We start from the raw sequence: 56,564 nt of genomic DNA, 5'->3' as shown, positions 1-56,564 counted from the left end.
CACCTCCGAGGTGGAGGCGAGGACGAGGCGCGCCCCGTCGCGGGCCGCGAGGGCCAGCGCGTGCCGGGTGCCCGCGCTGCCCACCTCCAGCGTCTGGATCGGGTGGCGCAGGTAGTCGGCGGGCGAGGCGGGGCACGCGAAGTGCAGCACGAGCTGGTACGGGCCCGGCAGCCGCTCCACGCACTCCGGCTCCGAGACGTCGCACTCCACGAAGCGGAAGCCCGCCCTCTCCTCCAGATGGGCGATGTTCTCGCGGCTCCCGGAAAGGAGGTTGTCGGCACAGTCCACGAGGAGCCCCGCGTCCAGCAGACGTTCGCACAGGTGGGAGCCGAGAAAGCCCGCGCCACCGGTGACGAGCGCGCGCTGCCAGTCGCCGCGGGCCGGTGTGGAGGACATCGCGCCCCCCTTTCTGAGGGATCTGGCACTGACAGTCCACTGGGTAACCGCTTTGTCCGTTTTGACACGTAGAAAAATTCGAGAGGGGTCAGTGGGGGCCCCGCGGGTCGGCGGCGGCTCGCCGTGCGGGGACCGCGCCCGCCCCGCAGCATGGAAGGACTCGCGAGGAGGCGAGAGGCTCCGCGGCTGCCCGCGTGGCCGCCGCGTCGCCGTATCCGAGACCCGAAGAGGTGCCCCGTGGACACTCTCGACCGCCTCCTCGCGGCCCTTCGCGCCCATCCCGAGGGCCCGGGGACCGTGCTGCTCACCGGCTGGTTCAGCTTCATCGACGGCGAGGCGACGGCCGGCGACCTGCTCGCCCGTACCGCCGTCGCCCAGGCGCTCGACGCGGCTGGTGTCCCGCACGACACGGCGTGGAGTGCGGGTTTCGCGCCCGGCGCGCGCACGCTCGACGAGGCTCCGCCGGAGGCGTACCGCCATGTCCTCTTCGTGTGCGGGCCCCTGCACGGTCCGCAAGTGCGGGAACTGCACCGGCGCTACGCCGACTGCGTCCGCGTCGCCGTCAACGTCAGCGTCATCGACCCGCACGCCCCCGAGACCACCGGCTTCGCCCTCGTCCTCGCACGGGACGGCGGTACCGGCCCACCACGACCCGACCTCGCGGCTCTCGCCCCGGCAGGGCCGCCGCCGCCGCTCGTCGCGCTCGTGCTCACGCAGGGCCAGGGCGAGTACGGGAACCGGCGCGGCCACACGGACGTGACCACCGCGCTCACCGCCTGGGCCGGGACGAAGGACTGTGCGCGGCTGCCCGCCGACACCCGTCTCGCGCGGGACGACTGGCGCCTGTGCGCGAGCCCGGAACAGTTCCTCGCCCTCGCCGCCCGCTGCGACCTCGTCGTCACGACGCGCCTGCACGGACTCGTCCTCGCGCTGCGCACCGGTGTCCCCGCGCTCGCCGTCGACCCCGTGCTCGGCGGGGGCGCCAAGCTGAGCGCCCAGGCCCGCGCGCTGCGCTGGCCCGCGCTCGTCCCCGCCGAGCAGGTCCGCCCGGCCGTCCTCGACCACTGGTGGGAGTGGTGTCTCGACGGGCGGGGGCGCGCGGCGGCCGGGCGGCGCGCCGCCCGGCTGGCCCGCGCACGCCGGACGGGCGGGGGCGGGCGGTCCGCTCAGCTCGCCGGGTAGGGGTGGTCCCGCAGCAGCCCGGCCAGGTGGCAGGCGTTGACGGCGAGCGTGTGCGTCGTCGAGGCCACCGACTCCGGGGCCTTCTCCAGGTCCTGGTAGTCGGTGCCGTGCTGCGCCTCGCCCACCCAGTAGGTCACGGCGCCGGGCGGCAGGGAGAAGCCCAGGTCGTCGAGGGCCTGGAAGAGGTCGGCGCTCACCTTGTGCGCCCCGTCCTCGTTGCCGACGACGGCCACGAGGCCCACCTTCCCGTACGTGAGCAGCCGCCCCTCCTCGTCGCTCTCGGACAACTCCGCGTCAAGGCGTTCCAGGACCCGCTGGCACAGGCTGGACGGGTGTCCCAGCCAGATCGGCGTCGCGAGCAGCAGGATGTCGGCCGCGAGGACCTTCTCGCGCAGCGCGGGCCACGCGTCCCCCTCGCCCATGTCCAGGCCGACCCCGGGGCGCACGTCGTGGTCGGCGACCCGTACCACCTCGGTCTCCGCGCCGAGCCCGGCCAGCTCGGCCATCACCTGCTCCGCGAGCAGCTGACTGCTGGAACGCTTCGGGGACGGGTTGAGGGTGCAGACGAGACCGAGCGCGCGCATGATCACTCCTGAAGCTGTACGGGGACGGGGGCGTCTCCACGAAGGGGCGGAGCCGGGGCCGGTGTGGGCGACGGAGCGTGCGGGCACGTGCCGCCGCCGTACCGTACGTGCCTGAGTACCCCGGTCTCCCGGTCCGACACACGGCCCCCGGCCCGGCCGGGCGGAGTTCTCTCGGTCGGCACGTGCGTCTTACAGTCACGCGAGGGATCACCAGTAGGGGATCACCATCACTCGGGGGGCGAAGGCGTGTCACACGCGAGAGCAAGGATCATGTTCGTACTGCTGGGCGCCGTCGGCGTGCTGCTGCTCGGCGCCTGCGGGACGGTGCGCGCCGGGTCCGTCGCCCCCGCGGACGCGACGGAGTCGCCGCACTGGCAGACGTTCGCGCCGTTCCGGGTCACCGCCGCGCGGCTCGCCGAAGACCGGCGCACGCTCAGCGTCGATGCCGAGGTGCCCGGCGGCGGGAAGACGTGCGCGCGCCGTCTGAAGGCCGTCGTCACCGACACCTCGGACCGCACGGTGTGGGTGCAGGTCACGTTCTCCGCCCTGACGGGCGGCCCCCCGCGAGCCGACTGCCGCGAGACCGCGACGGCCACGGCGAAGGTGCGGCTGCCGTCCCCGCTCGGCCACCGCGAACTGAGCACTGACACCCACACGGTGTTCACCGCGGACGGCGCCCGCCTGCCCGAGCTGCGCCTGTGCGGCGAACTCGGCTGCCACCCGGCCCCCACCGGTTGCACTCCCGCCTCCTACGAGCAGGCGGTCATGGCCCTCGACGTTCCGGCCCACACGTCGCGCGGCGAAGAGCACTGCGACGGCGAATGGCTCGTGTTCGCCGTCTCCTCGCGCGTGGGCCCCGCCTGCCCCAAGGGCACGGCACCCGGTTGCGGGGCGAGCATCGGCGACCGCTGGTTCTTCCGGGCCGAGACTTCGGGCTGGAAGCCGATCGCCCGCGGCACGAAGGCCGGCTGCGCCGACGTACACCGCGTCGAGCCCGACTTCCCGTCCTCCCTGTGCGCAGGCCTCCCGGCACTCGCACGGTCGAACTAGGCCCTGTCGTCACCTTCCCGTCTGCCGTGCGACGCCCTGCACGCACCCCCGGCCTCCCGCCGGGGCGCCCCTGGGGCCACGTGCCACTGCCCCGATCGACGGAGCGCGCGGGATCGCGTCCGTACGTCCTTCCGCCCGGAGTCGGACCGACCGGCTCGCTTCCGCCTCAGGCGGAACACGTCCCCCTGGGGCCGGTCCTCGTGCGCTCAGGGGCACACCGGCCGCGCCGGTGAGCTGGAAGACGTGGGGTCTGCCGCGCGGGTAGTGGACGCCGCGCTCCCGGGTCCTCCCTCTCGTCCTGCCGCCCGCTGTGCCCGGGCCGTCCCGGCGGGCGACCTCCCGTAGCCGAACAGTGCGACCGCGCCGAACGAGCCGCGCGCTACGCCGCCCGCAGGGCCGAGCTGAAGGAGATCCTGCGCAGCCCGGACTCCGGCGAGGCCGACAGGAGCGCGGCCCTGCGCGAGTTGCGCCGCCAGCCGCGCGACGCGAGCGCGACGCGCGTCCGCAATCGCGACAGCGTGGACGGCCGCCCCAGGGGGCACCTGCGCAAGTTCGGTCTCTCGCGCGTCCGCCTCCGGGAACAGGCACACGCGGGCTTCCTGCCCGGAGTGACCACGTCCTCCTGGTGACGCGGCGCCACGCGGGGCGGGGCGCCCGCTCGATATGAGCAATTTCGTTCAAAGGCTGAGCGTTATTGCTCAAGTCTCCCGGGTGGGAGCAGAGTATGGGGGTCGTTTCTCCTGACCTAGGACCCACTTATGTCCCTGCCCTGTTCCCCGTCCGTCTCGCCCGAAGAGCCCCGAGCCGCCCTCGAAGCCAGCCTCTCGCTGGTGGCGGGGCGGCGAGGGGTGCCCATGCTCGTATCGCTGCGCGAGGCGGGGCAGCGACAGCGGCCCGGGACGCGGGCGCCCGCGCCGCGGGAGGACGGGGCCGACGCCCTCCTCGCGGCCGAGTTCGAGGAGTTCCACGCGCGGCTCGCCCCGGCGGCCGGAGACGGCGAGGCCGGGGTGATCGCCGCCCTGCAAGCCCTCGCCTACCGGCACCTGGGGCCGGGAAGGGCGGGCGGGAGCGGCGGGACGGGCGCGGCGACCACGCCGCCGACCGGGGAGCAGCGGGTGAGCGCGGCGGCCACGGCCGCCGACCTGCGCGCCGGGCGCTACCTGCGGCTCGCGAACTACCACAACACCCCGGCCAGCTGGAAGGACGAGCTGGTCGAGGAACTGCGCGGGTACGCGCGGGACTTCGCGACCGTCGGCGTCGCCGACCTGGAGCACTTCGCGACGACGGGCCAGTGGCCCGGGGGACGGCCGGGACTGCTGCCGGTCTTCTACGAGGGATACCGCGACAACTACGAGATCGCGGCGGCGGCCTGCGAGGAGGCCGGCGTCATCGGCTGGTTCTTCGTGTGCACCGAGTTCGTCGACACCCCCGTGGCGGACCAGTACGACTTCGCCCCGGCGCACCGGATCAAGCTCGTGGACGAGAACCGCCCGGGCGAGCGCCTCGCCATGACCTGGGAGGAGATCGCGGACCTCCACCGGCGCGGGCACGTGGTCACCCCGCACACGGCCTCGCACGCCCTCGCCCGTACGACCCTCGGTGCCGAGGACATCGCGCGCGAGGTGAGCGAGCCGAAGCGGCTGATGGACGCCGTCACCGGGGGTGACGCCCCCGCCACCGCCTGGCTGGAGGGCACCGGGTGGACGGGCGACTCCGCCGCCGACCGGGCCGTCGCCGAGTCCGGGTACCGATTCGTCTTCGGCAACACCATGGTGCAGCGGCTGCCCAGGTGACGCGCGTGGGGGAGGCGGCACCGAGCCGCCTCCCCCGTGTCGGACGCCCGCGCCGGGCGTGCCCCTTCCGCTCAGCCCAGGTACTGGATCATCGTGTTCCCGAACTGGTAGCGGTAGCCCGCCTCCCGCAGTGCCTCGTCGACCCGGGGGTGCGCACCGAACGGGGTGCCCCAGAGGAAGGCGGTCGCGGGGGCGTTCTGGCCGGTCACCTCGTCCATACGGCGCTTCGGCGCGAAGATCTCGCGTTCGAGGTCCTCGTCGGTGAGCAGCCCGGCCGCCTCCGCGTGCGAGGCCGTGTGCGGGGTCACCACGTGCCGGCGGCTGAGCGCCGCGACGTCGTCCCACGTCATCGCGAGCCGGTCGCCCTCGCGGTCCTCCGCCACGAGGTCGATGTTGTGCGCGTTGGCGTAGTCGTACTGCTCGGCCACCGGCACGTCGAGGAAGGCCGTGCAGATGAAGAACCAGGCGGTGAGCCCCACTTCCTCGGCGAGCGGCCCGGCCACCTCGGCGTTGTTGCGGTAGCCCTCGTAGAAGACGGGGATGACGCCGGGGCGCTCCTTGTGCCAGCGGCCCGTGGCGCGGAAGCGGTCGAGGTCCTCCAGGTCGACCGGGGCGAAGTGGCGGGCCAGTTCCTCCAGTTCACCCCGGATCTTGTCCGTGTCCGCGTGCGGCGTGTTGTGGTAGTTGACCACGCGCAGGTACTGGCCGGAGCGCAGGGCCTGTTCCTGCCCGGCGAAGGACGGCAGGCGGGAGGGTGCGTCGTTCATCGGGGGTCTTCCTTCCGGGCGTCGCCGCCGCGCGGGGTGAGGTGTGCCGCGCCCATCACCTGGAGCACGTCGATCAGAGCGGGTTCCGCGTCGTCGGCCGCCTCGGGGACGAGGACCGCGCGGTAGTGGCGGAGCAGGTCCGCCAGTTCGGCGCCCTCGGCCTCCGGGGACGCCTCCGCCGGTCGCGGAGCGGCGCCCTGGAGGGCGAGGACCATGGGGATGCCCTCCCGCTCCAGCACGCGTGCGCGCAGGGCGGCGAGGTAGGCACCGGGGTCGGGTACGGGATCGGTCACTGCCGGACTCCTGTGGGGTACGAGTGGGGACGGTCGTGGGGAAGCGTTCGGCTCACCGGGTGGCCGGGGCGAGCAGCCGCAGGAGCGCGGCGACCGCCTCGGTGACGGCCTCGCGACCCGCCCCGAGATAGCGGCGCGGGTCCACGCCCTCGCGCGCGGCGAGTTCGGTGCGGACGGCCCCGGTGAAGGCCGTGTTCAGGTGCGTACCGAAGTTGATCTTCCGCATCCCGCCGGCGACGGCGGCGACGAGCGCGCTGTCGGGCACCCCCGAGGAGCCGTGCAGGACGAGGGGCACGTCGACGGCCTGCCGCAGCCGGGAGATCAGGTCCTGGTCGAGCGTGGCGGTACGGCTCGTCATCGCGTGCGAACTGCCGACGGCGACCGCGAGCGCGTCGACGCCGGTCGCGCGCACGTACTCCGCCGCCTCGGCGGGGTCGGTACGGGCGGTCGCCGAGTGCACGCCGTCCTTGCCGCCTATCTCGCCGAGTTCGGCCTCCACCCAGAGGTCCTCCGCGTGCAGGCGCGCGGCCACGGCGGCCGTACGGGCGACATTGTCGGTGTGCGGGAGGCGCGAGGCGTCGAACATGACGGAACCGCAGCCCAACGCGGGCGCGCGCAGGGCGAGTTCCTCGTCCTCGACGTGGTCCAGGTGGAGCGCGAGCGGTGCCTCGCACCGCTCGGCCACGGCGACGCAGGCGGCGAGGAGGGGGGCCGGGTCGTCGTGGTGGTAGCGCACCGCGTTCTGGCTGACGGCGAGCAGCGCGGGGGAGCCGGTGCGCGCGCAGGCACGCGCCACCGCCTCGGCGTGTTCGAGGGTGATGACATTGAAGGCGAGGACGGCGGTTTCCTCGCGCACGGCTTGCGAGACGAGGGCGGAGGTGGGGACGAGGGGCATGGTGACTCCGTTCGTGGAGGGAGGAGGACGGGCGCGGGGCGCGGTGTGCTCAGGCCGCGACGACCTTGCTCCCCTGGCGCGTGAGCGCCGCGCAGACCGGGTGGGCGGAGCCCGCGTCGGTCACGAGGGTGGACACCTGGTCCAGCCGGGCGAGGCGGACCGGGCCCCGTCTGCCGAGCTTGGACTCGTCGGCGAGGACGACGATGTCGCGCGCGGCGGCGAGCAGCGCGCGGTCGGTCTGGGCCTCGTCCACGTGGGCGCCGGTGAGCCCGGTCTCGGCGTCGAGGCCGAAGGAACTGGTGAAGATCTGGTCGATCTGGAGCTCCGCGAGGGCGCGTTCGGCGAGGTGGCCGAGCAGGGACTGCTCCCGGTGGCGCAGCACCCCGCCGAGGACGATGACGTCGACGGCTGCCGTCGCGGAGAGGACCTGGGCGATCGGCAGGGCGTTGGTCACGACGGTGAGCCCCCGGCGGTCGCCGAGTCGCGCGGCCAGGGTCTCCGTCGTGGTGCCGCCGCTGATGAGCACCGTACTGTGGTCGCGGATCAGCGGCAGGGCGGCCTCGGCGATGCGGCCCTTCTCCTCCCACTGCGTCGCGGCCCGCTGCGGCTGGTCGGGTTCGAAGGCCCCGTCGAGGACGGTCGCCCCGCCGTGGACCCGGCGCAGCATCCCCTCCTCCTCCAGCTCCCGCAGATCGCGCCGGACCGTGGAGGGGGAGATGCGCAGCAGGTCGGACAGCTCCTGGACGTTGACCGTGCCGCGGTGCCGCAGCCGGGTCAGGACCGCGTGCCGGCGCTGGGGCGCGAGGAAGAACTCAGTAGCCACGGGCCCGGTCCACCAGGTTGAGCAGCTCCCGCCCGGCGAGGTGGCGCCCGACGTTGTCGCTGACGAGTTCCAGGGTCTGTTCCTCGTAGTCGGGCGCGAAGCCCGCCACGTGCGGGGTCAGCAGCACCCCCGGTTCGTCCCACCACGGGTGGCCGGCGGGCAGCGGCTCGGCGTCGAAGACGTCGAGGGCGGCCCCGGCGACGCGGCCCGAACGCAGCCCCTCGCGCAGCGCCTCCTCGTCGAGGATGCCGCCGCGCGAGACGTTCACGACCATCGCCCCCTCCTTGAGGCGGGCGACGGCCTCGGCGTCGATCATCCCGCGCGTCTCCTCGGTGAGCGGGCAGGTGAGGACGAGGTAGTCGCAGCGGGCGAGGAAGGCGTGCAGTTCGTCCGGCGTGTACAGCTCGGCGTCCACCTCCTGCCCGGCGGCGGAGCCGAAGAACTCCCCGGCGCGCGTGGCGCGTCCCCGCTTGAGGCCGAGCACGGTCATGCCGAACTGCCCGGCGAGACGGCCGATCTCCTTGCCGATCCGGCCGTAGCCGACGATCCCGACCGTGGCGCCGCGCAGACGCCGGGGCATGAGCGTGTTCCAGCGCTCGCCGAGCGAGGGCCACACCCCCGCGCTCTGCACCTGCACGGCGCGCGGCAGCCGGTGCGCGAGCCCGAGGATCATCATCATCACGTACTCGGCCATCGGCACCGGTGAGATGCCGCCGATGGAGGTCAGCGGTACGGGGAGGTCCCAGACGCTCGTGCCCTTGAGGTGGTCGGCGCCGGAGGTGTCCAGCTGAATCCACTTCAGCGCCGGGACGTCCGCCGCGGCGCGCGGGAAGACGGAACCGGTGTGCAGGATCTCGGTGCGCCGCCAGATCTCCTCGGGTATCTCCTCGGGTGCGCCGGCCCGGATCTGCGTCACCTCCAGGCGGGGGTGACGGGCGCGCAGCTCGTCGAGCCAGCGGTCGGGGAAGGCGAGGGTGCTGAGGTAGTGGACGGGGGCAGGAGTGCTCACTTGATTCCCGATCGTGCGAAGCCCTGGACGAAGTACTTCTGGAAGCAGAGGAAGAGGACGACCATGGGCAGGATGGAGATGAGGGCGAGCGCCATGATGGCGCCGTAGTCCGCGGTGTACTGGCCGTTGACGAACTGCATGCCGACCGAGAGCGTGTACAGGCGCTCGTCCTTGAGGACGGTCAGCGGCCACGCGAAGTCGTTCCACTGGTTGAGGAAGGTCAGCAGCGACAGGACGGCGATCAGCGGCTTGCACAGGGGCAGTACGACGGCGAAGAACGTGCGCAGCCGCCCGGCGCCGTCCATCCGTGCCGCCTCGATGACCTCGTCCGGGATGCCGAGCATGAACTGGCGGGCGAGGAAGACCCCGAAGGCGGTGGAGGAGGCGGGGATCACGACCGCCCAGAAGCTGCCGAACAGCCCCATGGCGCTGACCAGTTTGAACTGCGGCACCATGAGGACCTGCACCGGCACGGTCATGGTGCTCAGCATGAGCAGGAAGAGCAGATTGCGGCCGCGGAAGCGCATCTTCGCGAAGGCGTAGCCGGCGAGCAGGTTGCTGGAGACGGTGATGACCACCACGAGGCACGTGATGACGGTCGAGTTCATCGTCCAGGTCCACACCGGCAGGCGGAAGACGCGACGGAAGTTGTCCAGGGTCGGCGCGCTCGGCCACCACCGCAACTGCGAGGTGTGCAGGTCGGAGAGGGGCGAGAAGGCGACGAGGAGCATCCAGAACAGCGGGAGCGCCATGGCGAGCCCGATGACGGCTGCGGCCACCGCGCGCACCACGCGCGCGCGATCCCGTCGGCGCCCGGCTGCGACGGGCGGTTGCTGGGTCGAGGTGATGGACATCGGCGTCCTTCGTGAGGCGATGGCGTCGGGGGAGGGGAGAGGGACGGGACGCGGTCAGCCGACGGTGTCCCGGTTCTTGCTGAAGCGCCACTGGAGTGCGGTGAAGATCATGACGATGACGTACAGCACGATGCCGATCGCGGCGGCGTAGCCCTGCTGCCTGTCCTGGAAGCCGTTGCGGTAGGCGTAGGTGATCATCACGTCGGTGGAGTGCCCGGGTCCGCCGAGGGTCATGACGTAGACGGTGTCGAAGACCTGGAACGAGTAGATGACGTTCATGATCAGCAGGAAGAACGTCGAGGGGCCGAGCAGCGGGATCGTGATGTGGCGCAGCCGCTGCCAGAAGCCGGCCCCCTCCACGTCCGCCGCCTCGTACATCTCCGGTGAGATGCCCTGGAGTCCCGCGAGGTAGATGACCATGTTGAAGCCGGCCCGCATCCACAAGGTGATGAGGACGACGGAGGCCATCGCGGCGGTACCGCTGGTCTGCCATGGGGCGGCGGGCAGACCGAGGGTGTCGAGGAGCTTGTTGAGCAGGCCGATGTTCTGGTCGAACATCAGGGTGCCGATGAGCGCGGTCGCGACCCCCGAGATGACCATGGGGAGGTAGACGAGGGTGCGCCACAGCGGCCGGGCGGGCATCACCTTGTTGAAGAGCAGGGCCACCGCGAGCCCGATCGCCATCTCCACGGGCACGGTGGCGACGCAGAAGATCCCGGTGTTGAGCACGGTGCGCCAGAAGACCGGATCGCTCGCGAGCTGCCGGTAGTTGGCGAGGCCGGCCCAGGTGGCCGAGTCGAGGCCGGTGCTGTACTGGAAGCTCAGTACGACGGCCATGACCAGGGGGACCAGCAGGAAGAGGCTGACCAGGACGAGGTTCGGTCCCAGGGTGCAGTAGGCGGCGAGCGTCTCGCGGAAGCGGGCCGCCCGCCGCACGCGCGGCGCGGGGGAGTTGCTCTGGGGCGCCTGCGGGCGGACGGCGCGCGGCGGCGAGGCTGTGGTGGCCATGGCGGCTCCAGGGTGCGGACGGGGGCCTAGGCGGAGGCCAGGGCTTTACGGGTGGATTCGGCGATGTGGTGCAGGGTGACATCGGCCGGCTGCCGGTTGACGAAGGCGGCTTCCAGCTCGTCCTGGAGGGCGGTGTTGATGCGGCCGAAGGAGGGGACGGCGACCTGTGCGGTCATCGCCGGGGTGAGAGCGGTCGCCTGTTCGGCGTAGGCGGACATGAGGTCCGGCCGGACGGCGTAGTCGAGGTGCCGGTTGAGGAGCGAACTACGGCTGGGCAGCATGACGCCCTGCTCGCAGAAGCGCGCCATGTTCTCCTCCTCGACGAGGAACTTGAGGAAGGTCGCGGCGAGTTCGGGGTTGTCGGTGTCCCGGGTGGCCGCGACGGCGTTCCCGCCGAGGTCGGTCGCCGCCTGCCTGCCGCGCGGCTGGAAGGTGACGCCGTACAGCTCTTTCTTCAGCGCCGGATCGATCGTGGGGAGCAGGAAGTCGCCTGCGAAGCTCATCGCCACGGTGCCCGCGGTGAAGGTCGCGTCGGGGTAGGCGGCGCTCTTGATGGAGCTGTTGGGCGGAACGAAGCCCTCACGGAAGAAGTCCTGCGTGTAGCGCATCGCCCGCAGCCCGGCGGCGGACTCGATGGCGGGGGCGGAGAGGTCCTTGTCGAGGACCCGGCCGCCCGCCTCCCACAGCCAGGTGAGCCAGCGGTAGGCGCCGGCCTGCTGCCAGCCGTACACGAACGGGTAGACGCCGTGCAGCTTCTTGCGCAGACGCGCGCAGATCTCGCTGAACTCGTCCCAGGTCCACGCCTCTTCGAGCGAGGAGGGCACGTGCGTGATGCCCGCCTTGCCGAACATGTCCTTGCGGTAGAGGACCGCTGTGGTGTCGGTGTGGTGCGGCACCGCGTAGGGGCGGCCGTCCTGGCAGACGGCCTCCCACAGGGCGGGCAGGAAGCCCGCGCGGTCCTTGGCGGAGAAATAGGGGCTCAGGTCGAGGAGTTGGCCGCTCGCGCTGTACATGCCGAGATTGGCGTAGTCGCAGCGGAAGAGGTCGGGGGCCCGGCCGCCCGCGAGCAGGGCGTCCATGTTCGCGTACATCTGCTCGTACGTCTCCAGGCGGATCTGTACGCGAACGCCCTGGTGACGGCGTTCGAAGGCGCGTCCCAGGGCGCGGAAGGCGGCCACCTCCGCGTCACTTCCCCACAGGGAGAACGTGAGCGTGTCGGGCCCGCCCGCCCCCGTGTTGGAGGGCGAGAAGCCGGAGCGCCGGGCGAAGCCGACGGCTCCGGCCCCGGCGACGGCGGCGCCCAGCACCACTCTTCTGGCGACTGCCATGGGCACTTCCTTCGGGAATCGTGAAGTAGTCCTCGGTGGTGGGAGGACGGGAGAGGGGGAGGCGCCGGCGAAGTGGCGGCAAGATTCCGGCCAGATGGGGCGCCTGTATGTCTGTTTCTAGTCCGCGCGACCAAGGCTGGTCAATATCAATCAGGCTCTGATTTTTATTGCTCATTTTTCCTTGACGCTGCACAAGGGCCGACTTAGCCTCATGCGGACACTCGCCGTTCATATGTCCCGTCACCTGCGACAACGTGAGCGTGGCCGGTCGTGGGCGGTGTCCTGCCGCCCCCTTCCCCCAGGAGGACCACTCATGCCGGTGATACAGGTGACCGCGCCCCGTGCGACGGACGACCCCGCGCGTGATCCCGCGCGTCTGGGCTCACTCTGCGCGGCCGTGGCGGACGCGCTCGGCCTCCCGCCCTCCGGCGTGGTGGCGACCTTGTGCGAGGCCACCGTGACGACGACCGGGGCCGGGCCCGTCACGGCGTGGCCGCTCGCGGTGCTGCACGGTTCCGACCGGGGGGAGCACGCCACGGCCGCCGCGCTCGCCGCCGCGGCGCGTTCACTGGCGGAGGGCTGGGAGGTCCCGCCCGGCGAGGTGTGGGTGACGTGGTCGACGGGTGCGCCGCCGGCGCGGGGCTGAGGGGAGCGGGAGCGGCGGGTGCGGGGCTGAGGGGCGCGGGGACGCGCGGCCCAGGGGCCCCGGCGGTTCAGGTCCTGATGACCTCGACGCCCGCCGCCCGCAGCTCCCGCACGTCCTCCTCCGGCGCCGAGGAGTCGGTGATCACACGGGAGAGTTGCGTGGCGGGAGCGACGCGGAGCGGGCCCGAGCGGCCGAACTTCGACCCGTCGACCAGCGCCGTGATCCGCCGTACGCGCGAGAGCAGCCAGCGGTCGGTCTCCGCCTCGTCCACATGGGCGCCGCTTATCCCCGCGCCGGTGATCCCGTAGGCGCCCACGAAGGCTTCGTCGACGTGGAGTTCCTCAAGGGCCTGCCTGGTCAGGTGCCCGAGCAGGGACATCTCCCGGTGCCGCAGGTAGCCGCCGAGCACCACCGTGCTGATCTCCTCGTGCTGGGCGAGTTCGCCCGCCAGGTGCAGGGAGTTGGTGACGACCGTCAGCCGGTCCACGCCCGCGAGCAGGGGAACCATCGCGGCCGTCGTGGTCCCGCCGGTGATGAGGATGGTCGTGCCGGGGACGATGTGCTCCACGGCGGCGTTCGCCAGCGCGCGCTTCTCCCAGGGGGCGAACCCGCTGCGCTGCGGCCGATCCGCCTCCACGGAGCCCGCCGCTTCGGCCACGGCACCGCCGTGCGTGCGGTTGAGCAGGCCCTGCGACTCCAGCGCGGAGAGGTCCCTGCGGATCGTGGAGGGACTGACATCGAGCCGCTCGGCGAGCTTGGCCACGTGCGCGACGCCTTCCGCGCGCACCACGTGGAGCAGCCTCTTCCTTCGCTCGGCGCCCAGCATGACCTGGTCTCTTCTCCCCTCGGCCGGGGCCGCGCGGGGGCTCGCCCCGCGTCGGCCGCGCGACGGAGGGAGGTGAGCCGTCCGCCGCGAGGGAAACAGCTTACTTGCGGTGGGGTGGCGGGCCGACCGTTGGCGTGCGGGGGTGCGGTGAATCCTCCGGCCCGGGGCGGCCACGGGTTCCCGCCTGATCCCGAGTCCGCGGTGCGGGAGTTCCCGCCTCAGGCGGGGCGGGCCGACCAGGGACGTACCTCGCCGAGGACCGCGTCCGCGGGGGCGGGGGCGTCGAGGAGGGACAGGGCGGCGGCCGAGATCTCCTCCGGCGTGTGCCAGCGGGTGGTGCCGGACGCGGAGTGCCAGCCGAGCACGAGGCGCCGGGAGCCGGCCGTGGCCGGCGGCAGCTCCTCGGGCGTCCACGCGGGGTTCCCCGACGGGTGGGCGCCCGTTGCCCCGCGGTCCGCGCGCGCGGCGCCCGGCGCCGCCCACCGGCTGGGCAGCAGCAGCACTCGGGTGCCCTGGATCAGCTCCTCGGCGAGCGGTGCGGGGAGGGCGGGCGTGTAGACGAGGGCGCCCCCGAAGCCGTCGGGTCCGCCCGCGTCGCGGAGCGCCCGCGCGAAGCCCGGTCCCTGTGCGTCGGCGGCGAGCGCGCGCACGAGGGGCCCGCACTCCGCGGCCAGCTCCGCGAGCGCCCCGGCCCCGCGCGCGACGGCGGTGACCGGCGTGCCGCGCGCGGTGAGTGCCCGGACCGCCGGACGCAGCACCCGTGTCGCTCCCACGACGAGGACGGACCGGGCGCCGTCGGAGAGTGGCACCGGGCCCTTCCCCGCCGCGGGCACCGCCTCGGGCCCGCGTGCCTCGTCCGCCGCGCGGCCTTCCGTGTCCCGCATCCCGCTGTCTCCCCACCTGTCCGGTACGTGGCTCATCCTCGCCCCGGCGCAGGTGCGAGTCCTCCCACTGTGCGGATTCGCGGCCCGCCTCACCAACCATGTGCTCATCTTTGCTCATTCGTGCTCATTGACGCGCGTTACTGGAGTGCCTAGGGTTTTCGCTGAGGTGCTGCCGGTCGCCGGCCCTGATGCGCGCCTCCTCTGTCCTCGGCCGGCTGCGAGGTTTTTCCCATGGCTGCTGCCCCGCCCCCTGCCCCCCGCACCGCCCTCCCGCCCCCGAACCGGGGCGGGCTCGCGTTCGCGCAGGGCCGGTACGGACTGCGAGGCAATCTCGAACTCCTCCTCTGCGACGAGGAGGACGGACTCTGGGTGCTCTGGTTCAACAACGACCCGGAGGACACCGCCCCCGAGGCGGGAGGACCGCCGCCCGGCGCGTGGAGCGGCGCCCTGCGCTTCGGTACCGGCAGGCGCTACGACGAGGTCCAGGTGGTGCAGAGCGCGCACGGCCCGCACCACCTGGAGGTGCTGGCGAGGTCCGGAGCCCACACACACCGTCTGCGGTGGAACCCGGAGACCGCCTTCACCACCGAGGAACCGCCCCCCACAGGACGCGTCCGCGCGGCGAGCCTCACGGAGAACCCGGACGCGACACTGTGGACGGCCGTCCTCGCCGACGACGGGAGCCCGCGCCTCTTCCGGGCCGATACCGGGGCCTACCCCCGCCTGACCTGGGAGCAGACGCCGCTGCCGCCCCTGCGCCCGGGCGCCGTCCTCCTCCTTCCGCTCCCGCACGCCGCACGCCCCGGCCTCGCTCTCCTCGGCGCCTCCGGCGGGAGCTACCTGGCCCCGGGCGGGGACGAGACCCCGCTCCCGGCAGGGCTCGTCGCGGCGGCGGTGGTCCGCGAGACCGTCCCACGTCTCTACGTGTGGAACGAGGCCGCCGAACGGATCGACGTCGTCGACATCGGCGCCCCGGCCCCGTACCGCAGTCTCCGGGCACCCGGCGAAGGCCCGGTCACCGCGCTCGCCGCCACGACGCTCGACCACGCCCCGCACCGCACGGACCTCGTGCTGCGCCGAGGCGGCCGGCTGTGGCACGTCAGTGACCAGGGAGGCGAGGAACCGGCCCGGTCCGTCCCCCTCCTGAGCCGTCTCACCAGGACGGCCGGGGACGAGGAACGACCGGTGCACCGCACTTCCTGACCCTCCCCCCTCAGCTTCCGTTTCGCCCGCGGCAGCCCGCCGCCGCGCCAGGCGCGGCCGCTGCCGCATCCCTTCCAAGAGAAACCCGGGAACACCATGCGCATACTCATCGTCGGCGCCGGCGGTGTGGGCACCGCCGCCGCCCGTATCGCCGCCCGCCGCTCGTTCTTCACGCACTGCGTCGTCGCCGACTACGTGCGCGAGCGCGCCGTCGCCGCGGCGCGGGCCACCGACGACCCGCGCTTCGTCGCCGCCGCCATCGACGCCTCCGACGAGGCCGCCGTCGAGGCGCTGCTGCGCGAGCACCGGATCGACGTCGTGCTCAACGCCACCGATCCGCGCTTCGTGATGCCCCTCTTCCGCGCGGCTCTCGCCGCCGGGGCCCACTACCTGGACATGGCGATGTCCCTCTCGCGCCCGCACCCCGAGCAGCCCTACGCCCGCACCGGGGTCATGCTCGGCGACGAGCAGTTCGCCCTGGCGGGGGAGTGGGAGGCGGCCGGCCGGCTCGCCCTCGTGGGGATGGGGGTCGAGCCCGGACTCTCCGACGTCTTCGCCCGTTACGCCTCCGACCACCTCTTCGACACGATCGAGGAGATCGGGGTCCGCGATGGTGCCGACCTCACCGTGGACGGCTACGACTTCGCGCCCTCCTTCTCCATCTGGACCACCATCGAGGAGTGCCTGAACCCGCCCGTGGTGTGGGAGAAGGACCGGGGCTGGTTCACCACGGCGCCGTTCTCGGAGCCGGAGGTCTTCGACTTCCCCGAGGGCATCGGGGAGGTGGAGTGCGTCAACGTGGAGCACGAGGAGGTCCTGCTCATCCCGCGCTGGGTGGACGCGCCGCGCGTCACCTTCAAGTACGGGCTCGGCCAGGAGTTCATCGACGTCCTGCGCACCCTGCACAAGCTCGGCCTCGACCGCACCGAGAAGGTGCGCGTCGGCGACGTCGAGGTCTCCCCGCGCGACGTGGTCGCCGCCTGCCTGCCCGACCCGGCCGCGCTCGGCGACCGCATGCGCGGCAAGACCTGCGCCGGGACCTGGGTGAAGGGCGTCCGCGACGGGGCGCCCCGCGAGGTGTACCTCTACCACGTGGTGGACAACGAGTGGTCGATGCGCGAGTACGGCTCGCAGGCCGTCGTCTGGCAGACCGCGCTCAACCCCGTGGTCGCCCTGGAACTGCTCGCGAACGGGACGTGGAAGGGCAGCGGCGTCCTCGGCCCCGAGGCTCTTCCGGCCGAGCCGTTCCTCGACCTGCTCAACGCCTACGGTTCGCCGTGGGGGATGCGCGAACAGTAGGACGTACGCGAGAGGGCCCCCGCCGACCGGCGGGGGCCCTCTCGCGTGTGAGGACGCGAACGGCTCAGACGGTGACCGCGCCGTCCGAAGCGGAGCCGACGACCGCCACGTACTTGCTGAAGACGCCGCGCTCCACCTCGCGGACCGGGCGGCTCCAGGCCGCGCGCCGTCGCTCCAGCTCCTCGGGGGCGACATCGAGGTCGAGCGTGCCGCCCGCGCTGTCCACCGTCACGGTGTCGCCGTCGGCGACGAGCGCGAGCGGGCCGCCGTGCCACGCCTCGGGCGCCACGTGGCCGATGACCAGGCCGTGCGAGACACCGCTGAAGCGGCCGTCCGTGACGAGCGTGACGGAGTCGCCGAGGCCCTGACCGACGAGCGCGCCGGTGATCGAGAGCATCTCGCGCATCCCGGGACCCCCCGCGGGGCCCTCGTAGCGGACGATCACCACATCGCCCTCGCGCACCGCCCCGGCCTGGATCGCGGTGAAGCAGTCCTCCTCGGAGTCGTAGACCCGCGCCGGGCCCGTACGGACGAAGTCGGGCCGGCCGCCCAACTTGAGGACGCAGCCGTCCGGGGCGAGCGAGCCGCGCAGGATGGCCAGCGCGCCGGCCGGTTTGACCGGCGCCTCGATGTCCTTGACGACGTCCTGCCCTTCGGCGGGCGCGGCGTGGGCGGCCACCTCGGACAGCGAGCGGCCGTCCACGAGCGACACGGAGTCGCGCAGCACCCCGGCCGCGAGGAGCCGGGCGGCCACGAGCGTGGTCCCGCCCGCCCGCCACAGATCGGCGGCGGTGTAGGGTCCGGCCGGTTTCAGCGCCGTGATGATCGGCACCTCGCGGCACAGCCGGCCGATGTCGTCGATGGCGAGGTCGAGACCCGCCTCACGGGCGATCGCCAGCAGGTGCAGCACCGCGTTGGTCGAGCCGCCCATCGCCGCGACGGAGACGATGGCGTTGTGCAGCGCGTCCGCCGTCAGGATCGCGGAGGGGCGCAGGTCACGGGCGAGCACGTCGAGGGCGAGTTCACCGACCCGCTCGGCGGCCGCGGTCTTCTCCTTCGCCGTGGCGGGGATGTCCCCGACACCGAAGGGCGCGAGGCCGAGGAAGTCCGCCACCGTCCCCATGGTGTTCGCCGTGTACTGCGCGGCGCAGGTTCCCGCGCCCGGGCACGCGTGCCGGGCGAGGTCGTCCACGTCCTCCTGGGCGACGCGCCCGACGGCCCGTTCCCCGAGCGCCTCCCACATGTCCTGGATGGTCACCTCGCGCCCCCGCCACGTGCCCGGCATCATGCTGCCGCTGTAGAGGAGCACGGAGGGGATGTCGAGACGGGCCATCGCCATCATGGCGGCGGGCACGGTCTTGTCACAGCCCACGATGCACACCATCGCGTCGAACTGGTGGGCCCGGCCCATGAGTTCGATGGAGTCGGCGATGACCTCGCGGCTCACGAGCGAGGCGCGCATTCCGGGCGTGCCCATCGTGAGGTTGTCGGAGACGGCCACGGTGTTGAACTCCATGGGCGTGCCCCCGGCGCGCCGTACCCCGGTGGCGACGTGCCGTGCGAGGTCCCGGTGCGTGAGGTTGCAGGGCATGGTGCCCGTCCACGTCGAGGCGATGCCCACGGTGGGGCGGCGCATGTCCTCGTCGCTCAGCCCCATCGCGTACAGGTGCGAGCGGGCCGGTGCGCGGTCGGGATCGTCAGCGATGTTCATGAGACTCCTTCGGTCGTACGGGGCGGCCTCCCCCGGAGCGGAGCCGGGGGAGGCCGGAAGGCGGTGCGGGTGGGGGTGCGGCGACCGGGGTGCGCCGCGCGCGGGTGCGGGGGTACGGGAACCGGGCCGAGGACACGGGCCGGAAGTACAGGCCGGGAATACGGGCCGGGACCACGTACCGCTCCGCGAAGGCTCAGTCGTGGACGCTGACCGGGTTGCGCAGCAGGCCGATGCCCTCCACCTCGACCTCGACGACGTCGCCGTCCTTGAGCCACAGCTGCGGCTCGCGGCCCATGCCCACGCCGTTCGGGGTCCCGGTGGCGATGACGTCGCCGGGGTACAGGGTCATGTACCGCGACACGTAGGAGATGGTCTCGCCGATGCCGAAGATCATCTCCTTGGTCGAACTGTCCTGCACGGTCTCCCCGTTGACGCGCGCGGAGATCGCGAGCGAGTGCGGGTCGGCGACCTCGTCGGCGGTGACGATCCACGGACCGAGCGGGCAGAAGGCGTCGAAGTTCTTGCCCCGGAACCACTGCACGTCGCTGAACTGCGCGTCGCGGGCCGAGACGTCGTTGGCCACGGTGTAGCCGAAGACGTGGTCGGCGGCCTGCTCGGCGGTCACGTTCCGGGCCGTCCGGCCGATGACGACGGCGAGTTCGGCCTCCCAGTCGAGCTGTTCCGTCGTGCCGCGCGGCACGCGCACCGTCGCCGTCGGCCCGGTCAGCGTGTGGGCCGTCTTGACGAAGGTCAGCGGGGTCTGCGGGGTCTCCAGACCGGTTTCGCGGATGTGGTCCGCGTAGTTGAGCCCGACGCAGACGATCTTCTGCGGTGCCGCGAGCGGGCTGAGCAGTTCCGCCTCGGCGAGCGGGATGCCGGGCACCTCGGCGCCCAGCACGTCCAGCGCCGTGCCCTGCGCGATCAGGTCACGCACGGCGTCGGCCATGAACCGGGGCTCCTCCGGCACGACCGGGTAGACGGTCCCGCCGTCCACGCGGGCGGCGAGCACGCGGCCCTCGTGACGGATGCGGGCGATCTTCATGGGCTGTCTCCTGACGGAACGAGTGGGGCGCGGGGTGGCCGGCGCGGCCGTCCCGCGGGGAAGCCGCGTCTTCGGGACTGCGTCTCCGAAGCCGCCTCTGTCTCAGGCGAAGCGCGGCAGGAAGCGGCTCTGGGCCGCCAGCAGGTCCTTCACGAGGGCCGCCGCCGCGTCGCGGTCGGTCACGGCGCCGTCCGCGATGACGGCCTCGACGACCAGGTCCTCGTCGCCGGTCATCGCCGCTTCGACGGCCAGGTCCACCGAGCTGAGCCGGCGCGACAGGATCGCGGTCAGCGGCGCGGAGAGGTCGGGAACCTGTACGGGGCGCAGACCGCGGGCGGTCGCCACGGCGGGGATCTCCAGCGCGGCCGCGTCGGGGAGGCCCGGGACGCTGCCCCGGTTGGGCACGTTCACCGAGAACATCTCGCGGCGGTCGAACGTGATCGAGCGGATGATCGCGAGGAGTTGTTCCTGCTCGCCCGTGGAGCGGTCGAACGCGGAGGCGTCCAGGGGGGTGTCGCCCTCCGCCTGCTCCCGCATCGACTGGTAGCGCTCCTCGCCCCACTGGAGGATCTCCGGTACGGAGAACGCGTCCACGCCGAGCTTCTTGCCGTAGTAGTCGCCGCCCGCCCAGCGCTCGGGGAAGAACTCCAGGACGTGCCTGTCGTTGGCCGCCGGATAGGCGCCGTACGTGCGGAAGATCTCCCAGGAGAACGGGTTGTGCCAGGCCCGGCCGTTCTCCCAGATGGCGCCGATGTCCTCGGGCCGCGGCGGCTCGGCCAGCTCGCGGTCCACCCGGGCACGGACACCGGGCCAGGCGTCGCGGCCCTGGTGGCGGAAGTCGTAGATGAAGGTGAGGTGGTTGATGCCCGCGTAGAGCGTCGAGGTCTCCTCGAAGGGCAGTCCGGCGAAGGCCGCCAGTTCCCGCTGCACGTGGTGCATCCCGTGGCACAGCCCGACGACCTCGGCGCCCGCGTAGCGGGTCATGGCCTGCACGTTGGCCGTCATCGGGTTGCTGTAGTTGAAGAAGTACGCCTCGGGCGCGAGGTCCACGACGTCGCGGGCGACGTCGACCATGACGGGCGTGGTCCGCAGCAGGCGCGAGATGCCGCCGGGCATCACCGAGTCGCCCACGGGCTGGTAGACACCGTGCTGTCGGCAGATGTCGTGGTCGGTCTGCCAGGCGGGGCGCCCGCCCACGCCCACGCACGTCACGACGTAGTCGGCACCCGGGAGTTCGGCACGGCGGTCGGTGGAGGACCGCACGGTGATGCGGTCCCCGGCGCCCTGGGCCTCCACCATGCGCTCGGCGAGCCGGGCGGCGACGGAGAGCGCCTCGGGGTTGACGTCGACGAGCCGGATCTCCCAGCGGCCGAGATCCTCGGCGGTGATGAGGTCGGCGAGCAGACCGCGGGTGAAGACGGCGCTGCCCGCGCCGATGAGGACGAGGGACCGCTGGTCGCTGATGCTGTCGGACACGTGCTCTTCCTTTCTGGAGTGCCTTTCCGGACCGGGGTCCGGGAGGCGAGGGGGAGGGGCCAAGGCGCGCCGCCCCGCGCGATGACTGTCGTTACTGTCGTTCAGGAGGCCGGAGGCAGCGCCGCCACCGCTGCGTCGCCCAGCGGACGGCCGGAGAGCCGCGCCGCGTGGAGCGCCGCACCGAGGACGGGAGTGGTGCGCGGGGCCCGCGGCGCGAACCGCTCGGGTGCGGCGGCGAGCGCGTCGAGGAACGCCTCCCGTACCTCCGCCACGCCGAGGACGCCGCCCGACCACGACAGCGGTACGGGCTCCCGCGGGTCCTGGCCGAGCGCGCGGTGCGCGGCGCGCGCGAGCGCCGCCAGCTCCCGCCCCGCCTCCGCGAGCAGCGCCGCGCAGGCGATGTCCCCCGCGCGGGCCGCCTCGGTGACGTACGGGCTGAGCGAGGCGATGCGGGTACGGTCCCAGCCCCCCACGAGCACCGTGCCGATCAGGTCCAGGTCCGTGCCGAGCGCCAGTCGCTCGCGCAGCAGGGCGTGGAGCGGCCCGGCGGGGACGCGGCCGTCGCTCATCCGCGTGAAGAGGCCGAGCCCCCGCACCGCGAGCCAGTGGGCCGAGCCCTCGTCGCCGAACAGCTCGCCCCAGCCCCCCGTCCGGGCACGCCGGCCGCGCACCTCGCCGTATGCCATCGAACCGGTGCCGCTGATCACGTTGACGCCGTCGCCGAGGGCGAAGGCACCGGCCCAGCCGCACACCATGTCGTTGCCGACCGCGGCGGGCACGCCGGGCAGGACCTGGCCGGGGAGCGCGTCGAGAGCGCCTGTGACCTCCTCGTCCTCCCCGTGCCCCGGCAGCCCGAGGAAGGCGTACGAGAGGTGCGCGGGGTCTGTCCCGGCCGCACGGCAGACCTCGGCGATCCCCTCTCGCAGGACGCGCGCCGCCCTCTCCGTCCCGCCGGGTCCCGGCGCGGGCGTGGTGGAGGGGCCGCGAGCCGCTCCCCGGACGGCTCCGGAGGCGTCGAGAAGGCAGAAGGCGGTCTTGGTCCCGCCGCCGTCGACTCCCAGGTACACGGGCGTTCTCCCTTGTCAGCTGCGGATGGTGGATGTGAACGGGCCGGCGTCCGGGCCCCGGGTCAGGGCAGCGGGTGCACCGTGACGCCCTGCACGACGCGGTTGACCTCGCCGTCCGGGAAGGGGTTGTCGGGGGTCACGCCGTACGCCAGCGAGGTGTGCAGGGCGATGAGCTGGGCGTAGACCACGGCGGGCAGCGCGAGCGCCGCGTCGTCGGCCTCCGCCATGCCCGGCAGGAGCCAGGTGTGCGCGGCGGGCAGCCCGTCCGGGCGGCCCGCGACGGCGACGACCTGGCCGGTGGGCAGCGCCGCGCTCAGCTCGGCGAAGATGTCCAGGTCGTACCGGCGTGTGTACGGGTCGTTGGAGACGAAGACGACGACGCCCGTACGCGGGGTCAGGAAGGCCTTGGGGCCGTGCCGGAAGCCCAGCGAGGAGTCGGCGAGCGCGCTCACCGCCCCGCCGGTCAGTTCGAGGAGCTTGAGCGCGGACTCGTTCGCGAGGGCCTTGAGCGGCCCGCTGCCGAGGTAGACGAAGCGGTCGAGGCCGCGCCCGGTGAGCGCGGTGACCTGCCGCGGGGAGGTCTCGCCGAGCACTGCCTCTGCGCTCTCCGCGACGCCGTCCAGGCCCCGCACCTTCCCGGCGCCGAGCGCGCCGAGCGCCCCGAGCAGCATGCAGGTCAGGCTGGAGGTCATGGCGAAGCCCTGGTCCTCCGCCTCGGGCGGCGTCAGCAGCACGTACGAGTCCGGGCGCTCCCGGTGCGCGAGCGCCAGCGCGCCCTCCGCGTTGCACGTGACGAGGAGGTGGGCGCAGTGGTCGAGGAGCTGCTCCGCGAGCGCGGTCGCGGCGGTGCTCTCGGGGCTGTTGCCCGAGCGCGCGAAGGACACGAGCAGCGTGGGCCGCTCGCGGTCGGGGAAACAGGCGTACGGGCCGGCGACGATGTCCGTCGTGGCCACCGCCTCCACGGTGCGCCCCGTGGCCGCCGCGAGAGCGGGTGCGGCGATGCCGCCCGCGAAGGCGGAGGTGCCCGCCCCGGTGAGGACGACGCGCAGCGAGGGGTCGGCGAGCAGGGGCGCGAGGAAGGCGCGCAGCTGCGTCCCCTCGGCCTCGACGAGCGCGGCCATCCGCCGCCACAGGCGCGGCTGTTGCCCGATCTCGCGGTGCGTGTGCGCGGCACCCGCGGGCGCGGGGGGCAGGTCGCTGGTCTCTGGGGTGGTCGTCACGCGTACTCCTTGGGACGGGGGGCGCAGGCCGCCGCGTAGGTACGGAGTACGTCGCGCACCCGGTCGATCACGAGATCGTGGGGCCGGGCGGCGAGCACTCCGGCCCTGACGCGCGCGTACTGCGCGGGCAGATGCGCGGAAAGAAGGGCGAGCGGTACGGGACCGCTGCTCAGGTTCTCGAAGAGACGCCGCACCGCGGCGGCTATCTCGGGGTCGGTCCAGTAGTAGCGGACCCGGTCGCTGTAGCCGTAGAGGCGGTCCAGCCGGAGGGCGCGCGCGTCACTCGCGCAGGAGTACTCCGCCCAGCCGCCCGGCTCCTCGCGCATCCTGCGGTCGACCACCTCGACGAGACCGGAGCGAGCGGTGCCGACAGTCTCCTCCTCGATGGCGGCGAGGGCGAACAGGGCTTCCCGCAGGGCGAAGGTGAGCCCGGGGCCCACCTTGAGCACGGCCCAGTGGTCGCGGACCAGGCGGGCGAGCGAGCCGGGGAGCTGGTAGTCGGTCGAGTGGGCTTCGAAGACCATGCCGGGCTCCGCGTCGAGGACGCGCCGCAGTTCCCTCGTGCGCTCCGCGCGGTAGTCCGCGATGTCCCGCTGGCCGAACTCGACGCCCGGCTGGACGACGAGGGCCATGACGCGTTCCCACGCCGCGCCGAGCCCGGCAGCGGTGAAGGCCGCGCGGTGCGTCTCCAGGGTTTCCCTGGCCGCCCGGGCGGGGGTGGGCGGCACGCCGTCCAGGGCGTGGTCGGCGCCGCCCGGCACCGGGACCTCGGTGCCGATGACGTAGCGCAGACGGCCGGCGTCCGCGCCCGCGGTCTCCTCGGCGACCCGGACGAGGCGTACCGCGCGGCGCGCCACCACGGCGTCGGCGAGCGGGAAACTCTCCCCGGCGCAGGCGAAGCTGCAATCGAGGTGGATCTTGGTGAAGCCGGCGGCCACGTAGGCGCGGACCAGGTCATCGGCCTCGGCCATGGCCTCCCGCTCGGGGCGGTCGCGCCAGCGGTTCGGACCGAGGTGGTCGCCGCCGAGCACGACCCGTTCGCGCGGCAGCCCGAGGCGGTCGGCGAGGGCGAGCACCTGATCGCGGAAGCCCGCCGGGTCCAGGCCGGAGTAACCGCCGTACTGGTCCACCTGGTTCGACGTCGCCTCGATCAGGACGGCCGCGCCGGTCTCGACGGCCTGGAGCACGGCCGCCTCCAGGACCAGGGGGTGCGCGCTGCAGACGGAGGTGAGGCCGTGCGCCGATCCGGCTTTCTGGTCTCGTACCAGTTCGTCCAAGGGGCCCGCCATGTACGCACCTCGTCCTTGCTCATCAGGGCCGTTCGCTTACAGCAGGCACACTACTGGCACGAACCGGTATGGTCAAAGGTCTATCTGGTATTATGCTGGTATGCCTAGCTACTCGGAGCCCGGCGCCATCGGCGCGCCCGGCGAGACGCTGCCCCTCTACTCGGTGGTGGCCCGTCGCCTGCGGCAGGACCTCACCGAGGGCGCGGCTCGCCCCGGCGACCGGCTGCCCTCGGAGCGGGTCCTCGCCGAGCGTTACGAGGTCTCGCGGGTCACCATGCGCTCCGCCCTCAACCGCCTCGCGGAGGAAGGGCTCATCGTCTCCGCTCCCGCCCGCGGCTGGTTCCTCCAGGAGGACCGCTCGGCCGATCACCCGGCGCTGTCCCGTCCGACGGCGGGCCGTACGGTGCAGGGTTTCGCCGACTACGCGCTGCGGCACGGCCTCGCGGTGCGCACGCGCGTCCTCGAAGCGGGCGTGCGCGCGGCGACGATCGCCGAGGCGGAGGAGCTGCGGATCGCCCCCGGCGCGCTCCTGTTCGCCATGCGCCGGCTGCGGTTCCTCGACGACCTCGTCGTGGTCGTCGAGCACAACCGGCTCCCCCTCGCGCTCTGCCCCGCCCTCGCGCACACCGACTTCGGCCGCGCCTCCCTGTACGCCACGCTGCGCGAGGCCGAGCCCCCGCAGGTGCCCCACGTCGCCGACTACTCGGTCGAGGCCCGCCAACCGGACGCGAGGGAGAAGGAGTTGCTGGAGATCGAGGACGTGACCCCCGTACTCGTGGCGACCCAGCTCGCCTTCAACCAGGAGGCCCGCCCACTGGAACTGACGGTCGCCATCTACCGCGGGGACCGGTACCGCTTCCGCGCCTCGATCACGGACTGACCGGGGGAGGGGCTCGCGTGGCGGGTGGCGTCCCGCCCGGGCCCCGCGGCGCGGGCGGCACGCTCCGAAACGCGGAAGGCACCGTTCCTGGGAGGGCGGGGCGCGGGTGCGCCGGTACCTCTCGCCCGGACGCCGGGGAAGGTGCCAAGGCCACCCGCTTTGCTCTTCCGTGTCACTCTGCCGCTAGTTTGGGTCGGGAGAGGTACGCGGGCCCGTGGGGTGAAGGCGCACGGGGGACTGGAGGGCGGGAAGAGTGTCGCTGCGTGTCGGGGACCCGGCCGAGATCGGCGGCTATGTGCTGGAGGCGCGGCTCGGCTCGGGCGGGATGGGGACGGTCTTCCTGGCGCGCTCGGGGTCGGGGCGGCCCGTCGCGGTCAAGCTGATCCATCAGCAGTTCGCCGCCGACGAGGAGTTCCGTACCCGGTTCCGGCAGGAGGTGGCGGCCGCGAGACGGGTCAGCGGGGCTTTCACGGCCGCCGTGGTCGACGCCGCTCCGGACGCCGAGCAGCCCTGGATGGCGACGAGCTACATCGAGGGGGACACGCTCAGTCAGCACATCGCGGCGAAGGGTCCGCTCGGCGGCGTCGACCTGCGCAGGCTCGCCATCGGACTGGCCGAGGCCCTGCGCGACATCCACCGGGTCGGCGTCGTCCACCGCGACCTCAAGCCCTCCAACGTCGTGCTCTCGCCCGAGGGACCGCGCGTCATCGACTTCGGCATCTCACGTGCCGCGGATCAGCAGACCCTGACGATGACGGGGCGGATCATCGGGACGCCGCCCTTCATGTCGCCGGAGCAGTTGCGGGCGCCCCGCGGCGTCGGGCCGCGCTCCGACGTCTTCTCGCTCGGAACCCTGCTCGTCTACTCGGTGACGGGGCACGGCCCCTTCGACGCCGACAGCCCGTACATGACGGCGTACCAGGTGGTGCACGAGGAGCCCTCGCTCGACGCGGTGCCGCAGCCGCTGCGCGCGGTCGTGGAGCTGTGCCTCGACAAGGAGCCCGAGCGGCGTCCCTCGGCCGACGAACTCCTCGTCCTGCTGCGGGACCTGCCGTCCGACCTCGCCACGGCCGCCGGGGACGGCCTCGGCGCGAGCCGCACCAGGGACGTGATCACGTTGAACGACGGGGTCACGGCCGGCACCGCCGAGGCCGTACGGACCCCTGAAGCGGCCGGGCGTGGCGCCGAAGCGACGCGTTCCGCCGACGCCGCTCACGCCCAAGCCCCCGACGGCCCCGGTGTCCCGGGCCCGCCCGGTGCCGTGGACGACACGACCCTCGGCGGGCGCCGCCCCCGCCGCCGCTGGCGCTCCGTGCTCGCCGCCGTGGTCGCGGTGACGGCCGTGGGCGGGGGAGTCGCGGTGGTGACCGCGGCGGGCTCCGGGGAGAGCGACGAGGGCAAGAACGGCGGCGTCGCGGCCCCCGCGCCTCCGGACGGCTTCGCGCCCTGGCACCAAACGGTCCTGGGCGGGCGTCCGGACATCCCCGACGAACTGCGGTGCGTCTCGCGCGGGGACGCGCTGTTCTGCGGGGGAGGGGGCGTCATCGCGAGCCGCCTCGACGTCAAGGACGGCTCGCGGGTGTGGACGGCGAAGAGCCGGGGCGTACCCGTCCAGGGCATGTACTTCGTGGGCGCCACCCAGGACACCGTGCTCGGCTACCGTTTCGCGCCCGAGAACGATGCGGAGGCCCCGGCCAGGGAAGTCGTCGCGCTCGACGCGAGGACCGGCCGCGAGCTGTGGTCCGTACCGACCGCCGCCCAGTCCGAGGCCGTGACGCACCAGAGCCAGGACACCGTCGTGGCAGGCGCCTCCGTCGTCTCGGTGGACGGGACCGACTCCCGCCTGGAGGCGAGGGACGCGCACAGCGGTGAGGTCGCCTGGAAGACGCCGTTCCCGGCGGGCGCCCGGTGTGTCCCCGTCCAGGCGGGCACCCGGCTCCTCGCCATGTGCGCGCGAGGCACCGAGATCGACGCGCTGGCGGTGCGCCACCTCACCCTGTACACCGTCGACCGTTCCTCGGGACGCCTCGGCAGCCCGCTCGCGGTGAACGGCCCCGTCGTCCCGGTGGGCGTCACGGGCGGCCGTCTCGCCCTCCTCCGGATTCATATGGAGGGCACGGCCTCGGCGGGGTACGACGGCGTGGCGCTGGCGGACCCGGCCGCGCGCAAGGTCACGTACGCCCGGCTCGCCCGGACCTACGAGGGGACACCGGGCATGGCCCGGGGCACCGTCTACGTGAGCGGGCAGACCGGGCGCGTCACCGCGATCGACCCCGAGAGCGGGCACGAGAAGTGGGCACGGCAGACCCCCGTGGAGGGAGCTTCCGGCCCCGCCGGGGGCGACCGCGCGCTGTACTTCAGCTCGGCCACCGGGCGCGTGGTCGCGCTCTCACCCTCGGACGGCGAGATCCTGTGGAGCACCGATCCCCGGGTCGACGGGCTGACCGGCGAGGAGGGCTCGGGACCCCGCGTGACCGTGGCGGGGGGCGCCCTGGTCGTGGCCGCGGACAAGAACACGCTCTTCGCCTTCGACGCGCGCAAGCCGCCGAAGTCGGGCTGACGGCCTGTTGACGCTCCACCCGTCTGTCGCCGGGCGCGGACGAGGAGCCGGCGCACGGACGGCGAGAGGCGGCGTCTGTCCAGGTGCGGTCGCCGGCGGACGTGGCCGGTCGCCCGCCGGAGCGGGTCCGCGCCGCGTCCGACCCCAGCCTTTCCAGCTTTGGACGCCAACGCCTCGTGTCACGTCCTTAGTTCGCGCGGTGTGATCAGCGGGCGCCCGGAGGGGACACCGGTGGCAGCGCTGGTACGGCGGAGCAGGGCCACGCGCGCGGTGTCACGTGGCAGGCGCGCCGGGCGCCGGAGCGGGCGGCGCACCGGCGGCCGCCGTTCCGCCGGGCGGTTCGGTGATGTCGTGGAGGTGCAGCGCGCGCAGCGCGGCCTCCATCGCGAAACGGTGCTCGGGGTCCTCCAGGCGGTGCCCGAAGTGCGCCTCCAGATTGCGCAGCCGGTAGCGGACCGTCTGGGCGTGCACACCGAGCGCCTCGCCCACCTGGTCCGCCGTGCCCCGCGTGGTGAGCCACGCGTGCAGCGTCTCCACGAGCCGGGTACGGCGGGTCCCGGAGACCTTGGCCAGGGGGGACAGCTCGCGCTGTGCCACCTCGCGCACGAGGGGGAGGTCGGAGAGCAGCCACAAGGCCATGAGGTGGTCCGCGGTGCGCAGGTACGGCGTGTCGGGGACGACACCCTCGTCGACGAGCTGGAGGGCGCGGCGGGCCCAGCGCAGCGAGTCCGCCGCGTGGGCGGTGGGCACGGTGAGCCCGATGGCGAGACGCCCGTCGAGCACCGCAGTCTCCAGCATGGTGTGCCGCTCCGGGGTGAGCGGGCCGGGGAGGAGGAGGTGGGGCTGGGGGGCGCCGAGGTCGGACAGGACGTCGGCGGCGAGCCCCGCCTGCGTGTGCTCGGGCGCGGGAGCGCGCAGCGCGACCATCGTGACCTCATCCGGCACCTGCCAACACGCCTGCTCACACAGGTCGTTGATGGTGGCGTGGTGGGGCGGGGTGCCGACCAGGAGCAGGTGCAGGAGTCGTCTTCGTACCATCTCACCCCCCGCTCCCGCCCGCGCCTCCATGTACCCCTCCAAGGAGAGCGCCTCGAGTTCCCCGATGTAGGAGAAGAGCACCTCGGCGAAGGTCAGGAGCAACTCGGGCGAGAGATCGAAGCGGCGGCCCAGGGACTTCGCGCGACGCAGCGCGACCCGGGCGCCGAGGCGGTAGGCGCTCTGGAGGGTGTTGAGGTCGCGGCCCTCGTACGCCTCGACACGGCCGAATTTGCGGAGCAGTTCGTCCCGGCTCGCGGTGGAGGCCCCCGGATCGGCGACGCGGTCGACGAAGCCGTTGAGGCTCTTCTCGACCCCCTGCCGGATCGCCGCCTCGTCGGGGCCGTCGAGCAGCGCCGCGTACTCGGGGAAGGCGCGGGTCACCTCGACCCCGATCTCCTTGATCAGCCCGGGGATCTCGGGCCGCATGATCCGCGCGAACTCCCGCGGTAACGGACCGGGGGAGTCCTCGACCTCGGTGGTGCGGGTCGGCAGTTGCACGGCAGCCTCCTTGCTGTCCGGGCGCCCGGGTGGGGCCGGGCGCGAGGGCGCCTGAAGTGGCGCCGCGCCCTCGCGACCGCCAGGTGCGTACCGATGGGGAGTTCTGGTGGGAGCTACTGAAGGTAGAGCAACTGTCGCTTGTTGTACACAAGTTGTGCGGGATTTGCTGGTGAGGTGTGGCGGGTTGTGGGGGTGCGGGGTCAGGAGGACGAGGCGGGCTTGAGGCTGGGCAGCTCGGGGAGGGCGGGTGGGCAGGCGACGGGGAATTCACCGGGCAGGCAGGTGGGCGCCTGGTTCATGCGGATCTCGTTGCCGGGGCCGCTGATGGCCGCCGTGAACAGTCCGTTCAGGTTCTCGCCGCCCGTGCCGCAGCCGGTGAAGGCGGGGATGTCCACCTTCCCGGTGAGCAGACCGCCCGAGAAGACGTTCACGTAGGGGTACTCCTTCGAGAACATGTTGCCGTTGAGCACGACACGGAAGCTCTTCTCGGTCCGGCAGGACGGGCCGACATCGAGCGGCGTGCCGTTGACCTCGACGTCGTGCAGGCGCAGCGACTGCCGGAAGGCCACGTAGTTGACGGCCGTGGTGGGGTCGATCGTGTGCGGCTGCGAGGTGAGGATGGTGATCTTGCTCGTCTCGAAGGAGACGGCCGCGCTCACCGGCACGAAGCCGAAGCTGAGGAAGGTGGAGCGGGCGTCCGGAAGGTCGAGTTCGGCCAGGGACCAGATCTGGCTGTACCCGTCCAGGTCCAGTGGATCGGAGCTCCAGCCGCCGCCCTCGGAGCGGACGACGCCGCGCACGTGCATCAGCGCCGGTTTGCCGGCCAGGTCATTGATGATCATCGAGCCGTTCTGCTTGCGCACCGTGCTCAGCCCCACGGCGTAGGCGCACATCGGGATGCCCTCCAGATCGGTCACCGTGTGGCGGTAGGGCGGGGGCGGTTCCCCGACGCTCGTGTCGAGTTCCCCGGTGGGCATGTGCGCGCAGTCCTCGTCCTGGACGGGCGGGGGTTCCTCGGCGCTCCGTGGGGAAACGGTGACGTTGCCCGTCTCGCCCTCCTTCTTCGCCGGCGGCTTCGCGGACGGCTGGCCGGCGGGGGCGGAGGGCTCGGCGCTCTCGGGCACCGAGACGCGCGCCACCTCGCGAGGGTCACGGGGTGCGGGCGCGCACGAGAGCGACACGGGCGCCCCCACGTCGGGGGTGAGCGTGAGCGTCAAGGCGCCGGCGAGCAGACGGAGCGTGCCGGAGGAGTTCACCGTGACCGTGGGCACCTCGCCGGTGTGGGCCAGGAGAAGGCTGTCACCCGTCCGCGGGATCGCCGTCCCGGGAGCGGTCGACTGCCAGGTGGCCTGTGCCCGCTCCTCGCCCTGCACGGCCTCGATCGCCAGGGTCGACGCGCTCTCCACCGTCGTGGCGGAGGGGAACAGACCCGCCGCGCCGGCGCGCGGCAGGGAGACCTCCACCCCGACATCGCCCGCCTCGATCGGCTTGCCCGCCACGCCGGAGCCCGGCAGGTGGGTCGCCACCCGCACCCGGGCCTCCAGGTCGGCCGAGGGCACTCCGTTGTGGTCGGGCAGCCCGCACGAGTAGTCCAGGTCCGTACGGGTGGCGACGGGGGCGGTGTCGGCGGCGCTGGACCCCGTTCCGGAGAGCAGACCCACGAGCAGAGCCGTCGCGGCGGCACTGGCGAGACGCGCCGTGTGCGGGCGTGCGCCTCTTCTTGTGGTGATGGGCATCCGTCTTCCTTCCCGCGTGCCTTGTCCTGGTCCTCCCCGGCGGTTCGGCGCGGCCGGGGCGGTGGTGAAAACGGCGCATGCGCCTGCGCCCGCCGCCGGCCACGGGCCGGTGACGGGCGCAGACGCGCGCTCAGGGGGTCACGGCGAGGTGATCGTCTGCTGCGCCGTGAGGACGTAGTTCGCCAGGAAGTCGGCGTGGGCGCCCGCGGTGATCAGGCCCAGGCAGCTCGCGCCGGCGCCCGCGGCGAGGGAACCGCCGCCGGTGATGTGCAGGGTCTTGGTGGTGTTCTCGTACCAGCCGTTCGTGGTACCCGCGAAGGTCACGTTGCAGCCGGTGCCGGTGACCTTGGCGCTGATGTTGCTGACGTTGCCGTCGATGTGGTTGGCCGTCGTCCCGGTGGCGTTGATGTAGAAGGGGGTGGACGTGCTCGCGGCGGCCGCGACGGTGAACGGGATGCCCGAGACGGTGCACCCGGTGAAGGTCAGGCTCGTGATGGAGCCGAGCTTCGCACCGGCGAGGCCGGAGCCCGACTTCAGGGTCCCCTTCGCCTGTGAGGACGTGCAGTTGAGGGTCGCGGCGCCGGAGGTGAGCTTGGGGTTGGCGGCGTTGGCCGTGAAGGCCCCGCCGGGGGTGACGGTGTAGGTGGCGCTCGCGGTCGCCGAGGCGGAGGCGACGGAGAGGCCGATCGCCGAGGCGAGCGCGGCGGCCGTCACGGCCGCGTTCCGGGTGAATCTGCGCACGGTGGGTCCCTTCGGGGGAGCGAATGGCGTACGAGTTCGGGTACTGACGTGGGGCGACCGCCCGAAAGAGGGTTGTCGCGGCTCATACTCCAGGTCAACGAACCGATCGGTTGCACACGCCGTTGTTCGTCGCCTTCGAGAGGGGACGTTACGAGCTGGTAACCAGAAGTCGCAATGGAAAAGGGAAAGAATCTCTCTTCCGGGCCCTGATCGGTGAATTTCTTGCCCTCGGACGAGCAACGGGCCCCGGATTTTTGTCGATGCGTGACGATTTACGCGGCGCCGGGCCGAAACACTCACCGGATGAGCGATCCGGGGACCGCGATGCTCACCCGGTGATAAACGCGCGGGTAATAGAAAATGCGTCAGCAGGCTTATTGCCGCACGAGGTTTCCGGTGAGTAACGTCCGGGCTCGCGTTGCCCGACTCCGAAGGGAAACCGGAATGAGCACTCTCCGACGCCTCACCGTGCTGAGCGCCGCCGCGGCCTTGGCGACGATCGCGTCCATCGGCACCTCAACGGCCGCGGGATCGCAGCTGAACGGGCGCTGGGCGCCGTTCGGCCGCTGCCCGGTCGACAACCCCGCGATGCTCGCGGCCGACGGCATCAACGACCAGGCGACCTGCATCGCCTCCAGTTCGTCGAGCGGTGTCATCAAGATCGGCAGCTCCGTCGTCCCCACCGGGAAAACGGACCTCCAGGCCGGCATCATCACGCACGCGGACGGCACCAACACGGTCGTCGCCCCCGCCGAGGGCGCGCTCCTCGCCGACCCGGCGGACCTGCCCGGCGGCCTGCTCGGGCTCATGTGCCCCAGCGCCGTCCCCGTCGTCAGCGCCGTGTGCGGACAGATCACGAACAGCACGCTCAACCGGATCGTGGCCACCGTCGAGCCGGTCGGCACCCCGAAGGACTTCGCGCTCTTCGCGGGGCTCGGCGAGAAGCAGCCGATCATCTCCATCCCGGTCCGCATCCACCTGGAGAATCCGCTCATCGGCGGCAACTGCTACATCGGCACGAAGTCGTCGCCCATCGTGCTGCACCCCCAGAACCAGACCGTCCCGGACGTCGCGGCGGAGTCCTTCACCGCGAACGGCACGGCGGCCGACACCGGCGAGATGGCCCGGCTCGCGGCCACCGGAGCCGGTCAGGAGGACACCACCTTCGCCGCGCCGGGCGCGAGTGGCTGCGGCCCGCTCGGCCTCGGCGCCTTCAACTGGGCCGTCAACCTCAAGTCCGGCCTGCCCGCCGCCTCCGGCACGAACTCGCTGACCCTCAACAGCGCGTCCACCTACCTGGCCACGCTCGCCGACCCCGGCAGCGCCGCGCCGAACCAGGGCAGGACGTTCTCGCAGTACTGGCACTCGGCGGCCAAGTGACGAGCCCGCCCACGACGAGCCCGCCCGCGAGGCCCGCCGACTACGAGCCCGCCCGCGAAGAACCCACCAACTACGAGCCCGCCCGCGACGAGCCCCTTCCGCGTCGGGCGCCGCAGACCGCCCCTTCGGCCCGGCCGCTTGTCACCCGGCGATAAACCGGCGCCCCCCTTTCGCCGCCACCGCGATCCGCCCTCCCCCGGAAAACCGGTAAAGAAATACTTGCCGAACGGCTGTTGCGAGCCGAGGTTACTCGGTCGTAACGTCACTTCCGGGGGATTGCTTCTCTCCCCGCCGGTGCCCTCCCGCCGGTGGGGAGTTCATCGGAGAAACGGACCCGGGCCCTCCTTCTCGGCCGGTTCTCCACGGCGGGGTCCCGTCTTTCGCCCGCCCCAGGCGAGACGGGGTCCCGCCGCTTGTTCCACTCATTCGCTGACAGAGGAGAGGCGTTCTTTTGTCAGCGGATGACAAGTCCTCCGCGAAGGCTCGGAGTGATTGGTCCGAGATCTTGTTCGGCACGTCCGAAGAGCATTACGGTGCGCTGCCGAGTCCGCTCGCTGAAGGTGAGAAGGCGATGGGAATCGAAGTGAGGGTCGAGGGGCTGACGAAGTCCTTCGGCCAACAGACCATCTGGCAGGACGTCAGCCTGACGCTGCCGGCGGGGGAGGTCAGTGTCATGCTCGGTCCCTCGGGGACGGGCAAGACCGTCTTCCTCAAGTCGCTGATCGGTCTGCTCAAGCCCGAGCGGGGGCGCGTCCTGGTGGACGGCGTCGACATGGCGCGCTCGCCGGAGCGGGACATCATGGAGGCCCGCAAGAAGTTCGGCCTGATGTTCCAGGACGGCGCCTTGTTCGGGTCGATGAACCTCTTCGACAACATCGCCTTCCCTCTGCGCGAGCACACCCGCAAGAAGGAGGCGGAGATCCGCCGCATCGTCATGGAGCGGATCGAACTCGTCGGCCTGGTCGGCGCGGAGGGCAAGCTGCCCGGCGAGATCAGCGGCGGGATGCGCAAACGCGCGGGCCTGGCCCGCGCCCTCGTGCTCGATCCGGAGATCATCCTGTGCGACGAGCCCGACTCGGGCCTCGACCCGGTACGCACCGCCTTCATCTCCCAACTGCTCATCGACCTCAACACCCGCATCGACGCGACGATGCTCATCGTCACGCACAACCTCGACATCGCCGCGACCGTGCCGGACAACATGGGGATGCTCTTCCGCCGCGAGCTGGTCGCCTTCGGCCCGCGCGAAGTGCTCCTCACCAGCCGGGAACCGGTCGTTGCCCAATTCCTCACCGCCAGCAAGGCGGGACCCATCGGGATGTCCGAGGAGAAGGACGCCGCGACACTCGCCGCCGAGGCCGCCGCGTACACCCCGCCCGCCGAACCGAAGGCGCTCGTGCCGCAGTTGGAGCCGAGCGCCGGGCTCGGGGAGCGCGCCGCCGTGGCCCGGCGCAGAGAGCGCGTACGGGGGCTGCTGCACACGCTGCCCGAGCGCGCGCAGTCCGCGATCCGCGCCGCGTACGGCTGGGAGCGGAGCGCGTGGGCGCACCACGGGGGCGCCTCGTGAGGACGTGTACGGCACCGGGGGCCGCCGCATGAGCATCGACGAGCGCCCCGCCCCGCCGCCCGAGCCGCCCACCGTGCCCCTGGACACCGTGCGCACGCCGCCGCCCGCGCCGCCGCGCCCCCCGAACCCGCTGCTCGGACCGCTCCGCCAGACGGGCAGGCTCTTCGCGCTCACCCTGGAGGTGCTGCGCGCGATCTTCCGGCGGCCGTTCCAGTTCCGTGAGTTCATCGAGCAGTTCTGGTTCATCGCGAGCGTCACCATCCTGCCCGCCGCGCTCGTCTCCATCCCCTTCGGTGCCGTCATCGCCCTCCAAGTGGGCAGCCTCACGCAGCAGTTGGGAGCGCAGTCCTTCACCGGTGGGGCCAGTGTCCTCGCCGTCATCCAGCAGGCGAGCCCGCTCATCGTCTCGCTGCTCATCGCCGGCGCGGGCGGCTCGGCGATCTGCGCCGACCTCGGCTCGCGCAAGATCCGCGAGGAGCTGGACGCCATGGAGGTCATGGGGGTCTCGCCCGTGCAGCGGCTCATCGTGCCCCGTGTGCTCGCCACCATGTCCGTGGCGCTGCTGCTCAACGGCCTTGTCTCGGTCGTCGGCACCCTCGGCGGCTACTTCCTCGACATCGGCCTCCAGCACGGCACCCCGGGCGCCTACCTCCAGAGCTTCTCCGCCCTCGCCCAGCTCCCCGACCTCTACGTCGGTGAACTCAAGGCGCTCGTCTTCGGCCTCATCGCCGGGATCGTCGCCGCCTACCGCGGGCTCAACCCGCGCGGCGGGCCCAAGGGCGTCGGTGACGCCGTCAACCAGTCCGTCGTCATCACCTTCATCCTGCTGCTCGTCGTGAACATGGCGATGACGGCGGTCTATCTCCAGATCGTTCCGCCGAAGGGAGGCTGAACGCATGGCATCCCCGCTCGCCTGGCTCGACCGCGGTGGCGACCAACTCCTCTTCTACCTCCGCGCCCTGCTGTGGATTCCGCGCACACTCGTGCGGTACACGAAGGAGGTGCAGCGCCTGCTCGCCGAGGTGGCGTTCGGCTCCGGCGGCCTCAGCGTCATCGGCGGCACGGTCGGCGTCATGATCGGCATGACCGCGGCGACCGGCACCGTCGTGGGACTCCAGGGCTTCGCCGCCATGGACCAGATCGGCACCGCGCCGCTCACCGGCTTCGTCACCGCTTACTTCAACACCCGCGAGGTCGCCCCCCTCGTGGCCGGTCTCGCCCTCTCCGCGACGGTCGGCGCCGGGTTCACCGCGCAACTCGGCGCGATGCGCATCAACGAGGAGGTCGACGCGCTCGAAGGCATGGGCATCCGTTCCATGCCGTACCTCGTCACCACGCGCGTCATCGCGGGCGTCGTCGCCATCATCCCCCTCTACGCGCTCGGCCTGCTCTCCAGCTACGTCGCCTCCCGCGTCGTCACCGTCGTCTTCAACGGCCAGTCCTCGGGCACCTACGACCACTACTTCAACCTCTTCCTCGTCCCCGAGGACGTGCTGCTCAGCGTCCTGAAGGTGCTCGTCTTCAGCGTGATGGTGATCCTCGCCCACTGCTACTACGGCTTCCGCGCCCAGGGCGGGCCCGCCGGGGTCGGCGTCGCCGTGGGCCGCTCGGTGCGCAACGCCATCGTCCTCATCGCCGTCACCGACTTCTTCCTCTCGCTCGCGATCTGGGGCGCCACCACGACGGTGAAGGTGGCGGGCTGACATGAAGACCCTGCGCCTGCGCCTCGCGGGCATCGCCTTCCTCGTCCTCGCCGCCCTGCTCATCTGGCTCGCCGTCGCCGTCTACCAGAAGGACTTCAGCGACGACCCGCGCGTCGTCGTCGAGACCGGCAGCGTCGGCAACGAGATGCACATCGGCGCCGAGGTGAAGCTGCGCGGCGTCGTCGTCGGCGAGGTCCGCTCCATCGACGCCTCGCGACAAGGAGCCCGCCTCACCCTCGCGATGAAACCCGGCACGCTCAAGTCCATCCCGGACGACGTGCGCGCCCAGATGCTCCCCACCACACTCTTCGGCGAGCGGTACGTGGCACTCGTCGCGGACACCGCGCGGCCCGTCCGGACCCTCGACGCCGACGCCGTCATCCCGCAGGACCGCTCGGCGAACGCCATCGAACTCCAGCAGGTCCTCGACCACACACTCCCGCTGCTCACCGCCGTCCAGCCGCAGAAGCTCTCCGCCACGCTCTCCGCCGTCTCACAGGCGCTCGACGGACGCGGCGACAAGCTCGGCGAGACCCTCACCGAACTCGACGCGCACCTGAAGGAGTTCAACCCCGAACTCCCCGCGCTCAACGAGGACCTGAAGCAGCTCGTGAAGGTCTCCCACGTGTACGCGGACGCGGCACCCGGCATCGTCGACGCGCTGCACGACCTCACCACCACGAGCGGCACCCTCGCCGAGAAGGAGGGCGACCTCTCCGCCGCCTACGCGGGCACCACCCGTGCCGCCGAGGACGTCGACGGCTTCCTGCGCGCCAACAAGGACACGATCATCCGCCTCTCGACCACCTCGCGCGGCACCCTCCAGCTCCTCGCCGAGTACTCCGCCGAGTTCCCCTGCACCCTGCGCGCGCTCACCGAGTTCACCCCCCGCATGGACCGCGCCCTCGGCAAGGGCACCGCGCACCACGGCGTGCACGTGGAGGTCACGACCGTCCCGTCCAAGGGCGCCTACCTGCCCGGGCGCGATGCCCCCGCGTACACCGCCTCCGGCGGCCCGCGCTGCTACTCCGCGCCCTATCTCGGCGAGGCGAGCGGGACCGAGCCCGCCGCGGTGGCGAGCGCCTCGGCGGACGAGGACCTCGGCCCCGTCAACTCGCCGCGGGAGAACGACCTCGTCAACGAACTCCTGAGCGCGCCCGGCAAGGACACGAAGGGCAGGACGGACGCCCGGGCCGGTGCGAGCGCACCGGCCGCGAAGACCGCGGGGGACGAACTGCCCGACTGGTCGAGCCTCCTCGCGGGACCCGTCTTCCGGGGCACGGAGGTGACGGTGAAATGAGCAGGGACCAGGACTCGTTCCCGCACCGCAAGCCCCCGACGGGCGCGGTCGTCAAATCGCTCGTCTTCGTCCTCGTCACCGGGGTCGCGACCGCCGTGCTCGGCCTGTCCATCGCCAACACGGGCGTCGGCGACGACACGACGACGTACAAGGCGCTCTTCTCGGACGTGACCGGGCTCATCGACGGCGACGGCGTACGGATCTCCGGCGTCAAGGTCGGGGAGGTCACCGACGTACGCGTGGTCGACCACCGTACGGCCCAGGTCACCTTCACCGTCGACCGCGACCGCGGCCTGCCCGCCACCACGACGGCCTCGGTGAAGTACCTGAACATGGTCGGCCAGCGCTATGTCGCGCTGGAGCGAGGCACCGGCGGTGCCACGGGCGAACTGCCCGGCAACGGCACCATCCCGCTCAGCCGCACCACCCCGGCCCTCGACCTCACGCTTCTCTTCAACGGCTTCAAACCGCTCTTCGAAGGGCTTGACCCGGCGCAGATGAACGAGCTGGCCGGCTCGATCGTCAAGGTCCTCCAGGGCGAGGGCGGCACGGTCGAGAGCCTCATCCGGCACGTCGGCTCGCTCTCCACCACCGTCGCCGCGAAGGACAAGGTCATCGGTGAGGTCGTCGGCAACCTCACGCAGGTGCTCGACACCATCAACGACCGAGAGGACCGCTTCGACGACCTCGTCACCACCCTCAAGGAACTCGTCTCCGGGTTCAACGCCGACCGTAAGCCCCTCGGAGAAGCCGTGCAGGCCATGGGCGATCTGACGACCGTCACCGCAGGGCTGGTCCAGGACGCCAGGAAACCGCTCAAGGACGACATCCACCAGCTCGGCCGCCTCTCGGACTCGCTCGGGGACGGCATCCCGCAGATCGAGAGCTTCCTCGACAAGGCGCCCACCAAGCTGACCACCCTCGCCCGCCTCTCCTCCTACGGGTCCTGGTTCAACCTCTACCTGTGCGAGGCGAAGGTCAGCGGCCTCACCATGTCCGACGGATCGAAGCCGCCCACCGGCATCCCCGTCACCGAAGCGAGGTGCCAGTGAAGTCCGCAGTCATGACGCCGGCGAAGCGACCGCGCCTCACCCCCGTGAAAGAACGCAACCCCGTCGCCGTCGCGCTCGTCGGACTCGCCGTGCTGGCCCTCGTCCTGTACGCGGCCTTCAACGCGACGAGCCTGCCCCTCGTGGGCGGCGGCACCACGTACACCGCCGACTTCAGCGAGGCCGCAGGGCTCGACGAGGGCGACGAGGTGCGGATCGCGGGCGTCAAGGTCGGCGAGGTCACCGCGGTCGGCCTCGAAGGGAACCGGGTGAAGGTCGCCTTCCGGGTACGGGAGGACGACACGTGGATCGGCGACCGCACCACCGCGGCCATCGCCATCAAGACCCTGCTCGGCTCCAAGTACCTCGCCCTCGACCCGCTCGGCACCGGGCGCCAGGCCCCGGGCAGCCGCATCCCGCTCTCGCGCACCACGTCCCCGTACGACGTCACGAGCGCCCTCCAGGACCTCGGCAGCACCATCGACGAGGTCGACACCGCACAGCTCGCCCAGAGCTTCGAGACCCTCTCCGACACCTTCAAGGACTCCGCACCCGAGGTCCGTACCGCCGTCGACGGACTCTCCGCGCTCTCCAGGACGATCTCCTCGCGCGATGCCGAACTCGCCCGCCTCCTCAAGGGCAGTGAGCAGCTCACCAGGACACTCCAGACGAAGAAGTCGAGCTTCGAGACGCTCATCGACGACGGCGGGTCCCTCCTCGGTGAGCTGAAGCAACGGCGCACCGCCGTCAAGGCCCTGCTCAGCGGCAGCCAGGCGCTCGGCAAGGAGCTGAGCGGGCTCGTCGCGGACAACGAACGGCAGCTGCGGCCGACGCTCACCTCGCTCGGGCGGGTCACGGACGTCCTGGAGAAGAACCAGGGGCAACTCGACCGGACCCTCGGACTGCTCGGCCCGTACTACCGGCTCATGGGCAACTCGCTCGGCAACGGCCGCTGGTTCGACAGCTACGTCTGCGGGGTCATCCCGCGCGACTACCTGCCCGAGTCCGCGCGGCCCAAGACGTCCTGCGTGCCGCCGAAGAACGGCGTGTACGTGTCGAACAAGGGAGGTGGCCGGTGAGCGACACCACGCACACCTGGTCCACGCGCCGCCGGTTCCTCGTCGGCGGGCTCGTCCTCGTCCTCCTCGCCGCCGCGGGGGTCTACGGCGTCCGCGCCGCGAGCCCCGGCGGGACGCGCGTCACCGCTTACTTCGACCGCGCGGTCGGCATGTACGAGGGCTCCGACCTGCGCGTGCTCGGGGTCCGCGTCGGCAAAGTCGTCGCGGTGCGCCCGCGGGGCACCAAGGTCGAGGTCGTACTCGACATCGACCACGGCGTGAAAGTCCCCGCGGACGCCCGGGCCGTCGCCGTCGCCCCGAGCGTCGTCGCGGACCGCTACATCCAGCTCACCCCCGCCTACACCGAGGGCCCCCGGCTCCGCGACGGCGCAGTGCTCCCGCTCTCCCGCAACCGCACCCCCGTCGAGATCGACCAGCTCTACGACTCCCTCACCGAACTGAGCAAGGCGCTCGGGCCCGAGGGAGCCAACGCGGACGGCGCCCTCTCCGACCTCCTCGACACGGGCGCGAAGAACCTCAAGGGCAACGGCGCGGCGATCGGCGAGAGCATCGAGCAGTTCGGCAAGGCGGCCAAGACCCTCGACGGCAGCAGCGAGGAACTCTTCACGACGCTGAGCCAGCTCCAGTCCTTCACCACGATGCTGAAGGACCAGGACAGCTCGGTGCGCACCGCTCAGGAGAACCTCGACAGCGTCACCACCTACCTCGCCGACGACCGCGACGACCTCGCGGCCGCGCTCAAGGAACTCGGCACCGCGCTCGGCCGGGTCAAGACCTTCGTCCAGGACAACCGCGGCGAGCTGAAGAAGAACGTGGACCGTCTCGTACCCCTCACCCAGACCCTCGTCGACCAGCGGAAATCGCTCGCCGAGGCCCTCGACACCGCGCCGCTCGCGGCCGGCAACCTCGTCAAGGCGTACGACCCGAGGACCCGCACCCTCACCGGGCGCGCCAACCTCAACGAGGTGGCCGAGGGCAGCCCGATGCTGCCCCTGCCCGCAGTGGGGGGTGAGTGACCGTGAAGCGGTCCACCGCGGCGGGACTGTGGGGCGGTACGGGGCTCGCCGCCGTGCTCGCCCTGTGCCTGACCCTCGGCATCGTCCCCGTGCCGGCGCTCGGCTTCGACGGCATCGAGGACCTGCCGCTGCCCGGCGGCGCCGACCTCGGCTCCCACCCGTACACCCTCACCGCGGACATGACGGACGTCCTCAACCTCGTCCCGCGCTCCGACGTCAAGGTCAACGACGTGACGGTCGGCCGTGTCACGCACATCGCGCTCGCCGACGACGGCTGGACGGCCCGCGTCACGCTCCGCGTCAACGGGGACGTACGGCTGCCCTCCGGTACGGGGGCCCGCCTCGAACAGTCCAGCCTGCTCGGCGAGAAGTACGTCCAGCTCGTCGAACCCGAGGACGGCGGCGGACGGCTCCGCTCCGGGGACCGCATCCCGCTCGCCCGCACCGGCCGCAACACCGAGGTCGAGGAAGTCTTCGGCGCCCTGTCGCTCCTCCTCAACGGCGGCGGCGTCAACCAGCTGAAGTCCATCACCACCGAACTCAACAAGGCGGTCGGCGGGCGCGAGAGCCAGGTCCGCTCCACGCTGCGCCGGGTCGACACGCTCGTCAGCGACCTCGACGACCACCGCGGCGACATCACGGCCGCGCTCGACGCCGTCAACCGGCTCTCGGCGACCCTCGCCCACCGCCGACAGGACGTGGGCGCGGTGCTCGACGACCTCGCCCCCGGACTCAAGACGCTGGAGGAGCAGCGGGGCTCGCTCATGACGATGCTGCGCTCGCTCGACCGGCTCCAGGACGTCGCCGTCGACACCATCGACAGGAGCAAAGACGACATGGTCGCCGACCTGAAAGCCCTCACGCCGATCCTGCGCTCCCTCGCCGACGCGGGCAAGGACCTGCCCGACTCGCTCCAGGTACTCCTCACGTACCCCTTCACGGACGAGGTCCTCACCGGAGTCAAGGGCGACTACCTGAACGCGTATCTGCACATCACGGCGGCCGAGGACACGACGCTGATCCCGCCGCTCCTGGAGGAGGGGGAGCAGGAGGACTCGGGGAAGCCGGGCGCGGCGACGCCGGAAGCGAACACGCTGAGGAAGCGGGCGGGCAAGACCGGGTCCTCCTCGTCCGCGAAGACCTCCGCGACCCCCTCCGAAAGCTCCGGCGCCGCCACCCGTGATCCCCTGCCGCTGCCCGCCACCACGAGCGGAGGCACCCAGTGATCACCCGCGCCACACTGCTCAAGAACATCGCCTTCGTCGTCATCGCCGTTCTCGTGCTCGCCTATCTCGGCGTGCGGTACGCGGACCTCGGCCGGTACGTGGGGGCGGCCGACTACTACTCGATCGAGGTCGAACTTCCCCGTACCGGTGGCCTGTTCACCCATGCCAACGTCACCTACCGGGGCGTCTCGGTGGGCCGCGTCGGCGACATCGGGCTCACCGCGGACGGCGTGGAGGCCCAGTTGCGCATCAAGAAGTCCGCGCCCCGCATCCCCGAGGACGCCAAAGCGGTGGTGGCCGACCTCTCGGCCATCGGCGAGCAGTACATCGACTTGCGCCCCGAGAGCGACGGCGGCCCCTACCTCGGCGAAGGCTCCCGCCTCGCGGCCTCCGCCGCCTCCGTGCCCCGGCCCGTCACCGACGTGCTCTCGGGCGTGGACGACCTGACCGCCTCCGTACCGCTCGACGACCTGCGCACGGTCGTCGACGAGTTCGGCAAGGCGTTCGAGGGGCGCGGCGACGACCTTCAAGTGCTGCTCGACAACGGCTCCGAGTTCGTACGGGCCGCCGACCGCTCCTTCCCGCGGACGCGCGCGCTCATCGAGGACGGCCAGGTCGTCCTGCGCACCCAGGCGCGGGAGGCGGAGGCGATCAAGTCCTTCGCGAGCGGCGCCAAGGACCTCGCCGCGACCCTCAAGGGCTCCGACGCCGACCTGCGCCGCCTCATCATGGCCGCGCCCGGGGCGTCCGAGCAGATCAGCGGCGTCCTGCGCGACCTCGATCCGGAGATCGGCGTCGTCCTCGCCAACCTCCTCACGACCTCCGAGGTCGCCGTCACCCGGCAGCGCGGTACGGAGGAACTGCTCGTCAAGCTGCCCCAGGCGGTCGCCGTCGGCTCCACCGCCGTCGACGGCGGAAAGCTCAACCTCGGCATGGCCGTCACCTTCTTCAAGCCCCTTCCCTGCACGACCGGTTACGGGGACACGCGCTACCGCCTCGGTACGGACACGAGCCCCGCGCCCGCGCTCAACACCGGCGCGCGCTGCACCGCTCCCGCCTCCAGCGGCATCCAGGTGCGCGGCTCGGCGAACGCCCCCAAGGGCGGCGCGGTACCGAAGCCGGTACGGCCCGGCGCACTCGCACTGCCCTCGGTACGCGAGAGCGGGGCCGCGTCGACGGGCGGCGGCATGGCGGACCTCCTCGGCGTCGGGAGCGGATCGTGAGCACGGAGGAACGCGTGAGCGAAGCGGACAGCGAGGGAGCGGCGGAGGCCGCGAGCGCGCCGGAACGGGCGCGTCCCAGGGGGCGGCTCGTGCGGCGCGGCCTCGCCGGGCTCGGCGTCGCGCTCGCGCTCGGGGTGTGCGCGGCGGGGACGTGGTCGTACGCGGCGGCACGAACCGACGACGACCTCGCGTACGGGCGGGCCCGCGACACCGCGCTGAGCGAGGGACGCGCCGCCGTCGCGACGCTCTCCACGCTCGACGCCTCCTCACGGGCCCGCGCCGTGGCGGGCGTGGCGCGTTGGAAGACGGTCAGCACCGGTCCGTTGCGTACCGAACTCGCCCGCGTGAAACCGGCGAAGGGCGCCTCCTCACGGGGCGTCGTCACGGACGCGGCGCTCACGGCGCTCGACACGCACGCGGGCACGGCGCGACTCATCGCGACGCTCAGCGTCGAGACGACGGCGCCGGACGCGCGGAAGCCGACCACCGACCGCAAGCGCCTGGAGGCGGTCCTGACGCGGGAGGCCTCGGGGGAGTGGAAGGTCAAGGGCCTGTCGGCGGTGGCGGTTTCGGAGGTGACGCGATGAGGCGCGGGACGCCGGTGCGGGCGCACGGGGAGGACGCGGCGGCGGGGGAGGAGCCGCGTGCGGAAGAGCGGTCCCGTACGGAAGGAGAGGCCGTCGCCGCCGAGGGCAACTCTGCCGAGGAGTCCGACGCCGAGGAGGTGTCCGCCGAGGTCGCGGGCTCCTCGGCGGCGCGGGACGGTGCCGAGGACGCGCCGCCGGGGCATACGTGGTGGGCGCGGCGCCGTGCCGTCGCCGTCACGCTCGTGTCCGTACTGCTCCTGCTCGCCGGGTGCGTTCTCCTTCAGCGGGCGCACTCGCTGCGCCACACCTCCGGCGCGGCCGACCACGCGCTCACCGACGCCGCGGCGAGCGACCGCGTGGCCGGCGACGTCGGCAGCGCGCTCGCCCGGATCTTCTCCTACACGCCGGACGGCATGGCGGGGATCGAGCGCTCCGCGAAGGCCGTGCTCGCGGGGAAGGCGGCCCGGCAGTACGAGGCGTTGCTCGGCAAGGTCAGGGACGACGTCCGCACCCAGCGCGTCACCCTCTCCACGCGATCCGTCCGCGTCGGCGTCGTCAGCCTGCGCGGTGACTCCGCGCACCTCCTCGTCTTCCTCGACCAGACCGCGCGGCGCGGGGACGCCAAGCCGACCACGAGCGCGGCCCAGCTCTCCGTCACCGCCCGCCTCGACAACGGCGTCTGGCGCGTCGTCGACCTCACCGCCCGCTGAACGCGCCCGGACAACAAGCCCCCACAAGAAGCCCGCATCACAAGCCCGCACAACAAGCCCGCTGATCAAACCCGTTGAAGACGTCCGTTGAAAAGGCTCGTCGCACCGCCCGCTCAACCGCCCGCCGAAAGGACTCGCATGAACCGGCTCCCGCGTCCGCTGCTCCTCGTGGCGCTCGCCCTCACCCTGGTCGCGGGCGGCTTCGCCGCCTGGGCCGGCTGGTCCTGGTACGGCGCCGCCCACGACGACGGGCTCTCCTACGCCGCCGCGCGCGACGACGCGCTCGAAGCGGGCGAACAAGCCGTGCAGAACCTCAACACCCTCGACCACGCGCACTTCGCCCGCGGGCTCGACCTGTGGGAGTCGTCCACGACCGGCGACCTGCACAGCCAGCTCGTCAAGGGACGCGCCGCCTTCGAGCAGCAGGTGCGCACCGCCAAGACGGTCAGCACCGCGAAGGTGCTCGACGGGGCCGTCACCGAACTCGACGAACGCGCGGGGAAGGCGCGCGTGATGGTCGCCCTCCGCGTCACCGTACGGGCCTCCGGCCACAAGACCACCGACAAGGACAGCCGCATGCTCGCCGAACTCACCCGCACCCGCGGCACGTGGAAGCTGAGCGCCCTCGGGCAGGCCCCGGTCGGCGGCACCGCGAGCACCGAGACCGACTGAGCGGCGCGAAGGAGCCCCTGATGTCCACGACGCGCCACACCACCCGCCACCACCTCAACCGGCAGCGCCGACTCGCGGCGGTGACGGCCCAGTCGACACGGCCCGAAACCCGTCCCCGCGAGGAGGAACCCGCCGGGGCGACGCCCCCGGGACGGGCGAGCGGGGGCGCCGCGCTCTCCGAGGAGCCTTCCGCCGCCGAGCCCCCTGCCGCCCCCGCCGCCCCCGACGCTTCCGCTCCCGAGCCCGCCGCCGCTGCCCCGCCGCGCGCCGCCGGGCGCCTCGGCCTCACGCGTGGCGTCGTGGCCCTGTGCCTGCTCACCCTCGTCCTCGGCGCCTTCGCCGGCTGGGCCACGACCCGAGCCGACGCCCTGCGCGACACGGCCGTCACGCGCAACAGCGCGCTCACCGACGCGGCGCGCACCAGCGAGGTCAAGGGGCAGGCGGAGAAGGCGGTCGACGCCCTGTTCTCGTACGACCACGCCGACCCGGGCGCGATGGACAAGGCCACCGCGCGCTGGCTCACGGGGAAGGCGGTCGCCCAGCACAAGACGCTGCTCGCGCCCGTACTCGCGGCGGCGGGGAAGCAGAAGACGGTCGTCACGACGACCGTCACCGACACCGCGGTGGAGCGCGTCGAGGGTGAGCGCGCCCGCGTCCTGGTCTTCGCCGACCAGAGCAGCACCAGTACGGCCGCCAAGGCCACCGCCGCCGCGAACTACGCGGGCGCCATGCTCGCCGTCGACCTCGTGCGGCACGAAGGACGCTGGCAGGTCTCGGTGCTGGACACCTTCGGGGACTGACGCCGGAGCACCCCCGCCGTCGCGGGACCGACCGGACAAGGACGTACAGGAAGGAAGAGCCATGCGCCCCCTGCGTATCCCGCGCCCTCGTGGCCGTCGCCTGCGGGGCGGCCTGCGCGGTACGGCGGTCGCCGTCGCCGCGACCGCCCTGCTCAACGCCTCGCAGGCCCCCGCCCTCGTCGAGGGCCTGACCAAGGACCACAAGGACGCACCGAGCCCGGTGGCCGCGCCGATTCCCCCGCTGCCGGAGGTCCCGACGCAGGGCGACGACTCCTACCACGTCGAATTACCCCCGGTCGATCCGCTGAAGGTGCCGGGGCTGCGGACCCCGGTCGTGGAGGTGCCGCTGCGCAGGTCCTCCGGTCTCCCCGCGACCGTGCTCGCCGCCTACCAGCGGGCCGAGTCCTCGTTGGCGCGCTCCCGGCCGGGCTGCCACCTGCCGTGGCAGTTGCTGGCCGCGATCGGGCAGGTCGAGTCGGGGCAGGCCCGCGGCGGCGACGTCGACGCGCACGGCACGACCCGGCACCGCATCACCGGGCCCGCCCTCGACGGCGACGGTTTCGCGCTCATCCGCGACACCGAGAACGGCGCCTGGGACGGCGACGCCGTCTACGACCGGGCGGTGGGTCCGATGCAGTTCCTCCCCGGCACCTGGCGGCGCTGGGGCGCCGACGGCAACGGCGACGGCCGCGCGGACCCCAACAACATCTTCGACGCGGCACTCGGCGCCGGCCGCTACCTGTGTGCGGGCGGGCGTGACCTCGCGACGGGCGCGGGCCTGGAGCGCGCGGTCCTGAGCTACAACTACTCGCGCGACTACCTCCAACTGGTGCTGCGTTGGCTGGCGTTCTACCGCGACGGCGTGCACGCGGTGCCGGACGGCACGGGTGTCGTGCCGACGAGCCCGGGTGCCGGGGGCGACCGGCAGGCCACGGCCCCCGTCGGAGACGGGGGCAAGGGGAACAAGGGTGGCGGTGGCATCGTGATAGGGCCCCAGCCGGGCAAGGAGCCGGACGGCACGCCGAGCCCCGAGCCCGGCACCACGTCCCCCCGCCCCGCCGATCCCTCCCCCGAGCCGTCCTCCGACCCGTCCTCCGGCGGCAGCCCCTCGCCCAGTCCTTCCGGCTCGGCCACCTCACCGAGCGAGTCAACTCCGCCGTCCGCGTCGCCCTCCGAGACCCCGGACCCCTCGACGACCGACGACCCCGGCACCCCGCCCGCGAGCCCCTGCCCCTCCGACAGCGTCACCGAGCCCCCGGCCGAGGAGGCGTCCCCCTCCGAGACCCCCGATCCCAAGGACACGCCCTCGCCCTGCGAGTCACCGTCGTCCTGAGGCCGCCGCGCTGTGCGGGCCCTCCTGACCTCCGTCGTCGCCGAGCGCTCCGGGGCCGCCGCGCCCGCCGGGACGCTCGTCAACGTCGCCACGACCCCCGGAGTCCTCGGCGCCTCATCCCGGCGGCGAGGACTCCGGGGGAGGAGGCGACTCGCGGAGCGCCATGCTCCGGGCCGGCTCCTCCCCCCGGTACCCGGCCCTGGCTACTCGGCCTTGATCGCCTGGAGCGGGTTGAGCCGTGCCGCTCCCCGGGCCGGCCACAGGGCCGCGAGGACTCCGACGACGGCGGCGCTCAGGAGGAAGACGAGCAGCCGCGAGACGGGGACGTCCATGCGGTACGTCGGGACCTCCCTGCCCACCGCGCCGCCCGCGACCCAGCCGAGGAAGAGCCCGAGCCCCACACCGAGCACCGCGCCGAACAGCGAGATCACCACCGACTCCAGCCGCACCATCCGCTTGACCTTCGCCCGGTCCAGGCCGATGGCGCGCAGCATCCCGATCTCGTGCCGCCGCTCGAAGACCGACATGGCCAGGGTGTTGACGACGCCGAGCACCGCGATGAGCACCGCCATGGCGAGGAGCCCGTACAGCATCTTCAGGAGCATGTCGATGGCGCCGCCGATCTCGCCGCTGATGGCCTCCCTGTCCTGGATCTTGAGGGCTGGATTGGAGCCGAGCGCCTTGACGAGGGCGTCCTCCGCCTTGTCGCTCGCGCCGCCCCGCATCCGGACGAGGACCTTCTCGTCGGTGATCTCCGACAGGTGCGGATCGACGACGGAGGTCGGCACGTAGACACCGTTGAGCAGGTCGTTCGGCCGGTACACGCCCGCGACCCGCAGGCGCGCGCGGCCGCCGTCGTCGTCGAACTCCACCGTGACGTCGTCACCGGTCCGCAGCCCCCGCTCCTCGGCGGTGTCCCGGTCCAGGAGGATCGCGTCACCGCGCAGGCCGCGGAGCGAGCCGCTGTCGAGGTCCATGGCGACAAGACTGCCGATGCTCTCCGGGTCGACCCCGGAGAGCCGTGCCGGGCTGCCGCCGACCTCGCCGTACGCCGTGCGCACGGGACTTGAGGCGGTGACCTCCGGGAGCCCGGCCACGGTCTTGTTCACCTGGGGCGCGAGGGGTTCGTAGTTCGCCATCGAGACCGTGTAGTCGGCCTTGAGCGAGTCGGCGGCCATCCGGTCGATCGCGCCGCTCGTCGAGGTGGCGACCACTGTCATCGCGGTGATGAGCGTCAGGCCGATCATCAGGGCCGACGCGGTCGACGCGGTACGGCGCGGATTGCGGACCGCGTTGAGCCGGGCGAGCCTGCCCGCGACCCCGAAGAGCCGCAGCAGCGGCTCCGCCGCCGCGACGAAGGGGCGGGAGAGCAGCGGCGTGAGGATGATGACGCCGACCATCACGATGCCCGCGCCCGCCGAGACGACGTAGTTGTCGTCCATGAAGAGCAGCAAGGTGCCGAGCGCGACGACGAGGGAGCCGAGGGCGTTGCGGACGACGAGGCCGCGCACGGTCGGAGCCGCGTGCACGCTGTTCATCGCGGCGACCGGCGGGATCTTCGCGGCCCTGCGGCCCGGCAGCCACGCGGCCGTCATCGTGACGCCCACACCGATGAGCAGCGACACGAGGACCGTGCGCGGGGCGAGCACCAGCGGGCCTTCCGGCAGTCCGGCGCCTCCCGCCCTCAGGAGCGTCTGGAGGAGGACGGCGACACCGATCCCGAGCACGCCTCCGGCGACCGCGGCGACAAGGCCGATGAGGAACGCCTCGGTCAGCACCGAGCGCGTCACCTGGCGGCGCGAGGCGCCGACCGCGCGCAGCAGGGCCAGCTCGCGGGTGCGCTGGGCGACGAGCATCGTGAACGTGTTGGCGATGATGAAGATCCCGACGAAGAGCGCGATCCCGGCGAAGACGAGCAGTACCTGACTCGTGGAGCTGGTCTGCCGCTCGATCATCCGGTCCTGCTCGGCGGAGAGCGCCGCCCCGGTGCGGGCCTCGGTGTCCTTCGGCAGGATGCCCCGTACGGAGTGGAGCAGCGCGGACTGCGAGGTGCCCGGCGCGGCCTTGACGTCGATCTCGTCGTACTCGCCGTCGCCGAGGACGCGCAGCGCCGTGGCGTTGTCGAAGAGCAGGAGGCATCCGCCCGCGAGGACGTTGCCGTCGTCCGTGTCGAAGACGCCCGCGACCTCGGCCCTCGCGACGGAGCCGTTCGTCGAGAAGCGGACGGAGTCACCGACGCCGTACCCGGTGCGCTCGGCGGTCCGGCTGTCGAGGGCCACCTCGTGCGCCGAGGCCGGGGCCTTCCCCCGGACGAAGGTCCAGCGGGGGTCGTGACCCTCGGGGTCCGGATAGTAATTGGCGCCCCGGCTGCCCCAGTTGCCGCCGACGAGCTTGCCGTCCTTGCCGGCGAGCGCGGTGAAGCCGCTCACGCTGCCGAGCGCCGACCGCGCGCCGGGCAGCGCGGCGGCCTTGCGCACGAGTGTGTCGGTGAGCCGGGCCGTGCTCTTGCCGCCCTCCTCCGGCCGGTCGCGGCCGCCGTCCGGCTCGATGGCGACGGAGATGTGGTCGAAGCTTTTCGCGGACTTGTTCTTGTAGGCGGAACCGAAGGTGTCGGTGAAGACCAGGGTGCCGGAGACGAAGGCGACGCCGAGCATGACGGCGAGCACGGTCATCAGAAGCCGGGCCTTGTGCGCGAGCACATCGCGCAGGGCGGTACGGAACATGGGTGGGCGAGTCCTGAAGTGGGGGTGGGGCCGGGACCTTCGCGGGCCCGGCGGGGGGAGGGGCGGTGGCGGGGGCGTCAGCTCACGCGGCCCCTGCCGTCGAACTCCTTCATGCGGTCCAGGACCCGCTCCGCGGTCGGCCCGTGCATCTCGTCGACGATGCGGCCGTCCGCCAGGAAGACGACCCGGTCCGCGTAGGCGGCGGCGACCGGGTCGTGTGTGACCATCACGACGGTCTGGCCCAGCTCCCGCACCGACTCGCGGAGGAAGCCGAGGATCTCGGCGCCCGAGCGCGAGTCGAGGTTCCCCGTGGGCTCGTCGCCGAAGACGATCTCGGGGCGCGAGGCGAGTGCGCGGGCCACGGCGACACGCTGCTGCTGACCGCCCGACAACTCCGTGGGCCGGTGCTTGAGCCGCCCTTCGAGGCCGACCATGGAGATGACCCGCTCCAGCCACTGCTTCTCCGGCTTGCGGCCCGCGATGTCGAGGGGCAGCGTGATGTTCTCGCGTGCGGTCAGCGTCGGCAGCAGGTTGAAGGCCTGGAAGACGAAACCGATCTTGTCCCGGCGCAGCGCGGTGAGCTGTTTGTCCTTGAGCCGCGACAGCTCCGTGCCCCCGAGCTGCACGGAGCCGCCGCTGAAGCTGTCCAGCCCGGCCACGCAGTGCATCAGCGTGGACTTGCCCGAACCCGAGGGCCCCATGATGGCGGTGAACCGCCCCTGGTGGAAGGCGACCGAGACGCGGTCCAGGGCGACCACGCGGGTGTCACCCCTCCCGTAGACCTTGGACAGCTCCGTGGCCCGCGCCGCGACGGCGCTCGTGGCGGCGGAGGGGGAGGCGAGGTGGGGGAAGACGGTCACGAGCGGGGACTCCTGCGGGACGGGAACGGTGGGGACACACACCATCGTTCCCGGCGGGACCACCTCTTGAAGACCGTCGCGAGAGGTGTCTTCGAGGCCCCCTTGAGACGGACCCGACGCCTCCGTCTCCGACTTGAGTATGACGTCCGACCCTTAAGGGTCCGGCCTGGTCACGTCCCCTCCACGCCGTCATCCCCGAGCCGCCTTCAGTCCGCCACGTTCACCTCGGCCCGCTCCGCCTTCTCCTACGGTGCCGTGCTCCCCGCCTCGTACGCTGCCGTGCTCTCGCGCTCCACCAGCCGCGTCGCCAGCTCGACGCGCGGCAGGTCGACCTGCTCCCCGTCCACGAGCCGCAGCAGGGTCCGCGCGGCCATCGCCGCCATGTCCTGGAGCGGTTGGCGCACCGTCGTGAGGGCGGGGTGGCACCAGCGCGAGACCGGCAGGTCGTCGAAACCGACGACGCTCACGTCCCGCGGCACGCGCAGGCCCCGCGCGCGCAGCGCCGCGCAGGCGCCGAGGGCCTGGAGGTCGCTCGCCGCGAAGAGGGCGCTCGGCAGCGCGCGCTCCCCGCGCTCCGCCGCCGTGACCAGAGCCTCCGCCTGGGCCTGGCCCGAGGCGTCGTCGAAGGCGCCGTGGCTGACGGCGTCCTCGCGCACCGGGATCTCGGCCGCCTCCATCGCGGCCCGGAAACCGTCCGCGCGGGCCCGGCTGCACAGCAGGTGGCGCGGGCCCGCGAGGTGGACGATGTCCCGGTGGCCGAGCGCGATGAGGTGCTCGGTCGCCGCGACGGCCCCCGCCCAGTTCGTCGCCCCGATCGTCGGCACCCCCGCCTCGACGTTGCCGACCGGGTCGACGAGCACGAACGGCACCCCGAGCGCGGTGAGCCGGGCCCGCTGGCGCGGGGTCAGGTCGGACACCACGAGGATCGCCCCGTCGGAGCGCCGCGCCGCGAGCTGGTCGAGCCACGCCGTGGTGCCCTCGCTGTCGCCGTGCACCGCCGAGAGGACCATGCTCACCCCCGCCTCGCGCAGCGTCTCCTCCGCCCCGCGGATGATCTCGATCGACCACAGGCTGTCCAGCTCGTTGAGGACGAGGTCGACGATGCCGCCCCTGCGCCTGCTGCCCCGCCGCTGGTAGTGGCGGCGGGCCATGATCTGCTGCACCTTCTCGCGGGTCGCCGTCGAGACGTCCGCGCGGCCGTTGAGGACCTTCGAGACGGTCGCGGACGAGACGCCCGCCTCGGCCGCGATGGCGCCGATGGTCACCTTGTTGCCGGGCCGTGTCGTCATGCGGGGTTCCGACTCCTGTCCTTGCTGGTACGTGCGGGGCGGGCCGCCGGGGCACCCGGGGGCGGCGGCCCGGGGTCAGTCTGACGCACCGGGTCCGTCAGCGACGGGCCCTCGCGCCACCCCGCCCTCGTACCGCAGGTGGGAGAACTCCGCGGCACGACCCTCACCGGTGAGGTCCTGCGCGCTCAGCCCGAGGAAGGCGCCGGTGAACCCCCAGTTGGAGAAGTGCCCGTCCGCGCCGCCGACGGTCGCGTACTCGTCGGACAGCCGGGTCGTGTCGAGCGCGGGACCGAGGGGCCGCCACACCCCCGCGTCCTCCCAGGAGTAGCGCGCCAGGGGGCCGTCGCCCGTCAGGCGCAGCCGCACCGGGCCCGCGTCCGGCAGGGCGACGGCGGCGAGTTCGGAGTACCGGCCGCGATCGCACACGGCGAGGCACAGCACGCGGGCGCCGCCCTCGTCCGCCGTGATGTGCGCGTAGTGCCACAACTGGGTGTTGTAGACGTGCGCCATCCCCGCGGAGCGCCGGGGCGAGCCCGGCTCGTGGTCCACGGTGGCGGTGAAGGTGAAGCGGGCGTGCTGCTGACGGCGGGCGACGAGGCTCTGGCGGTGCAGCGAGGAGAGCGATTCGCCGCCCCGCAACCGTACGGAACCGGGTGCGGCGCCGGGCCCGGCCCACGAGGGGTCGGCGTGCCGGCGCAGCGTCATCCACTCGGGGCCCGGGAGGAGCCCGGGACCGTGCGCCGCGTCCGGCGGGAGCCCGGGGCCGCTCGCGAGGTCCCTCGTCACCTCGTCGCCCGTGCCGCGCGGGGCCGGGACGCGGAGCGCGGGCCGCCCCGTACCGGCCTCCCCGATGACGCGCGGCCAGCCCTCGGCCGTCCACTCGACGCGCTGGAGCGAGGTCTCGCGGCCCAGGACGCAGGCGCCGCGCGTGCCGAAGGGGCGCGCCGCGAGATGCGCGAGATACCACTCGCCCGCCGGGGTCTCGACGAGACTGCCGTGTCCGGCCTTCTGGAGCGCGAGCCCCGGGTCCTCCCACGAAGTCAGCAGCGGGCCCGCCGGATCGGCCTCGTACGGGCCCGTCACCGCGCGCGAGCGGGCGACCGTCACCGCGTGCTCCCAGCCCGTGCCGCCCTCGGCCGTCACGAGGTAGTACCAGCCCTCTCGCCGGTACACGTGCGGGCCCTCGGTGCGCCCGAGCGCGGTGCCGGTGAAGATCCGGTGCGCGGGGCCCGTGACGGCCCGCGCCGCGCGGTCCCACTCCTGGAGGAGGATGCCGCCGAAGGGATCGTGCCCCGGCCGGTGGTCCCATTCCAGCCACAGCAGCCAGCTGCGCCCGTCGCCGCCGAGCGCCGGGTCGTCGTGGAAGAGCGAGGCGTCGAAGCCGTGCCCGGGGGCCGGGGCCGGGTCGGACCAGGGCCCGGTGATCGCGGGCGCGGTGACGACGTAGTTGTGCACGTCCTTGTACGCGCCCGCGAGGCTCTTCACGTCCGAGTAGACGAGGTGGAAGGTGCCGTCCGCGTACGACAGGCACGGTGCCCACACCCCGCCGGAGTCCGGCACGCCCACGAGGTCGAGCAACCGCTCCTCGTCGAGGGCGCCGCCGAGCGGACGCCAGTGCGCGAGGTCGCGCGAGTGGTGCAGCGTGACACCCGGCAGCCATTCGAAGGTCGAGGTCGCGAGGTAGTAGTCCGCGCCGACGCGCAGCAGCGAGGGGTCGGGATGGAAACCGGCGAGCACCGGATTGCTGATCGTGGCGCGCTCGTGGGCACCGGGCGCCGGGGACGCGGGCCCGGTCGGGGACACGGTGGTCATCGATTCCTCGGGGGTACGGGTACGGAGTGCGTACGGGACGGAGAGCGGGGGCGGGGCGGGGCTCAGCCCTTGACCGCGCCCGCCATGACGCCGGAGACGATGCGGCGGGCCAGGACGGCGAAGAGCGCGAGGACCGGCAGCACCGAGACGACGACCCCGGCGAGCATGAGCGTGTAGTCCGTGTAGTAGCCGGCGGCGAGCTGGTTGAGGGCGATCTGCACGGTGCCGTTCTCGGGCGGCAGGGCGATGAGTGGCCAGAAGTAGTCGTTCCAGGCGGCCATGAAGGTGAACATGCCGAGCACGGCGGCCGTCGAGCGCACGCCCGGCCATGCCACGTACCAGAAGCTGCGCAGCGGTCCGGCGCCGTCGACGCGCGCGGCCTCGATGAGTTCGTCGGGGACGTTCTCCTCCATCGCCTGCCGCATCCAGAACACGCCGATCGCGGAGACGAGCGCGGGCAGGATGAGCGAGGAGAGCTTGCCGTACAGACCCATGTCGGTCACGAGCAGGTACAGGGGCAGGACGCCGAGCTGGGTCGGCACCATGACCGTCATGACGACGACCACGAGCAGCGCGTTGCGCCCGGGGAAGCGCATCTTGGCGAAGGCGTAGCCCGCGAGCGAGGAGAGCAGCACATTGCTGATCGCGGTGGTCGCCGAGACGGTGAAGGAGTTGCCGAGAGCCTTCCAGAAGTCGACCGTGTCGAAGACGCGCTTGATGTTGTCGATCAGGTGCCCGCCGGGCACGAGCGAGGGCGTCGCGCCGCCGAGCACCGAGTTGTCGCCGTGCGAGGCGACGACGAAGGTCCAGTAGAGCGGGAAGAGCGAGGCGATGACGACGGCGGCGAGCATCGTGTAGGCGAGGGGGCCCGCGCTGTCGAAGTGGCGGGGGCCGCGGGCCTTGGCGGGCCGGGCGGCCCGGCGCGCCGGAGCGGCGGGCGGGTTCTCGGTGACGGGGGCGGTGGTGACGGGAGCCACGGGGGCACTCCTCTCGGTGGCCGGGCGCGGGCCGGTGTGCGGCCCGCGCGGGAGCGGCACGGTCAGCGGTCGGTGGCGCCGAGCCGGCGCGTGAGCAGGAAGTTGATCGCCGCGACGAGGGCGATGACGAGGAAGAGCACCCAGGAGATGGCCGAGGCGTAACCGGCGTCGTTGTTGATGAACCCGTACTTGTAGAGCATCAGCGTCAGGGTCTGGAACTGGTGCTCGGTGCCGCCCTCCGCGTTGGCCTGCGGGTCGAAGAGGAAGGGCTCGGCGAAGAGTTGCAGCCCGCCGATCGTCGAGATCACGACGGTGAACAGGACGGTGGGCCGGATCGAGGGAAGCGTGATGCGCCGGAAGGTGAGGAAGCGCCCGGCGCCGTCGACCATCGCCGACTCGTACAGTTCGCGCGGCACGGCCTGCATCGCGGCGAGGTAGATGAGCGCGTTGTAGCCGGTCCAGCGCCACATCACCATGAAGCTGATCGCGAGGTGCGAACTCCAGGTGTCCGCCGTCCAGTCCACCGGGTCGTCCATGAGCCCGAGGTGTTCGAGCACCCAGTTGACGACGCCGAAGTCGCGCCCGAAGAGCTGCGAGAAGACGAGCGCGACGGCGACGACGGACACGTACTGCGGCACGAGGATGAGCGCGCGCCAGGTGGTCCGGGCACGCAGCCGCCGGTCCAGGAGCCAGGCGACGGCGAGGGCGAGGAGCAACTGCGGGACGGTGGACAGCAGGAAGATGCTGAAGGTGTTGAACGTCGCGGTGTAGAAGTCGTGATCGGAGAAGAGGTCGGTGAAGTTCCCGAACCCCGCGTAGCCCTGGTCCCCGGAGAGCCGGTCCCAGTGGTGCAGGGAGACCCAGAACGTGTAGATCAGCGGGTAGAGCCCGAAGATCCCGAAGACGAGGAAGAACGGGGAGACGAAGCTGTACGGGGCGAGGAACCCGCGCCGCACACGCGGTCGCGGAGTGGTGCCGAGGCGCCCTTCGGCACCGGCGGTGTCGGCCGCCATGGAGTCCTCCTGGGAGGCAGGGGTACGGGAACGGGACGCCGCCGCGCGGGGCGGCGGCAGAGGTGGGACGCGGCGGGCGGACCGGGACGGGGCCGCGCGGTCCGTACGGGGCACCGGGGCCCGTACGGACCGCCCGGCCCGTGCCCG

51 protein-coding genes (1 of these 51 only partly in view) are annotated in these 56,564 nt (G+C 72.6%); 24 read left to right on the top strand and 27 right to left on the bottom strand.

Annotation, left to right across the window (positions count from 1 at the left end; all coding sequences use genetic code 11):
* A protein-coding gene (locus ACIP4O_RS24280; protein WP_401577461.1) for an NAD-dependent epimerase/dehydratase family protein crosses the window boundary here: on the bottom strand, positions 1-396 show its 5' portion. Its footprint begins 573 nt before the window's first position; only the first 396 of its 969 coding nucleotides appear in the window; its start codon is at positions 394-396; its stop codon lies off the left edge, out of view.
* Between the two features lie 237 nt (positions 397-633).
* Between ACIP4O_RS24280 and ACIP4O_RS24275 the strand changes: the two genes are divergently transcribed.
* Complete coding sequence (locus tag ACIP4O_RS24275; protein ID WP_401577458.1) at positions 634-1,578, top strand: polysaccharide pyruvyl transferase family protein; 945 nt, start codon at positions 634-636, stop codon at positions 1,576-1,578.
* Here the strand turns inward: ACIP4O_RS24275 and ACIP4O_RS24270 are convergent.
* A complete protein-coding gene (locus ACIP4O_RS24270) occupies positions 1,563-2,162 on the bottom strand; it encodes a flavodoxin family protein (RefSeq protein ID WP_401577457.1) in 600 nt (199 codons plus the stop codon). The genes ACIP4O_RS24275 and ACIP4O_RS24270 overlap by 16 nt on opposite strands.
* A gap of 270 nt (positions 2,163-2,432) precedes the next feature.
* On the opposite strand from ACIP4O_RS24270, the gene ACIP4O_RS24265 reads away from it, so the two are divergent.
* The 3 genes from ACIP4O_RS24265 to ACIP4O_RS24255 all read left to right on the top strand — a co-directional run bounded on the left by ACIP4O_RS24265 (position 2,433) and on the right by ACIP4O_RS24255 (position 5,005).
* Entirely contained in the window at positions 2,433-3,212 is a 780-nt protein-coding gene (locus ACIP4O_RS24265) for a hypothetical protein (protein ID WP_401577455.1), read from the top strand.
* A gap of 308 nt (positions 3,213-3,520) precedes the next feature.
* The gene (gene rpsN, locus ACIP4O_RS24260) at positions 3,521-3,841 is read left to right on the top strand and encodes a 30S ribosomal protein S14 (protein ID WP_401577779.1); all 321 of its coding nucleotides are present in this window, start codon (positions 3,521-3,523) and stop codon (positions 3,839-3,841) included.
* A gap of 129 nt (positions 3,842-3,970) precedes the next feature.
* Positions 3,971-5,005 carry a polysaccharide deacetylase family protein gene (locus ACIP4O_RS24255; RefSeq protein ID WP_401577453.1) on the top strand — a complete coding sequence of 345 codons (1,035 nt, stop codon included), beginning with the start codon at positions 3,971-3,973 and terminating at the stop codon, positions 5,003-5,005.
* A 71-nt stretch (positions 5,006-5,076) separates the two neighbouring features.
* On the opposite strand, the gene ACIP4O_RS24250 is transcribed toward ACIP4O_RS24255, so the two are convergent.
* The 8 genes from ACIP4O_RS24250 to ACIP4O_RS24215 are packed head-to-tail and all read right to left on the bottom strand — an operon-like array spanning position 5,077 to position 11,982.
* Positions 5,077-5,772 (bottom strand): polysaccharide deacetylase family protein, encoded by a 696-nt coding sequence (locus ACIP4O_RS24250; protein ID WP_401577451.1) that lies wholly within the window; start codon positions 5,770-5,772, stop codon positions 5,077-5,079.
* Complete coding sequence (locus ACIP4O_RS24245; RefSeq protein WP_401577449.1) at positions 5,769-6,065, bottom strand: hypothetical protein; 297 nt, start codon at positions 6,063-6,065, stop codon at positions 5,769-5,771. Before ACIP4O_RS24245 ends, ACIP4O_RS24250 begins: the two co-directional genes overlap by 4 nt.
* 52 nt (positions 6,066-6,117) lie before the next feature.
* Positions 6,118-6,960, bottom strand: coding sequence for a class II fructose-bisphosphate aldolase (locus ACIP4O_RS24240; RefSeq protein ID WP_401577448.1), 843 nt, complete (start codon positions 6,958-6,960; stop codon positions 6,118-6,120).
* 49 nt (positions 6,961-7,009) lie between these two features.
* Complete coding sequence (locus ACIP4O_RS24235) at positions 7,010-7,783, bottom strand: DeoR/GlpR family DNA-binding transcription regulator (protein ID WP_361327329.1); 774 nt, start codon at positions 7,781-7,783, stop codon at positions 7,010-7,012.
* Positions 7,773-8,792 (bottom strand): D-2-hydroxyacid dehydrogenase, encoded by a 1,020-nt coding sequence (locus tag ACIP4O_RS24230; protein ID WP_401577446.1) that lies wholly within the window; start codon positions 8,790-8,792, stop codon positions 7,773-7,775. The genes ACIP4O_RS24235 and ACIP4O_RS24230 overlap by 11 nt, the downstream gene beginning before the upstream one ends.
* The gene (locus ACIP4O_RS24225) at positions 8,789-9,646 is read right to left on the bottom strand and encodes a carbohydrate ABC transporter permease (RefSeq protein ID WP_361327335.1); all 858 of its coding nucleotides are present in this window, start codon (positions 9,644-9,646) and stop codon (positions 8,789-8,791) included. The genes ACIP4O_RS24230 and ACIP4O_RS24225 overlap by 4 nt, the downstream gene beginning before the upstream one ends.
* Before the next feature lie 54 nt (positions 9,647-9,700).
* Positions 9,701-10,654 (bottom strand): carbohydrate ABC transporter permease, encoded by a 954-nt coding sequence (locus tag ACIP4O_RS24220; RefSeq protein WP_401577444.1) that lies wholly within the window; start codon positions 10,652-10,654, stop codon positions 9,701-9,703.
* Between the two features lie 26 nt (positions 10,655-10,680).
* Positions 10,681-11,982: an ABC transporter substrate-binding protein gene (locus ACIP4O_RS24215; protein WP_401577442.1), complete on the bottom strand. Its 1,302-nt coding sequence runs from the start codon at positions 11,980-11,982 to the stop codon at positions 10,681-10,683.
* Positions 11,983-12,295: 313 nt separating this feature from the next.
* On the opposite strand from ACIP4O_RS24215, the gene ACIP4O_RS24210 reads away from it, so the two are divergent.
* Positions 12,296-12,628, top strand: coding sequence for a hypothetical protein (locus ACIP4O_RS24210; protein ID WP_401577440.1), 333 nt, complete (start codon positions 12,296-12,298; stop codon positions 12,626-12,628).
* A 67-nt stretch (positions 12,629-12,695) separates the two neighbouring features.
* On the opposite strand, the gene ACIP4O_RS24205 is transcribed toward ACIP4O_RS24210, so the two are convergent.
* Positions 12,696-13,454 carry a DeoR/GlpR family DNA-binding transcription regulator gene (locus ACIP4O_RS24205; RefSeq protein WP_361327347.1) on the bottom strand — a complete coding sequence of 253 codons (759 nt, stop codon included), beginning with the start codon at positions 13,452-13,454 and terminating at the stop codon, positions 12,696-12,698.
* A 218-nt stretch (positions 13,455-13,672) separates the two neighbouring features.
* Positions 13,673-14,338: a hypothetical protein gene (locus ACIP4O_RS24200; RefSeq protein ID WP_401577438.1), complete on the bottom strand. Its 666-nt coding sequence runs from the start codon at positions 14,336-14,338 to the stop codon at positions 13,673-13,675.
* 231 nt (positions 14,339-14,569) lie between these two features.
* On the opposite strand from ACIP4O_RS24200, the gene ACIP4O_RS24195 reads away from it, so the two are divergent.
* Together ACIP4O_RS24195 and ACIP4O_RS24190 are read left to right on the top strand one after the other, a co-directional pair.
* A complete protein-coding gene (locus ACIP4O_RS24195; protein WP_401577436.1) occupies positions 14,570-15,541 on the top strand; it encodes a hypothetical protein in 972 nt (323 codons plus the stop codon).
* A 96-nt stretch (positions 15,542-15,637) separates the two neighbouring features.
* Positions 15,638-16,840, top strand: a complete 1,203-nt coding sequence (locus ACIP4O_RS24190; RefSeq protein ID WP_401577435.1) for a saccharopine dehydrogenase family protein — start codon at positions 15,638-15,640, stop codon at positions 16,838-16,840.
* A 64-nt stretch (positions 16,841-16,904) separates the two neighbouring features.
* Here the strand turns inward: ACIP4O_RS24190 and ilvD are convergent, their stop codons facing one another.
* From ilvD to ACIP4O_RS24160, 6 genes are all read right to left on the bottom strand, one after another.
* Positions 16,905-18,551 carry a dihydroxy-acid dehydratase gene (gene ilvD / locus ACIP4O_RS24185; RefSeq protein WP_401577433.1) on the bottom strand — a complete coding sequence of 549 codons (1,647 nt, stop codon included), beginning with the start codon at positions 18,549-18,551 and terminating at the stop codon, positions 16,905-16,907.
* A gap of 193 nt (positions 18,552-18,744) precedes the next feature.
* Positions 18,745-19,593, bottom strand: coding sequence for a fumarylacetoacetate hydrolase family protein (locus ACIP4O_RS24180; protein WP_401577431.1), 849 nt, complete (start codon positions 19,591-19,593; stop codon positions 18,745-18,747).
* Between the two features lie 102 nt (positions 19,594-19,695).
* The gene (locus ACIP4O_RS24175) at positions 19,696-21,069 is read right to left on the bottom strand and encodes a hypothetical protein (RefSeq protein WP_401577430.1); all 1,374 of its coding nucleotides are present in this window, start codon (positions 21,067-21,069) and stop codon (positions 19,696-19,698) included.
* 101 nt (positions 21,070-21,170) lie between these two features.
* Positions 21,171-22,136 (bottom strand): N-acetylglucosamine kinase, encoded by a 966-nt coding sequence (locus ACIP4O_RS24170; protein WP_401577428.1) that lies wholly within the window; start codon positions 22,134-22,136, stop codon positions 21,171-21,173.
* A 62-nt stretch (positions 22,137-22,198) separates the two neighbouring features.
* Positions 22,199-23,356: an SIS domain-containing protein gene (locus ACIP4O_RS24165; protein ID WP_401577426.1), complete on the bottom strand. Its 1,158-nt coding sequence runs from the start codon at positions 23,354-23,356 to the stop codon at positions 22,199-22,201.
* On the bottom strand, positions 23,353-24,645 hold the full coding sequence (locus ACIP4O_RS24160; protein ID WP_401577425.1) for a D-tagatose-bisphosphate aldolase, class II, non-catalytic subunit: 1,293 nt from the start codon (positions 24,643-24,645) through the stop codon (positions 23,353-23,355). The genes ACIP4O_RS24165 and ACIP4O_RS24160 overlap by 4 nt, the downstream gene beginning before the upstream one ends.
* A gap of 100 nt (positions 24,646-24,745) precedes the next feature.
* Between ACIP4O_RS24160 and ACIP4O_RS24155 the strand changes: the two genes are divergently transcribed.
* On the top strand, positions 24,746-25,525 hold the full coding sequence (locus tag ACIP4O_RS24155; RefSeq protein ID WP_401577423.1) for a GntR family transcriptional regulator: 780 nt from the start codon (positions 24,746-24,748) through the stop codon (positions 25,523-25,525).
* A gap of 253 nt (positions 25,526-25,778) precedes the next feature.
* Positions 25,779-28,085, top strand: a complete 2,307-nt coding sequence (locus ACIP4O_RS24150; protein ID WP_401577422.1) for a PQQ-binding-like beta-propeller repeat protein — start codon at positions 25,779-25,781, stop codon at positions 28,083-28,085.
* A 273-nt stretch (positions 28,086-28,358) separates the two neighbouring features.
* Here the strand turns inward: ACIP4O_RS24150 and ACIP4O_RS24145 are convergent, their stop codons facing one another.
* The 3 genes from ACIP4O_RS24145 to ACIP4O_RS24135 all read right to left on the bottom strand — a co-directional run bounded on the left by ACIP4O_RS24145 (position 28,359) and on the right by ACIP4O_RS24135 (position 32,098).
* Positions 28,359-29,621, bottom strand: coding sequence for a helix-turn-helix domain-containing protein (locus ACIP4O_RS24145; protein WP_401577420.1), 1,263 nt, complete (start codon positions 29,619-29,621; stop codon positions 28,359-28,361).
* Between the two features lie 200 nt (positions 29,622-29,821).
* Positions 29,822-31,357 (bottom strand): DUF6801 domain-containing protein, encoded by a 1,536-nt coding sequence (locus tag ACIP4O_RS24140; RefSeq protein WP_401577418.1) that lies wholly within the window; start codon positions 31,355-31,357, stop codon positions 29,822-29,824.
* Between the two features lie 138 nt (positions 31,358-31,495).
* On the bottom strand, positions 31,496-32,098 hold the full coding sequence (locus tag ACIP4O_RS24135) for a hypothetical protein (protein WP_361327388.1): 603 nt from the start codon (positions 32,096-32,098) through the stop codon (positions 31,496-31,498).
* A 444-nt stretch (positions 32,099-32,542) separates the two neighbouring features.
* Between ACIP4O_RS24135 and ACIP4O_RS24130 the strand changes: the two genes are divergently transcribed.
* From ACIP4O_RS24130 to ACIP4O_RS24060, 15 genes are all read left to right on the top strand, one after another.
* Positions 32,543-33,478, top strand: a complete 936-nt coding sequence (locus ACIP4O_RS24130; protein WP_401577416.1) for a hypothetical protein — start codon at positions 32,543-32,545, stop codon at positions 33,476-33,478.
* Between the two features lie 571 nt (positions 33,479-34,049).
* Entirely contained in the window at positions 34,050-35,045 is a 996-nt protein-coding gene (locus ACIP4O_RS24125) for an ABC transporter ATP-binding protein (protein ID WP_401577415.1), read from the top strand.
* A 28-nt stretch (positions 35,046-35,073) separates the two neighbouring features.
* Entirely contained in the window at positions 35,074-35,937 is an 864-nt protein-coding gene (locus ACIP4O_RS24120; RefSeq protein ID WP_401577413.1) for an MlaE family ABC transporter permease, read from the top strand.
* 4 nt (positions 35,938-35,941) lie between these two features.
* Entirely contained in the window at positions 35,942-36,748 is an 807-nt protein-coding gene (locus ACIP4O_RS24115; protein WP_361327400.1) for an ABC transporter permease, read from the top strand.
* A gap of 1 nt (position 36,749) precedes the next feature.
* Positions 36,750-38,048, top strand: coding sequence for an MCE family protein (locus ACIP4O_RS24110; RefSeq protein WP_401577411.1), 1,299 nt, complete (start codon positions 36,750-36,752; stop codon positions 38,046-38,048).
* On the top strand, positions 38,045-39,100 hold the full coding sequence (locus ACIP4O_RS24105) for an MCE family protein (RefSeq protein WP_361327406.1): 1,056 nt from the start codon (positions 38,045-38,047) through the stop codon (positions 39,098-39,100). The genes ACIP4O_RS24110 and ACIP4O_RS24105 overlap by 4 nt, the downstream gene beginning before the upstream one ends.
* An 11-nt stretch (positions 39,101-39,111) precedes the next feature.
* The gene (locus ACIP4O_RS24100; protein ID WP_401577409.1) at positions 39,112-40,176 is read left to right on the top strand and encodes an MCE family protein; all 1,065 of its coding nucleotides are present in this window, start codon (positions 39,112-39,114) and stop codon (positions 40,174-40,176) included.
* Positions 40,173-41,192, top strand: coding sequence for an MCE family protein (locus tag ACIP4O_RS24095; RefSeq protein ID WP_401577407.1), 1,020 nt, complete (start codon positions 40,173-40,175; stop codon positions 41,190-41,192). Before ACIP4O_RS24100 ends, ACIP4O_RS24095 begins: the two co-directional genes overlap by 4 nt.
* A gap of 2 nt (positions 41,193-41,194) precedes the next feature.
* On the top strand, positions 41,195-42,418 hold the full coding sequence (locus ACIP4O_RS24090) for an MCE family protein (RefSeq protein WP_401577405.1): 1,224 nt from the start codon (positions 41,195-41,197) through the stop codon (positions 42,416-42,418).
* Positions 42,415-43,641, top strand: coding sequence for an MCE family protein (locus ACIP4O_RS24085; protein ID WP_401577404.1), 1,227 nt, complete (start codon positions 42,415-42,417; stop codon positions 43,639-43,641). The genes ACIP4O_RS24090 and ACIP4O_RS24085 overlap by 4 nt, the downstream gene beginning before the upstream one ends.
* Positions 43,642-43,655: 14 nt before the next feature.
* Positions 43,656-44,228 (top strand): hypothetical protein, encoded by a 573-nt coding sequence (locus ACIP4O_RS24080; RefSeq protein ID WP_401577402.1) that lies wholly within the window; start codon positions 43,656-43,658, stop codon positions 44,226-44,228.
* Positions 44,225-44,938 carry a hypothetical protein gene (locus tag ACIP4O_RS24075; RefSeq protein WP_401577400.1) on the top strand — a complete coding sequence of 238 codons (714 nt, stop codon included), beginning with the start codon at positions 44,225-44,227 and terminating at the stop codon, positions 44,936-44,938. Before ACIP4O_RS24080 ends, ACIP4O_RS24075 begins: the two co-directional genes overlap by 4 nt.
* A gap of 138 nt (positions 44,939-45,076) precedes the next feature.
* Positions 45,077-45,610: a nuclear transport factor 2 family protein gene (locus ACIP4O_RS24070; RefSeq protein WP_401577398.1), complete on the top strand. Its 534-nt coding sequence runs from the start codon at positions 45,077-45,079 to the stop codon at positions 45,608-45,610.
* A 20-nt stretch (positions 45,611-45,630) separates the two neighbouring features.
* Positions 45,631-46,410: a hypothetical protein gene (locus ACIP4O_RS24065; protein WP_401577396.1), complete on the top strand. Its 780-nt coding sequence runs from the start codon at positions 45,631-45,633 to the stop codon at positions 46,408-46,410.
* Positions 46,411-46,471: 61 nt separating this feature from the next.
* Positions 46,472-47,743: a lytic murein transglycosylase gene (locus ACIP4O_RS24060; protein WP_401577394.1), complete on the top strand. Its 1,272-nt coding sequence runs from the start codon at positions 46,472-46,474 to the stop codon at positions 47,741-47,743.
* A gap of 203 nt (positions 47,744-47,946) precedes the next feature.
* On the opposite strand, the gene ACIP4O_RS24055 is transcribed toward ACIP4O_RS24060, so the two are convergent.
* From ACIP4O_RS24055 to ACIP4O_RS24030, 6 genes are all read right to left on the bottom strand, one after another.
* The gene (locus tag ACIP4O_RS24055; protein WP_401577392.1) at positions 47,947-50,466 is read right to left on the bottom strand and encodes an ABC transporter permease; all 2,520 of its coding nucleotides are present in this window, start codon (positions 50,464-50,466) and stop codon (positions 47,947-47,949) included.
* Between the two features lie 77 nt (positions 50,467-50,543).
* Complete coding sequence (locus ACIP4O_RS24050; RefSeq protein WP_401577390.1) at positions 50,544-51,371, bottom strand: ABC transporter ATP-binding protein; 828 nt, start codon at positions 51,369-51,371, stop codon at positions 50,544-50,546.
* A 200-nt stretch (positions 51,372-51,571) separates the two neighbouring features.
* Positions 51,572-52,615: a LacI family DNA-binding transcriptional regulator gene (locus ACIP4O_RS24045; protein WP_401577389.1), complete on the bottom strand. Its 1,044-nt coding sequence runs from the start codon at positions 52,613-52,615 to the stop codon at positions 51,572-51,574.
* Between the two features lie 75 nt (positions 52,616-52,690).
* Positions 52,691-54,427, bottom strand: coding sequence for a glycoside hydrolase family 43 protein (locus ACIP4O_RS24040; protein ID WP_401577387.1), 1,737 nt, complete (start codon positions 54,425-54,427; stop codon positions 52,691-52,693).
* A gap of 62 nt (positions 54,428-54,489) precedes the next feature.
* Positions 54,490-55,404, bottom strand: a complete 915-nt coding sequence (locus tag ACIP4O_RS24035; protein ID WP_401577385.1) for a carbohydrate ABC transporter permease — start codon at positions 55,402-55,404, stop codon at positions 54,490-54,492.
* A gap of 62 nt (positions 55,405-55,466) precedes the next feature.
* The gene (locus ACIP4O_RS24030; RefSeq protein ID WP_401577383.1) at positions 55,467-56,417 is read right to left on the bottom strand and encodes a carbohydrate ABC transporter permease; all 951 of its coding nucleotides are present in this window, start codon (positions 56,415-56,417) and stop codon (positions 55,467-55,469) included.
* Between the last annotated feature and the right edge of the window lie 147 nt (positions 56,418-56,564).

This window comes from Streptomyces sp. NPDC088923, assembly GCF_044749745.1.
In the GTDB taxonomy this organism is placed as follows: Bacteria; Actinomycetota; Actinomycetes; order Streptomycetales; family Streptomycetaceae; genus Streptomyces.
The sequence above is the reverse complement of the archived record's forward strand: the minus strand, read 5'-3'. Positions and strand labels throughout refer to the sequence as shown.

What these genes read in the sequence shown, in the direction of transcription:
- ACIP4O_RS24255 (WP_401577453.1), top strand. Translation starts at nt 3,971, where the DNA reads ATGTCCCTGCCCTGTTCCCCGTCCGTCTCGCCCGAAGAGCCCCGAGCC.
- ACIP4O_RS24110 (WP_401577411.1), top strand. Translation starts at nt 36,750, where the DNA reads ATGAAGACCCTGCGCCTGCGCCTCGCGGGCATCGCCTTCCTCGTCCTC.
- ACIP4O_RS24065 (WP_401577396.1), top strand. Translation starts at nt 45,631, where the DNA reads ATGTCCACGACGCGCCACACCACCCGCCACCACCTCAACCGGCAGCGC.
- ACIP4O_RS24140 (WP_401577418.1), bottom strand. Translation starts at nt 31,357, where the DNA reads ATGCCCATCACCACAAGAAGAGGCGCACGCCCGCACACGGCGCGTCTC.
- ACIP4O_RS24270 (WP_401577457.1), bottom strand. Translation starts at nt 2,162, where the DNA reads ATGCGCGCGCTCGGTCTCGTCTGCACCCTCAACCCGTCCCCGAAGCGT.
- ACIP4O_RS24200 (WP_401577438.1), bottom strand. Translation starts at nt 14,338, where the DNA reads ATGCGGGACACGGAAGGCCGCGCGGCGGACGAGGCACGCGGGCCCGAG.
- ACIP4O_RS24060 (WP_401577394.1), top strand. Translation starts at nt 46,472, where the DNA reads ATGCGCCCCCTGCGTATCCCGCGCCCTCGTGGCCGTCGCCTGCGGGGC.
- ACIP4O_RS24265 (WP_401577455.1), top strand. Translation starts at nt 2,433, where the DNA reads ATGTTCGTACTGCTGGGCGCCGTCGGCGTGCTGCTGCTCGGCGCCTGC.
- ACIP4O_RS24115 (WP_361327400.1), top strand. Translation starts at nt 35,942, where the DNA reads ATGGCATCCCCGCTCGCCTGGCTCGACCGCGGTGGCGACCAACTCCTC.
- ACIP4O_RS24240 (WP_401577448.1), bottom strand. Translation starts at nt 6,960, where the DNA reads ATGCCCCTCGTCCCCACCTCCGCCCTCGTCTCGCAAGCCGTGCGCGAG.
- ACIP4O_RS24190 (WP_401577435.1), top strand. Translation starts at nt 15,638, where the DNA reads ATGCGCATACTCATCGTCGGCGCCGGCGGTGTGGGCACCGCCGCCGCC.
- ACIP4O_RS24180 (WP_401577431.1), bottom strand. Translation starts at nt 19,593, where the DNA reads ATGAAGATCGCCCGCATCCGTCACGAGGGCCGCGTGCTCGCCGCCCGC.
- ACIP4O_RS24160 (WP_401577425.1), bottom strand. Translation starts at nt 24,645, where the DNA reads ATGGCGGGCCCCTTGGACGAACTGGTACGAGACCAGAAAGCCGGATCG.
- ACIP4O_RS24045 (WP_401577389.1), bottom strand. Translation starts at nt 52,615, where the DNA reads ATGACGACACGGCCCGGCAACAAGGTGACCATCGGCGCCATCGCGGCC.
- ACIP4O_RS24070 (WP_401577398.1), top strand. Translation starts at nt 45,077, where the DNA reads ATGAACCGGCTCCCGCGTCCGCTGCTCCTCGTGGCGCTCGCCCTCACC.
- ACIP4O_RS24055 (WP_401577392.1), bottom strand. Translation starts at nt 50,466, where the DNA reads ATGTTCCGTACCGCCCTGCGCGATGTGCTCGCGCACAAGGCCCGGCTT.
- ACIP4O_RS24040 (WP_401577387.1), bottom strand. Translation starts at nt 54,427, where the DNA reads ATGACCACCGTGTCCCCGACCGGGCCCGCGTCCCCGGCGCCCGGTGCC.
- ACIP4O_RS24130 (WP_401577416.1), top strand. Translation starts at nt 32,543, where the DNA reads ATGAGCACTCTCCGACGCCTCACCGTGCTGAGCGCCGCCGCGGCCTTG.
- ACIP4O_RS24125 (WP_401577415.1), top strand. Translation starts at nt 34,050, where the DNA reads ATGGGAATCGAAGTGAGGGTCGAGGGGCTGACGAAGTCCTTCGGCCAA.
- ACIP4O_RS24225 (WP_361327335.1), bottom strand. Translation starts at nt 9,646, where the DNA reads ATGTCCATCACCTCGACCCAGCAACCGCCCGTCGCAGCCGGGCGCCGA.
- ACIP4O_RS24195 (WP_401577436.1), top strand. Translation starts at nt 14,570, where the DNA reads ATGGCTGCTGCCCCGCCCCCTGCCCCCCGCACCGCCCTCCCGCCCCCG.
- ACIP4O_RS24050 (WP_401577390.1), bottom strand. Translation starts at nt 51,371, where the DNA reads ATGGTGTGTGTCCCCACCGTTCCCGTCCCGCAGGAGTCCCCGCTCGTG.
- ACIP4O_RS24030 (WP_401577383.1), bottom strand. Translation starts at nt 56,417, where the DNA reads ATGGCGGCCGACACCGCCGGTGCCGAAGGGCGCCTCGGCACCACTCCG.
- ACIP4O_RS24205 (WP_361327347.1), bottom strand. Translation starts at nt 13,454, where the DNA reads ATGCTGGGCGCCGAGCGAAGGAAGAGGCTGCTCCACGTGGTGCGCGCG.
- ACIP4O_RS24120 (WP_401577413.1), top strand. Translation starts at nt 35,074, where the DNA reads ATGAGCATCGACGAGCGCCCCGCCCCGCCGCCCGAGCCGCCCACCGTG.
- ACIP4O_RS24075 (WP_401577400.1), top strand. Translation starts at nt 44,225, where the DNA reads ATGAGGCGCGGGACGCCGGTGCGGGCGCACGGGGAGGACGCGGCGGCG.
- ACIP4O_RS24105 (WP_361327406.1), top strand. Translation starts at nt 38,045, where the DNA reads ATGAGCAGGGACCAGGACTCGTTCCCGCACCGCAAGCCCCCGACGGGC.
- ilvD (WP_401577433.1), bottom strand. Translation starts at nt 18,551, where the DNA reads ATGAACATCGCTGACGATCCCGACCGCGCACCGGCCCGCTCGCACCTG.
- ACIP4O_RS24210 (WP_401577440.1), top strand. Translation starts at nt 12,296, where the DNA reads ATGCCGGTGATACAGGTGACCGCGCCCCGTGCGACGGACGACCCCGCG.
- ACIP4O_RS24155 (WP_401577423.1), top strand. Translation starts at nt 24,746, where the DNA reads ATGCCTAGCTACTCGGAGCCCGGCGCCATCGGCGCGCCCGGCGAGACG.
- ACIP4O_RS24220 (WP_401577444.1), bottom strand. Translation starts at nt 10,654, where the DNA reads ATGGCCACCACAGCCTCGCCGCCGCGCGCCGTCCGCCCGCAGGCGCCC.
- ACIP4O_RS24215 (WP_401577442.1), bottom strand. Translation starts at nt 11,982, where the DNA reads ATGGCAGTCGCCAGAAGAGTGGTGCTGGGCGCCGCCGTCGCCGGGGCC.
- ACIP4O_RS24100 (WP_401577409.1), top strand. Translation starts at nt 39,112, where the DNA reads ATGACGCCGGCGAAGCGACCGCGCCTCACCCCCGTGAAAGAACGCAAC.
- ACIP4O_RS24250 (WP_401577451.1), bottom strand. Translation starts at nt 5,772, where the DNA reads ATGAACGACGCACCCTCCCGCCTGCCGTCCTTCGCCGGGCAGGAACAG.